Origin of the sequence: Roseibium aggregatum (assembly GCF_014692675.1) — a bacterium.
Lineage (GTDB): Bacteria > Pseudomonadota > Alphaproteobacteria > Rhizobiales > Stappiaceae > Roseibium > Roseibium aggregatum_C.
The window spans coordinates 55,312-112,982 of sequence record NZ_JABFCZ010000014.1 but is presented as its reverse complement, the minus strand read 5'-3'; the positions used below and the strand labels follow the sequence as shown (position 1 = coordinate 112,982).

Here is a 57,671-nt window from a genome sequence, read left to right as displayed (position 1 = left end):
AAGCTGCGCCCGGACACGTTCGCGCTGCTCGCCCATACCCGCTGCAGGCACCTGCGCATTCCCGATTCCCAGGCCGATGACTGGATCACGGTCTATTCCGAAGCCTTGCTCGGCCTCAGGGGCTACCCGGACGAACCGCGCGCCGGATTTGCCGCCAAGCGGCGCGGCAAGGCCCCGGCCGGGCGCGACAAATCCGCTGCAAAGAAATCCAGGCGGCTTGCGATTATCTAGAGCGTATCAGCGATTGCAGAGGAAGGCCGCCAGGGCGGTCGAGAGTGTTGCGGCGGCATAAAACCAGAGCCCCGGCAGCACCGCGGCATCCGCCAGACTGCTCGTCTTCGCGGCAAACATCACCAGCGCAACCAGCATCACATCGAGCATCGACCACTTGCTGACCGCCGACAGCAGCGCCAGCGACCGTCCCTTGCCGCCCCTCAGCGCCGCGGTATGAGTCAGCAGGATCTTAATGGCCGGAAAACCGATCGAAAACGCGCCGATCAGGGAAGCGAGGAACGGATCCCCGTCCCGCCACAAGGTCTGCACGATCTCGATCAGGGACGGCTTGTCTTCCAGGAAATAGAGCCGCTCGAACCGCATCAGGGGAAGCGTGAGCCCCAACGCAAAGGAGAAGGTGGAAACCGGCAGCAGGAAGGCGATGATCAGGCGCATGGGACCCTTATTCTGATGAGCGCTTGAGAGGATACATATGCTCCTGAACGGCATTCATACAAGAACAACCCGCAAAAGACAGACGGGGCGACCGCTCCGGCGGCCGCCCCGTCCCAAAAGAAGTATATTTCAAATCAGGAGCCGGTCAGGCATCCGCCGACCCGGCCCTTTACGGACGGACGTAGGTGAACCCCTGTTCCTGCAGTTCCATCAGGCGCACCACCCCGGACGGCACGACACCTGCCTCGCTGAGGATCTTGATCTCATGCCCTTCCTTCTTGGTCATGCCCTTGATGGTGTTGTTGCAGGCCGAGAAGGTGATGTTCGGCATTTCAAGCGCCATGGACGAGATCCGGTCCTTGACCGGGCTTTTGTCTTCACGAAGCATCATCAGGCCGGGACCATAGGCAACGAGCTCGATTTCCACGGTTTCGCCCTTCTCGGCGTAGTAGGATGCAACATTCTTGGCGTTGTTCAGCGCCATGTTCATGACCTGCGGATCGTTTTGGTCCACATGGATCGCGACCTTGTGGGCGGCAGCTTCCGCAAATGCCGCATTCGGCAAGAGCATTGCCGACAGAATCAGAAAGAGACCTGTCAAAAACTTCATATTCGTTTCCTCCCGAAGCACGTTGGCGTGCGCAAGTATTGACCCGATCATCGTAGAATAGGTCATACGTATAAGGCCATAGGCGGCCCGGGAAAAAACATCAGAATTTTGTGATATATGGAAAATATAGTGCGTTTTTACGTACCAGAGGACGTCAACAGGCTGCACCTGCCTGTTCTGCGCCCGCCAGGTACCGTTTGAGACGGCACCCGATCAAGCGTCAGTATCCCGTTTCGGAGACCGGATCAACGTGCGCGGACCCGGCCTGCGATTTCGTCGAGTTCTTCCTGTTCCGCCATTTCCTGGGCGGACCGTTCGCGTTGCTGGTCGCGTTCTTCAAGCTGTTCGAATTTCTTCAGCTCTTCGATCGCTTCCGCCAGCTCTTCGCGCGCACGTTCCAGCTGTTCGTCCAGTTCATGGGCCGAATTTCGCAAGTTGTCGCGCCGGGTGGCGGCAGCCTTCGCAAACGTCGGGTAGGCGAAATGGGTCACATCGGTGATACCCACGCGTTCCTGTTCCGCGCGGATCTGTTCGTCCAGCTCGTCTGCCATTCTGTTGAATTCGGCGATCATCGACTCGATCTGGGTCAGTTGCCGCCGTTTGTCATCAACCTGAAACCGCTTCAGGCGAATGAGACTGTCTCGGGTTTTCATTACTCAATACTCCCCTAACAGGAGCATCCTAATCCGGAGTCATTTCCAAAAGGTTGGCAAGTTGAAAATAACCTTCATCTAAAGACGTTGATTCGTCCTTGCCCTGATTCAGAAAGGTCTCCATCGGTTCAAATCGCAGGATCGCCTCGTCGACACCCGGGTCCGATCCCTTGCGATACGCGCCCAGGCGAATGAGTTCTTCCATGTCCGTATAGGTGGACAGAAGCTGTTTCGCCTTGCGCAGAACCGGCAGATGCTCGTCCGGCACGCAGCGCGGCATGGTTCGCGAGACCGACTTTAACACATTGATCGCCGGATAGCGCCCGCGTTCGGCAATCGCACGCTCCATGACGACGTGTCCGTCCAGAATTCCGCGCACCGCATCCGCCACCGGCTCATTGTGGTTGTCGCCCTCCACCAGAACCGTAAAAAGGCCGGTGATCGAACCGGAACCGGTCCGTCCCGGCCCTGCCCGCTCCAGAAGGCGCGGCAATTCGGTGAAGACCGTCGGCGTATAGCCCTTGGAGGTCGGCGGCTCGCCGATCGACAGGCCGATCTCCCGCTGGGCCATGGCGAAACGGGTGACGGAATCCATCATGCACAGCACGTTTTCGCCTTCGTCGCGGAAATGTTCGGCAACCGTCATGGTCAGATAGGCCGCCTGGCGGCGCATCAGCACGCTTTCATCCGATGTCGCGACGATGACCACCGAGCGGGCGAGGCCTTCCTCGCCCAGGTCATCCTCGATGAATTCCTGCACTTCGCGTCCGCGCTCGCCGATCAGGCCGATGACGGCAACATCGCATTTCGTATTGCGGGCCAGCATGGACATGAGCACCGATTTGCCGACCCCGGAGCCGGCGAAAATACCCATGCGCTGGCCTTCGCAGCAGGTCACGAACGTATTGAGCGCCCGGACCCCGAGGTCGAGAGGCGGCCCGACCCTCGCCCGCTCGGACGCTGGCGGCGGCGAACTTCGCAATTTGCGAGGCGTTTCGCCTCCGGCCAGTTCGCCCTTGCCGTCGATCGGTTCGCCCATGGCGTTCACCACCCGGCCGAGCCAGGCATTCGACGGATGAGCCACGCTGTCCCTGGAACTGATGACCGCCTTGCAGCCCATGCGCACGCCTTCCAGACCGGAGAACGGCATGCACAGGGCATGCCCCTCCCGGAAACCGACGACTTCGGCCGGAACCTTGGGGTTATCCTCGCCGCTGTCGATCAGAAGCCTGGAGCCCACGCTCATCTCGTGAATCGGCCCCGCGATTTCCACAAGCAGCCCCTGGACGGCGACCACACGCCCGTAAATTTCGGTCGGCATCAGCGAATCGATGTCGGCAAAAAGCGACTTCAATTCAAATTCCTTTCAGGAGTTAACGAGTTTGGTAACGGATCGTTTACGTCTCTGCTTAATGTTAACGTTTGGAACGCCGAGAGGCGAGCGCCATTTCGAAGTTCAAGGGCTTTGTGGAAATGAGTCTGAATGGAGTCGAGTACACCGATTTCCTAAAGTGAAACTTTAAGTATCGGGAATCCTGATTTTTTATGGGGATTCAAGATCTTGGGTGTTTTTCACAGATTCGTTTTTATAGAGCTTGCCGCTATGAATCAGAATTTGTTAACCATTGATCTCTAGCTTTGAGTCGGGGTTAACACAGTCCTTCGTAGCAGGCACCGACAGAGCCGTTGCGACTTGCCCAGGAAAGGCAACAAAAGGGGATTGGCATGCGTGTATTGTTGATTGAGGATGACAGCGCGACTGCGCAGAGCATCGAGCTGATGCTCAAGTCCGAGAACTTCAACGTCTACACGACAGATCTTGGCGAGGAAGGAATAGACCTCGGCAAACTGTACGATTACGACATTATTATGCTGGACCTGAATCTTCCGGACATGTCCGGATACGAGGTCCTGCGCACACTGCGTGTTTCGAAGGTCAAGACGCCGATCCTGATCCTTTCTGGCAACGCAGGCATCGAGGACAAGGTTCGCGGTCTCGGCTTCGGGGCCGACGACTACATGACCAAGCCGTTCCACAAGGACGAACTGGTCGCCCGGATCCACGCCATCGTGCGCCGCTCCAAGGGTCACGCCCAGTCGGTCATCGTGACGGGCGATCTCAAGGTCAACCTGGACACCAAGACCGTCGAGGTCGGTGGCCAGCGCGTGCATCTGACCGGCAAGGAATACCAGATGCTGGAGCTGCTTTCCCTGCGCAAGGGAACGACGCTGACCAAGGAAATGTTCCTCAACCATCTCTATGGCGGGATGGACGAGCCGGAACTGAAGATCATCGACGTGTTCATCTGCAAGCTGCGCAAGAAGCTGGCAGCCGCCACCTCCGGCAAGAACTACATCGAAACCGTCTGGGGCCGCGGCTACGTTCTGCGCGAACCGGAAGTCGAACAGGCCGCCTGATCGGCACCTGCACGTCCAGGAAATTCAAGACCCCGCCCTTTGGCGGGGTTTTTCGTGTTCGGACCGCACCGCTCCCGGATACGGCAACAAAAATGGCGGCCCTGGGGCCGCCATTGGTATTTGTCTATCTCGATTTGATGGCAATCAGCGCTGAAGGCCGGCCGTGGCAAAGGTCCTGGGCGCAGGACCGGCCGTCGTCTTGGCGGCAACATTTCGCTGAAACAATCCGCGTTTTCCGGGAACCGGCTTGAAGGCATCCGTCAGCCCGACGACCGTTTCCGCGGCACCGAGAACGAGATAGCCGTCTTCGGGAAGGCTTTTGGCCACTCGGGCGAGGATTTCCGTCTTCGTCTGCTGGTCGAAATAGATCAGAACGTTCCGGCAGAAGACGATGTCGAACTCGCCCAGATGCGAGAAGCTGTCCAGAAGGTTGAGCTTCTTCCATTCGACCATGGCGCGCAGGCCGGCATTGATCTGCCACAAGTCGCCCTTCTGGTCGAAATATTTCAACAGCATCTGGATCGGCAGGCCGCGCTGCACTTCGAACTGGCTGTAAAGACCGGCCTTGGCCTTGTCCAGCACCTCGTTGGACAGGTCGGTTCCAAGGATCCGCGTCCGCCAGCCGGCGATCCTGGCCTGTGCTTCCTTCAGACAGATCGCCAGGGAATAAGGCTCCTGACCAGTCGAGGCGGCCGCGCACCAGATCTTGATCAGACGCGTCTTGGCACGCCGTTCCAGAAGGCCCGGCAGCATCGTGTCGTTGAAGTGCTCGAACGGCGTCTTGTCCCGGAAGAAGAAGGACTCATTGGTCGTCATCGCTTCCACGACGTCCGTCTCAAGCGCCTTGTTCGTGCCCTTCTGCAACACACCGATCACGGCGCTCAGCGTTTCCAGTTTGGAACTGCGGGCAATCGGCAGAAGACGGCTTTCGACCAGGTATTGCTTGTCATTCGACAAAACCAGACCGGAGCGTTCTTTCAGGAATTTTTTCAGGAACTCGAACTCACCCGGTGTCATCTGGTATTCCCTTTGAGAACTCGACTGACTTTCGGTCCGATCTCCGAAAGCGGCAGGACGTCGCTGCACATTCCGGTGTGAGCCGCGGCGCCGGGCATGCCCCAGACAACGCTGGACGCTTCATCCTGGGTGATGATGCTGCCGCCGCCGGCGGCAATCGTCCGCACCCCGTCCGCACCGTCATGGCCCATGCCGGTCAGGATAAGCGCCAGGGTCGCGGAGCCGTAAATCTTTGCGACGCTGTCGAACAGGGGATCGACGGCCGGCTTGCAGAAATTGACGGGCGGGTTGTCGTTCAGACGGATCTTGACCGCTCCGGCGTCCTTTTCCAGCACCATGTGCTTTCCACCCGGAGCGACGTAAATTTGTCCGGGCTTGAGGACATCGCCATCCTTGCCCTCGGCTGCCGGACGCAGGGCCGCCTTGCCGACATGTTCGGCGAGGATCGCGGTAAAGGTCGGCGGCATGTGCTGGGTAATCACGACCGGCACATCCTGGATCGCCGTTCCGATCGATTTCATGACCACTTGCAGGGCCTGGGGTCCGCCGGTGGAGGAGCCGATCGCCAGAATGCGGGGCTTCACCGCGGAATAGGGGCGCAGCTTGAACGAAGCCGCAGCCGGCGCAGCCGGTTTGGCCGCGCCGCGAAAAGCTTCACGGGTATCGGGAAGCCGGCTGGCCGGGACCGGTGCTGCAGTGCGCCCGGCCGTCGTTTCGGCCCGCATCCTGTGCGCAGGACCGCGCAGGCGCCTTGCCCGAAGTCCGAGCGCCTTGACCTTGTCGATGAGTTCACGACGGAAATCGACCGACGTCGTCACTTCCGACGTCGACTCCGGTTTGGGCACGTAGTCGGCAGCGCCCAGGGACAAGGCCTTCAAGCTGATTTCTGCGTTCCGGCGGGTCAGCGTCGACGCCATGATGACGACGAGATCGCGCTTCTTCGCCAGCATCAGCGGCAGGGCGGTCATGCCGTCCATTTCCGGCATTTCGATATCGAGAACAACCACATCCGGATTGCTTTTCAGGATGTCGTCCACTGCCAGCTTGCCATTCCGCTGGGAACTGACCACGGTCAGGCCGGGAGCATCATCCAGCCAGCGGGTCAAGAGCCCCCGGATGACCACCGCATCATCGACCACCATCACCCGGATGGGATCGCTATCCTGACTTGCCCCCGTAACGGAGGTCTTCTGCGCAAATGCCATCTACTAAACCCGAACGCACGATACTGTTAGATGAGGCCAACTTCCTGAAACTTCGCTTCCACGATCTCGCGGTCAAAAGGTTTCATGATGTACTCGTTGGCGCCTGCCCGAATTGCCCGGGCGATATGCGCAACATCGTTTTCTGTGGTGCAGAAGACGACGATCGGTTTCTCGCCGCCCTCCTCGCCACGCAGGCTCGTCAGGAACTCCAGGCCGTCCATGACCGGCATGTTCCAGTCCAGCAGGATCGCGTCCGGCATGCTTTTGCGGCATTCATCCAGCGCCTGCTGGCCATCTTCCGCTTCCGTGATCTGAAAATTCAGATCTTCCAGAATTCTGCGGGCGACCTTCCGGATGACGCTCGAATCGTCAACGACAAGGCACTGTTTCATCGGGTGTAACTCCAGTTTCGACCAGCCAGCTGATCACAGCGTTATGCAGCAACCATCGGCTGTTCGGTAAACATCGCTCCGAGCAGCCGATCGACATCCAGAATGACCATGAGCTTGCCTTCAAGCCGATGCACGCCACCGGAGATTTCAGCCCAGCGCTTGTCCAGATTGGATGGATTTGCCTCGGCCGAGGCAACCGGCAGGGTCAGGACTTCGCCGACCGAGTCGATCATCAGGCCGTAGCTTTCGTGCTTGTATTCGATACCGACGGCCATCATCTGGCCCTCTTCCAGGGGCGGCAGATGCAGCCGGCGGCGCATGTCGATGGCCGTCACGATCCGGCCGCGCAGATTGAGAACGCCGGCCACTTCGGGCGCCGAAAGCGGCACGCGCGTGACGCTCTCGGGCACGAACACGTCATGCACCTGGGAAATCGGCAGGCCGAACAGCTGTCCGCCGATAACCACGGTGACATACTGGATCATGTCACTGCCAGTGGTGACTTTTTTTTCCAGCACAGTCATGCTGCTACTCCCATTTCACCGGAAAACACATCTTTAAGGGCCGCGATCAGGCCCGGACGGTCGAATTTCGCGACATAGTCGTCGAAGCCCGCCTGACGGCCGCGCTCGATGGAGGCCGGCGTGACCATGGCGGACAGGGCCAGGACCGGAATGTTCCGGAACCGCGGATCGCGCCGGAGCGCTTCGCAGAACTCGAAGCCGTTGATTTCCGGCATCTCGATATCGCTGACGACCGCATTGAACTTCGCGCCGTTTTCAAGCAGCTCGAAGGCATGGCTTGCGCTGTCGCAGGTCGTGACATCGTAGCCGGCGGCCTTCAGCACAGGCGTCAGCATGTTGCGGAAGAAGGCGGAGTCGTCGACGAACAGGACCTTCTTGGTCAGGGCCTCGATGTCCATTTCCTTGCGCATGAACCAGTCTTCAAAGGCCTGCGGCAGGTAGTAGCCGAGGTCGATGATTTCCGTCGCGCGCTCCTTGATCACCGCGGATCCGAGGATACCCGGGCGCTCGGAGCCGACCTCGATGTTCATGCGGTCCTCGACGATGTCGACGATCTCGTCAACGACGAGGCCCATGGAACGGCCGCTGTCGGAGAACACCAGCATCGGCTGTGTGCCTTCGGTCTTGTGGTGATCGCCGTCGTTGACATAGACGAGCGGCATGAGCGCACCGCGGTACTGAACCAGATCCCGGCCGTTGGAGCGCTCGATCTTGGAGACCTCGAACTCTTCCAGGCGGGTAACCAGCGAGAGCGGAACCGCCTTGGGCTCCGGTGCGCCGGCACGGAACAGAAGCAGCGAAATCGACGACTGATTGGTGTGCGCCTTTTTCGTGAGATCTTCCGCTTCCTCTTCGGACTGCTCCGCCACGGCGCTGGATGCATGGCTTGCCATGGCGCTCGCCACTCCGTTCGGATCGATGATCATGATCACCGAACCGTCACCGAGAATGGTGTTGCCGGAGAACATGGTCAGGTTGCGCAGCATCGTGGACATGGGCTTGACCACGATTTCCTCGGTATGGAAGACACCGTCCACCACGACACCGAAGGTCTGGCTGCCCACCTGCATGACCACGATGAAGCCGTTGTCCGCATCGATGGCGTTTTCGACGTTTTCGCCTTCGTAGATGCCCAGCAGCTGGGACAGATGAACCAGCGGCAGCAGCTTGTTCCGCAGGCGCAGAACCGGGGTATCCTTGATCCGTTCGATCCGGTGTTCGGAATTCGTCTGGACCCGGACCAACTCCACCACGGAAAGCTGCGGGATCGCGAACCGGTCGCCGCTGGCTTCGACGATCAGGGTCGAAACGATGGCCAGCGTCAGCGGGATCTTGATGGTGAAGGTCGTGCCCTTGCCCGGCGTCGAGCGCAGGTCGACGGTACCGCCAATCAGTTCGATGTTGTTGCGCACAACGTCCATGCCGACACCGCGGCCGGAAACGCTGGTCACTGCGGCGGCGGTGGAGAACCCGGCCGCAAAGATGAACTTGTGGACCTGGGCGTCCGTCATCTTGTCGAATTCGGCTTCGGTCGCCAGGCCGCGTTCAAGGACCTTCGACTTGATCTTGCCGACGTCGAGACCCTTACCGTCGTCGCGGACCTCGATGATGATGTGACCGCCTTCATGGTAAGCGGCAAGGGTAATGGTTCCCTTGTCCGGCTTGCCCGCGGCCCTGCGGTCGGCCGGCATTTCCAGACCGTGGTCGGCGGAATTGCGGACCATGTGGGTCAGCGGATCCTTGATCATTTCAAGGACCTGGCGGTCGAGTTCGGTATCGGCGCCGATCATTTCGAGTTCGATCGGCTTATCCAGTTCCTGGGAAAGGTCGCGAACGATACGCGGCAGTTTCTGCCATGCATTGCCGATCGGCTGCATGCGCGTCGCCATGACGCCCTCCTGCAGTTCGGCCGTCACATTCGACAGCCGCTGCAGCGGAACCTTGAATTCGCTGTCTTCGTGACGGCGGACGATTTCCAGAAGCTGGTTCCGGGTCAGCACCAGTTCCGACACCATGGTCATCAGATGCTCAAGGGTATCGACCGCCACGCGAATGGACTGGTTGGAAACGGATGACCCGCCGCCGGACTTCTTGTCGCCGTCGGCCTTCGACTTGTCCGCAGTCTTTGCGGCAGCCTTTTCCTTGACCGGGGCAGCCTCTTCCACGGCATCCTCAACGATCGGCTCCGCGACGTCTCCCTCGACTTCCGTTTCCTGGAAGGCGCGCTCAAGTTCGTCGAGAGAAACCTCGCCGGGACGCAGGGGGCGTTCCAGGGTCTGCTCGGGCAACGTATCGCCTGCGGCTTCCTCTTCCGGGGCGGCAGCTTCGGCTTCCGCCTCGTCTTCCTCCGCTCCGCCGGCTTTCGCCGTGTCGGCGCTGGTGGACATGCGTTCCATTTCGGAAATCAGGTCGCTGTCGTCGCCTTCCGGTTCCTCGCCTTCCGCCGCTTCAAGGTCGGCCAGGATCTCCTTGATCCGGTCGATCGACGTCAGGATGATCGACACGGCCTCCGGCGTGACGGGCGCTCCGTCACGGAACTTGCCCATCAGCGTCTCGGCAGCGTGTGCGATGCCTTCAAGTCGAGGGAGCCCCAGGAAGCCGCACGTGCCCTTGATCGTGTGCACGAGGCGGAAAATGTTATCGAGGATTGTCGCGTTGTTCGGTTCCTGCTCGAACTTTACAAGTTCAACGTCGACAACATCGAGACTTTCATTGGTCTCAGTAATAAATTCCCTGAGGAGGTCGTCCATGGCCTGCTCTCACCCGACTGTTTACTGGTTCCGCGCCTCGAAGAGGCGGCTGGACCGACATGTCCATGTCGAAAGGGTGAAGCGAAACAGTTAAGATACGCTGAAGCGCAAAAAGAGTTTTTCTTTCTATATTCTATGTATCCATGGAGGCGGTAATTTTTACAAGGTCTTCATCTTTATCAATATCAAGCTTCATTCCGCTTTCCCGGGCGAGAAGAAGCGCATAAATCGGCTGCACCGAATGGGCATCGACACGTTCGGGCTCTTCCCCCGACAGTGTTTCCTTCATGCCCAGCGGAATGCGCGGATTGAGACCCTTGGCGGTCAGGATGAATGACGGAGCGGACGGCTCGCCTTCCATCTCCACCTTGATTTCACCACCGCGCGGAACGCACTGGTTAGCGATCAGAATAAGATTCAAGAGAAGTTTGACGAAATTTTTCGGCATCAGGTGCCGCTGCACTTCCCAGACGAGGTCGGATTTCTCGTTTTCCATGAACCCGGTCGCGACCACCTGCGCATCGCCCAGATCGATCTCCGCGCCGGCGGAGCCTGCCGCACCGAAGGCAAGCCGGGCGAACTGCAGTTTCGCCGAAGCCTGGCGGGCGCTTTTGCGGATCAGGTCCATGGCGAATTCGCGCATGTCCTCCGACCCTTCCTCGTCCAGAACCTCCAGCCCGTTGGTGATGGCACCGACCGGGCTGATAATGTCGTGACACACCCGGCTGGCAACGAGGGCAGACAGGTCAAGCGCGGAAAGTTCTTTAAGTTCGGGCATGGCTATCCAAGGCTCTTTCGGCGAACTGATGCCAACTGATTCGTTAACTGTGTTTTCAAGGGATACACACGACAGGCATCAATGCCAAGCCGCAGACAAATTCACAGGTTGGGAACACAGCCAGTTTTCTGTGCATTTGCTTCCGCTTCCTCCAGCAACTGCCGTTCATTGACGAGAAAAAGGAAACGGTTGACCTCCGAATGGAAGAAAAGCAGCTTTCCGCCGACGATGGCGAAGATGAAGGGATTTCCCGCCGTTGCGAAACCGTCGGTCAGGGCATAGGCGCCGCACGCGGCAAACAGCGGAGCGTAAATCTCAGGGTTTTTCTTGAAGGCCGCCAGATTTCCCTGGTTGACGAACACCCACTCCGCACCTCCCCACTTGTAGGAGAATTTCCGGTTTCCCTGGCGCGGACGATGATCGACGAAATAGGAAACCGGATCGTGACCGCCGATGGCATATCCCCCGATGGGATCGGGAACGAAAAGCGGCGGCCGAGCCATGCCCCGCTCCATTCCGGAAAAAAGTCCGGCTCCAAAGAAGATAACCGCCATACAAAGGAGCGCGAGCCTTAACCTCGTCCTATTTCCACTCCAGTTTTGCATTTACCCGGACTATGCGTTTGGCTGTCTGTACTGGCGAATCAGTCGCACAGCGCAGACACTATAGCACCGGCAAAGAACGATCCCGGTTTATCGCAGGGCATCCTGGAAAGCCTGCCCTGTTCCATTGAGGAGAACGCCTTCCATGTCAGCAATGCCCAAAGCCAAGATCCTGCAAAGTCTGGCAGCCTTCATGGTTTTAGGTGCGGTCATCGCACTGCCGCGACTTCCCGGAGCCATGGATACCGGTGAAGCGCACGCGCAACCGCCGGAGCAGGGACAGACCTACGGCCAGGACCAGATCGTTGCCACCGGGCACAAGTTTTTCGGCTCCGTTTCAGGCGGCCTTGCCTCGGTCGTGGAAAATGCCTTTTCCAAATACGGCGAACCGAACGGCTATATTCTTGGAGAGGAAGGTGCCGGCGCGATCGTTGCCGGGGCCCGCTACGGCGAAGGGCACCTCTATACCCGCAACGCGGGCACCCACAAGCTTTTCTGGCAGGGGCCGTCCGTCGGATGGGATTTTGGCGGAAACGGCGACCGGGTGATGATGCTGATCTACAATCTGCCGACCGTCGATGCCATGTATAAGAGATACGTGGGCATCAACGGGTCCGCCTATCTTGTGGGCGGGGTCGGCATGACCGTGCTGTCCAACAACGAGGTCTTCGTGGTTCCCATCAAATCCGGGATCGGTGCCCGCCTGGGTGTGAACATCGGGTATCTGAAGTTCACCGACAAGCCGACATGGAACCCGTTCTGAACGGAGGCATGACGCCGGTTTCAACCGGAAATGACGCAGGGGACCCGGCAGGCAACGGCGCAAATCGTTGCTCTCCGACAGTGCCTCGTTTATTGATGACCGATGATTTGATGTCCTGCATGTGATTTGGAGCCGGTCGTGATCGAAGCGGCAATGTTCGTTGCACTCGGATTTTTTATGGCCACGCTCCTTGGCCTGGCAATCCTGCCTGCCGTCTACAGGCGTGCCGTCCGGCTCACCCAGGAAGCCATGAAAGCCGTCAATCCGTCCACGTACGCGGAAGTCCGCGGAGCGCAGGACCATGAACGTGCCCAGCATGCCCTGGCCGTGAGGAAGGTGGAACGGGCCCTGGACAAGGAGCGGGAAAATGCCGTGACGTTCCGCCTGGAAGCCGGCAAGCTGGCCGCCGAGCTGGTCAAGGAAAAGTCGAAACACGAAGCCGAACTCAAAAGCCTTCGGCAGGAATTCGAAAACGAGGACAGGAAAAAGTCCAAGGACAGGCAGAGGCAGGCGGAGCTGCAGGCCGAATTGGAAACGGCCCGCCAGAAACTGCACGAAACCGAACAGGCCCTGGCCGCCGCCCATGCGGAAGCGGATGTGCTCAAGGCGAAATCAAACGACGACAGCGGCTGGTTGCCGGCCGAAGACACGATGGCGCTCGCCACGATCACCGGTCTTGAGTCCCAGATTTCCACGCTGAAGGCGCGCCTGGCGAAATACGAAGGCGGCGAGATCCCTATCCCCGACGTGCATCTGGAGACCGGCGCGGCAAAGCTCCAGACCATCGTGAAAGACCTGGAAGCGAAGTTGGTCGACGCGGAGACCCAGTATATTTCCGCGCAAGCGGAAGTCGCCCGGCTCACGGTGCAGATCGAAACAGTAGACCTGCCGCACGATGACATCGTGGAACGGCTGGAGCGCGATCTGAAATGGGCCGAAACCGAAAAGGCACGCCTGACCGCGCTGACCCGGGACCGCGAACGGGCGTTGCGCAGAGCGCAAAACCACATCATGCGCCTGCGTCAGGACCTGAACGCAACCCCGGCCCTTGCCGGCCTGCGCGAAGAGCTGAAGGACCTCGGCAAGCGGATCGCCGACCGCGGCACCGGCACAACGCCGGGAAAATCCGAAACAGCGAAAAAGCAGGCTGCCGGCGAGGGCAAGACGCCGGCCAAAACAGACCGCCGGAAACCGGCCGCAGCGGAAACGGATCAGACGCCCAGGCCAGGAAAAGCCCGGAAAACAGGGGCCGAAGGCGAACAGAAAGCGCAAACGCCGGTCAGTGCCCTTATCGGACGCATCGTCAAGTCGAGCCAGGCGAATGCCGAAAGTGAGCCGGAGCGGGGCAGCGCGGCCGGGTCCGGGAAAGAATCCGACGCCGGTGCCAAAGACAAGAACCGGGACGTCGCATAGACCTGGGAACCTCTAACGGCTTCCGCGGGACGAAGCTGCCCGTATTTCGGGCGGACCGCCTGCGCCTGCGGCACCTGTTCGCTGCCGGGCATTTTTATTGTGGCTGTAGCGCCACAATGTTGCCCCGACGGAAATATTATGTTCCAAAGAACCGTGTTTATTGCTTTTATCGTTTTGTCGGTTTCACGCTCGTTGTTATTTTCAGCATCGGAAAACGCGTAAGTCGGCAATGAGGGGCCACAAAAGACGCGGATACAATGATCACTTTTTTCGGATACCGGTTCCGCTGCATTCACTTGTCTGTTGGCGGACTGCTTGCCCTCAGCGCGGTATTGCCAAATCCGTCGGCAGCCGAACCCGCCTCGTTGCCCATCCATCACGGCCTTCGCTCCGATGCCGTGGCGCAGCTGGAAAATTACGTTTCCGGCCTCGACCGCCGCAAGAACGCCCCGATCGTGCTGGCCCAGAGCAATCAGGATCCGCTTCTGGAGGATCCGGCTGCCAAGGACGACAGTCTTCTGGACAAGTCATCGGACGACACGCTCCTGAACACGCCGGACGACACGGCAAAACCGGATTCGGACAATCTGCTTCCAGGCGGCGACAGCGACAATCTCCTGGCGGCGCCCGCCGACAGCGGCGACGACCTCCTCAATTCCAGTGACGGCGGCGGCGATGACCTGCTTTCGGGCGGCGGTGGAAGCGGCGACGATCTTCTGAACGCCGGCGGAGGCGGCGACGACCTGCTCCAGCCGAGCGACGAGGACAACCTCCTTCTGCCCGGCGGCGGCGGGCTGGAAACGGCGGAAGAGAACAAAAAGAAAGAGCCGGCGGTCACGCAGCAGGCCGCAAATGACGCGCACGAGAAGCTGTTTCTGGAAAGCAAGTATCCTTCGGCCAACACCTGCGCCACCTGCCATCCGCGCCAGTACGAACAATGGTCGGGTTCCCAGCATGCCTACGCTCAGCTGAGCCCGGTCTATATGGCCATGCAGACCGCCATCAACATCAAGACCAGCGCGACCAACGGCGATTTCTGCATCCGCTGCCACAATCCGGTCGGCATGAACCTGGGCGAATCCCTCTACGTGACCAACCTGGACCGGACGCCCACGTCGCGCGAGGGGATCACCTGCGTGGCCTGTCACCGGGTCAACAAGAACTACGGCAAGATCAGCGGCCGATTTGCCCTGCAGCAGGGCGATATTTTCTCCCCGGTCTACGGTCCGACGGGCAACAAGGAACTCTCCCGGGTCCTGAACCATCCGGAAGAATACCGGGTCTCCACGTCGAGAGACGATCCCGGCCGCAGCATCCATACCCAGGCCAAGAAGTTCTTCACTCTGACAAAACCGAGCTTCTGCGGAACCTGTCATGACGTGACCCTCTTGAACGGTTTCCGCCTCGAGGAAGCGTTTGCCGAATTCAAGCAGACGCCGGCGGCCAAGCGCGGCGAAACCTGTCAGGACTGCCACATGGGCAGGATCCAGGGCGTCGCATCCGGCTACGATTATGGTCCCGCGGCCGTCGTCGGCGATGTGCCCACAAAGAACCGCAAGCTCACCAACCATTCCTTCGCCGGGCCGGATTACTCCATCATTCACCCGGGCATTTTCCCGCACAATGTCGAGGCGGCCGAGTTCAAGACACTGCGCGAATGGCTGCAGTTCAGGTACTGGGAAGGCTGGGGAACGGACAAGTTCGAGGACAAGGTTTCCGACAGCTACAAGTTCCCGAAAGCCTGGCAGTCCATCGACGACCGCTACGATGCCCGCGCAATTCTCAAGGTCCAGTTCGAACGTCTGGCGAAAATGCGGACGCTGCGCGAACAGGTCCTGCGCAACGGCTTCAAGCTGAGCGACATCAGCATCCTCCAGAGCGACCGGAACGGCCTGAAATTCTCGGTGGATGTGCGCAACGGCACCGACGGCCATTCGGTGCCGACCGGTTTCGATGCCGAACGGCTGATCTTCCTGAAGGTGACGGTCAAGGACCGGCACGGAAAGATCATCTACGTCTCCGGCGACCGGGATCCGAACGGCGATGTCCGCGATTCCCACTCTCTTTACGTCCACAACGGCGAGCTGCCGCTCGACAAGGATCTGTTCAGCCTGCAGTCCAAATTCCTGGTCCGCATGCTGCGCGGGGGCGAACGCGAACAGGTGCTTGCGATCAACACCTCGACCGATGTGCTGCCCTTCGTCCGTCCCGAGCCGCGCGCGACGACGATCTACGGGCGCCCGCGCGGCGCACGCAAGCACAAGCAGACGATCGATCCGAACTCCAGCCGCACCGCCACCTACAAGATACCGGCCGACAGGCTGAAGCCCGGGGAGACCTATTCGATTTCGGTCAGCCTGATCTCCCAGATGGTGCCGGTCAATCTCATCGCCGCCATTCAGGGGGCAGGCTTTGACTACGGCATGAGCCCTGCCCAGATTGCGCGGCAAATCGTGCGTGGAAGTTCCGTCCTCTGGACGCGCCGGTCAAAAGTCCGGATCGACTAGGGGGCTATGAGGGGGTGATGAACAACGTGCGCATCGGCAAGGTCCTGTTCTGTTTCGCGCTGTCTTTTACAGCTCTGGGGGGCAAGAGCTTCGCCGCCAGCAGCAGCGCGTTGAGTGAAGAACCCCGTCCCATGTTGACCGAAGAACAGGTCCACAAGGCGCAGGGACGGTCCGGGGCTCATCACAGCAGCAAGCTGCCGACGAAATCGAAGCCGCTTTTCACGGAAGCAAACGAACCCAAGCCGACACCGCCGATCGTCGAAAGGGGCGACAAGTTCCTGGCAAAGGGAAACATCGAACCGGGCTATACCCTGCCCACCGGCGCCGTCTGGCAACCCGGTCTCTGGGTCTTCGGCAACTGGCGCAACGCGGCAGGCCACTATGACAACGGCCGCTCGGAAAGCCGGGAGTACATTGCCACCCGGCTGGATCTTTTCTTCAATCTCAAGCTGTCGCCGACCGAACGCATCCTGCTCGGAATCACGCCGTTCACGAAAGGCAACCAGCAAACCGGTATCCTCCACACCAATTCAACCGGGACCAATTTCGTCAACGGCCTCAATCCCTATATCAACACGCTGTTTTTCGAAGGGGAATTCGGCGAAATCTTCCCCGACCTCGATCCCAACGACAACAAGGGTCTCGATTTCGGCTTCGCCATCGGCCGCCAGCCGATCTTCTTCCAGGAAGGCATCATGATCAACGACACGATCGATGCCATCGGGATTACCCGCGATACGATCGTGATCCCCGGCCTGAGCCCTGACATGCGCGCAACGGCGCTGTTCGGCTGGGGCAACATCAACCGCGCCGACAACCTCCGCGACACCGATGCCTATCTCCTGGGTCTGTTCACGGAAACCGATTTTCGCTGGAGCACGGTCGACCTGGATGGGTCCTATGTCATCAGCACCAACCCCCAGGGTGGTGACGGACTGTTCCTCGGCGCCTCCGCTACCCAGCGCATCGGCCAGTTCAACACCTCGTTCCGCATCAACAGCTCCCTGGCAATCAACAACAAAGGCCCGGCGGTCAATAGCGGCGTTGTGCTGTTTTCCGAAGTTTCGAGGACCGTGACAGGGTCCGAAAACCTCGTTTATGCGAACGCCTTCTGGGGCATCGAGAACTATACTTCTGCAGCCCGCGGGCCCAATACCGGCGGTCCGCTCGGCCAGGCCGGGATTCTTTTTGCGTCTCCGCTCGTCGGCATGGCCGGCTCGGCGCTGTCGAACCAGGCAAATGATGTGGTCGGCGGCGCGCTTGGCTACCAGATGTTCTTCAACGAGGACAAGACTCAGTTAACTTTGGAACTGGGCGGACGGAAGGATACCGACGGCTCGAATACAGGCGCTATTGCGTTCGGCGGGCAGTTGCTGCACGCTTTGAACAATCGCAGCAGCATTCAGCTGGATGGCTTTGTTTCCGAAGGCCAGAACCAGACCACGGGAACCGGGCTGCGATTGGAATTGAGGACGCGGTTCTAATGTTCGCAAAGCCAAAAGCCATGCGTAAGACGAGGAGCGTACGATGATACTGGCGCTCCAGATCGGTGGCGGATTCATCGTGATCGCGGCGCTGCTTCAGGCCGGCGCCGGCATGATCACGCAATTCGCCGGCGCTCTGCGCAAGCGCCACATGGATCAGCAACGGCTGGCATTTTTCAAGAAGCAGACCGACATCCTGATCAAGCGGGCTGAAACCGACCGGCAGCGCAACGTCTTGACCTGGTCCGGCAAACGGAAATTCCGTGTCGTCAGGCGCCAGCTTGAAAACAAGCTTGGCGATATCTGCTCGTTTTACCTGGAGCCCCACGACGGCGGGTCTCTTCCACCGTTCCTCCCGGGCCAGTTTCTGACCTTCGAACTGAATATCCCCGATCAGCCTCGCCCTGTCGTGCGGTGCTATTCGCTTTCCGGGAGCCCGGAGGATCGCGATTTTTACCGGATTTCAGTCCGTCGCCTGGGCCCTCCCCCTTCGGCCGAACCAGGCGTTCCGCCGGGCCTGTCGTCGAATTTCTTCCATAACAATGTGAAGGAAGGCGACGTTATCGACGTCATGGCGCCGAACGGCAAATTCCACCTGGACGTTCATTCGGACCGGCCGGTTGCCCTGATCGGCGGCGGCGTCGGCCTGACGCCGGTCCTGTCCATGCTCAAGTGGCTTGCCGACACGAACAGCCATCGGGAAGCCTGGTTTTTCTACGCCGTCAGGAATGGCGAGGACATCGCCTGCATCGACGAAATCCGCGAAATCATCAGCAACAACAGCAATTTCCATCTGGTCGTTCTCTACAGCGACCCGGCCGATGACGACGTTGCAGCAAAGAACTGCGATTGCGCCGGATATCTCTCCATCGACGTGATGAAGGATTACCTCAAGACGTCGAACTTCGAGTTCTACATCTGCGGCCCCCCGCCCATGATGAACGCCGTGACCACCAGCTTGAAGGAATGGGGCGTTCCGGAGGAAGATATCCGTTTCGAAGCCTTCGGGCCCGCGTCCGTCAAGAAGGCGGCCCCGGCCGCTGCGGCGGAAAGCAGCGCGAGCGGCGGCGAAGCGCCGACCGTCAGCTTCGCCCGTTCCAACAAGTCGGTTCCCTGGAGCGAAGCTGCGGAAACGTTATTGGACCTCGCAGAAGAATGCGGCGTTCAGATTGCATCGGGCTGCCGTGCCGGCAACTGCGGCACCTGCGCGACAGCCGTCAAGGAAGGCAAGGTCACCTACGTTACACCTCCGACGAGCCAGCCCGCCAAGGGAACGGCTCTCGTGTGTATCGCCTGCCCGGACGGGGACATTGTCCTCGATGCCTGAGCCTGGCGACGATTTTCAGATTTCGTAATTCATTTGAGAAACAGGACGGTAAAATGAGTATGAAACGTTTGATTCCAGCACGGTGGCGTTGGCTGGCTGTAATAGCCGTCCCGCTGTTCTTCTCCGCATTCATGGCGCCGGCCATGGCTATCGACCCGGATCTCGTCGTCGGTCCGAACGAATGCGCCGAGTGTCACAAGGCTGAGGCTGCGGTCTGGCAGAAGACCCACCATTTCGCCACCTACCGGAGCTTGCCTCAGAGCAAGGAAGCCAAGGAAATCGCGGAAAAAATGGGCGTCAAACGGCTCAAGGCGGACAGCCTTTGCCTGAATTGCCATTTCACCACCCAGACGGTCAATTCAAAGCCCGATGTCATCGCCGGCATTTCCTGTGAGTCCTGCCACTCGGCCGGCAAGAACTGGTACAAGGTGCATTCCGGCTTCAGCGGCAAGAAGGAAGGCCAGGAGACGCCCGAGGAAGTCGCCGCCCGCTGGGCCAAGGCTGAAGCGGCCGGGATGATCCGGCCGAAAATGACCTATACGCTGGCCAAGAACTGCTTCAGCTGCCACCTCGTGCCGAACGAGAAGCTGGTCAATGTCGGCGGTCATGCCGCCGGAAGTCCGTTCGAACTGGTGAGCTGGTCGCAGGGCGAAGTGCGCCACAACAACTGGTACAACAAGGGTGCGAGCAACCGGGAAGATTCCATCGAACGCAAGCGTATGCTGTTCGTCGTTGGCCGCATCGTTGAACTGGAAACCGCCCTGATCGGCGTCAGCAAGGCGACCGAGAAGGCGGATTATGCGCTGAAGATGGCGAAACGCGCCGACAACGCCCGCAAGGTGATTGCCAGCCTCGCCAAGCTGCTGCCGGACGCGCCCGAACTGGTCGAAATCTACAAGGCCGCCAATGAGGCAAAGCTGAAACTCAACAATGAAGCCGAGCTGACCGAGGCGGCCGGCAAGGTTTCGGTTCTGGGGCTGAAATTTTCCGACACCTATGACGGCACGACCTTCGGCGCCATCGACAAATACATACCCGGTCCGGACAAGTACAAGGGACCGGTATCGAACTGAGGGCAGTCGGTTTGGATCCGGAACTCCGCGACGAGCGCAACCAGCGCTGGGATGAACCCTTCGGCGAGGAGCCGCTGGACGAGGAAGCCATTGCGCGCATCCTCGCCCTGCCGGCATTCGCCGGCGTCAACGCGGGCGACTTCCCGGACTGGCTGCCGCTCGACCAGATCATCGCAAACGACGGCCGCATCCGGCGTTTCAATCGTGGCGAAGTGATCATCCGGAAAGGCGACTACGGCAATTCCCTGTTCGCGATCCTGGAAGGCAAGGTGATCGGCCTGTCGTCTCCGGCTGCCGGGGCCGGCTATACGAAGCCCGGATCCCGGAGCCGGAAATCCTGGTCCCGCTCGCTCCGACAATTGCTGGCGCGGCGCAAGCCTGCGGAATACCGCAAGACCCGCCGGAAAGCCGGAAGCAGGTGGAAAGCCCGCGCACCGCAAGCAAGCGACCTCGGCGAACTGGGCAAGGTCGATATCGAAACGCTGGAAGGCCAGGATTCGGCATTCACCCTTCAAGCGCCGGAAATGTTCGGCGAACTGGCCGCCCTGACGCGCAGCCTGCGCAGCGCAAGCGTCTTCGCTTTCCAGGACGATACGGTGCTGTTCGAACTGCGCTGGCAGGGTTTGCGCGACATCCGCAACTGGTCGGAACATTTCCGGCAGCGGATCGACACGCTCTATCACGAACGCGGACTGCTGACCCGGCTGCAGGAATGCCCGGTCTTCGACCATGTCAGCCGCGACAAGCTCCATGAAATCGCCCGCCAGTCCCTGTTCGAGACCTACGGCAACTTCGACTGGACGCACCGGTTCAAACGCGAAATCGCCCGGCAGGCCGGAACCGGGCACGTCATCGAGCACGAGCCCCTGATCTGCGAAGAGGGGAACCATCTCGACGGGCTGCTGTTGATCAACAGCGGTTTCGCCCGGGTCAGCGAACGAATCGATCACGGCGAGAGAACGGTCAGCCACCTGTCGCGCAACGACACGTTCGGGCTCGACGAAATCGCGGCCTCGGAAAAAAACGGCGCCGGCGGCATGACGCTCAATGTGAGCCTGCGCGCCATCGGCTATGTCGATGTGATCCGGATACCGACGCACCTGATCCGAAGCCATGTGCTCCCCGGTCTTCCCGCAAAATTCCTGAACAAGGGCCTTTCCTCCGAAGCGGAAGGCCGTCAGGAGGAAATGCGCCAGGGAATGATGGATTTCGTCGTCGATCACCGCTTCATCAACGGCGAAAACGCCATGGTGATCAATCTGGACCGCTGTGTCGGCTGCGACGACTGCGTGCGCGCCTGCGCAACCGCCCATGACTACAATCCCCGGTTCGTGCGGCACGGCTATTCCTTCGAAAACGCCATGATCGCCAACGCCTGCATGCATTGCACCGACCCGGTCTGCCTGATCGGCTGTCCGACAGGGGCCATTCACCGGACCGAAAACACCGGCGTGGTGGTCATCGACGATTCGATCTGCATCGGCTGCGCGACCTGCGCCAATTCCTGCCCCTACAACAACATCCGCATGGTCGACATTCGCGACGAGACCGGCGCGCTCGTCCGCGACAACGACGGACAAGTGATCAGCCGGGCGACCAAATGCGATTTCTGCTCCGATCAGCTCACCGGCCCGGCCTGTGTCCAGGCCTGTCCGCATGATGCGCTGACCCGAACCAACATCCGCGATACCGAGAAGTTGCTCAAATGGCTTGGCTGAACTGGTTCTTCGACAAGCGTGTGCTCCTCAACCTCCTGTTCGCGGCCGTGGCCTACGCGCTGTTTCTGGTGGGCAATCTCGGCTACGACGTATCGCTTCGCGATGTCCAGTACTTCAACGGCTGGCTTCTTCTGGGCTGCATGGCGGTAATGATGCTGCTCACCTTGCGCAAGCGCGTCGTGATCCTGCCGTTCGGACGTGTCCGGTTCTGGCTTCTGGTGCACATCTATCTCGGGTTCGTGGTCCTGGGCATTTTCCTCGCCCACACCCGCTACCAGCTTCCCGACACACCGCTGGAATGGCTGTTGTGGGGCCTGTTCATCCTCGTCGCAGTCAGCGGGCTGGTGGGAACCTGGATGAGCAAGACCTTACCGACGCGGCTGGAATCCTATGGCGAACGATTGATATTCGAACGCATTCCCGTCTTCCGGGCACAGCTCGCCGCCGAAGCCGAGGCCGTGGCGCTTGAGTCCGTGGAGGACGGCAACACCCAAAGCATCGCCAAGCTCTATAACGACCTGCTCGGTCCGTTTTTCGCCCGCCCGCGCAATATCCTTGCCCATCTGCGCGCCTCCAGGCTGCCGCTGACCCGGCTTCAGGGAGAACTCGATTCAATCGAGCGCTACCTCGACAAGGACGGCAAGGCCCGGCTGGAGCGGTTGCGGGAACTGGTCGAAGCGAAAAACGGTCTCGACTTTCATTATGCCAACGCCGGCTTGCTGAAGCTCTGGCTGTTTCTGCATATCCCCCCAACCTACGCGCTGGTGGTGGTGATCGTCATTCACGTCATCGTCGCCTACGCCTTTTCGACCGGGATAGCCTGACGTGACCGTCCTGCAGAAATTCGGCTTTCGAGACAGCCCCTACCAGCGCCCGCAGGACAAGTGGGTTTGCGGACACCTGGCGGAGGGAAAGCCCTGCCCGCTCGGCCCGGACATGCACGGCAAATGCGGCGCGGCGGCGGCCTGCAAACCGCATCTGGTCGACGGACGCTGGCGCTGCACCCGTTCGCAGCTGAAAGGCGGGCCTTGCGAAAGCGGTCCGCTTCCGGACGGACGCTGCTGCCAGCAGCAGGAACCTTGCGTTCCCCAGCCGAGCCTGCGGACCAGACGGGGCCGCATGGCCCGCTGGGCAGCCGCGCTTGCCGTGGGCCTGGTGGTGCTGATCGTCGCGAGCAGTCAGGCGGGCCGGCTCCTGATGCCGGGGCCACTCTCCTCATCCCATGCCAGCCTGACGAATTGCGACGCCTGCCACGCCGGCGTCAAGGCCGACAAGCTCGGATGGCTGCACAGCTTCGCCGCAAGCACCAGCGCGAAGGAAAACGCCAACCTGTGTGTCGCCTGCCATAACGTCGGCAATGCGCCTTTTTCGCCGCATACCAACCCGGTCGAACGGCTTGAGAAACTGACCGCCGCGTATAATGACGGCCCGGACGGCAAGACGATCCAGAACGACAGCTGGGTCCACCGGATATCCTTCGCTCCGCCGAAACAGGCTTCCGGGAAAACCGAGATCTATTGCGCCACCTGCCACCAGGAACACGAGCGCGGCGTCCACAGTCTCACCACGGTCTCCAATCTCCGCTGCCAGACCTGCCATGTCTCGAAATTCGGGGAATTCGTGAACACGCATCCGCAATTCACGAATTACCCGTTCAACCGGCGAACCCGGATCATTTTCGACCACAAGTCCCACTTCGGCACCCATTTCCCGAAGGCAGCGGAAACGGCGCCCGCCTCGGTACCGGGCACCTGCATGGACTGTCACCAGCCGGGCGCGGACCAGAAATACATGGAAGTCCGGTCCTTCGACACCATGTGCTCCAGCTGTCACGAGGGCGATATCCTCGGCACGACGCGCGTCAGCGGTCCCAAAGGCATCAATTTCCTCGCCGTTCCGGGTCTCGATGTTGCGACCCTGGAGGAACGCCATATCGATATCGGCAGTTGGCCCGAGTATTCGGAAGCCCGGCTGACCGCCTTCATGAAGGCCCTGCTGGCGAAGGACAAATCCGGAAAAAGCGTGGCCGACCCGATCGCCAAACTCGACCTGCTCGACCTGACCGACGCGAGCGACGAGGATCTGGCCAATGTCGCGAAATTTGCGTGGTCGGTCAAAGGCCTGTTCGCCCGGTTCGAGAACCAGGGCATCATGAAGGCGATGCACATGCCGTCCGATGACAAAGGCACGGATATGGACCGGCTGGACATGTCCTACCTGACCGGCCTGATTTCCCATGACGTGATCGCCTCTGCCAACCGCGACTGGTTCCCCAATCTGCAGGACGATCTGGAAAAACACGACAAAGGCCTGCCGACCGTCGAATTCGAAGCCCAGCAGAAAGAAGCCGAAACGAAAGCCCAGGAAGAAGCCGAAAAGGCGAAGGCAGCAGCGGAGGCAGCAGAACACGCATCCGCATCTTCCACCGGACAGGGTGACGATGGCGGGTCGATCCTGGGAGGCGATGAGTCCTCTTCGGACGGAGACATCCTGGGCTCTTCCGACGATCTTTCCGGGTCCGGCGACAGCGGCGCGGATCTGCTTGGCCAGCCTGCCGGGGCGGACGAGGCCGGTGGCAGTCTGCTCACCCAGCCGGCAGGGGCCGATGAGGCCGGTGCCGGTCTCCTCAGCCAGCCGGCAGGCGCAGACGAGGCCGGGGCCGGTCTCCTCAGCCAGCCGGCAGGGGCCGACGAGGACGGTGGCGGCCTGCTCAGCCAGCCGGCGGGCGCAGACGAGGACGGAGCCGGCCTTCTCAGCCAGCCGGCAGGGGCCGACGAGATCGGAGCCGGTCTTCTCAGCGAGCCTGCCGGGGCCGGCGAGGACGCAGGAGCCCCGGACAGTTCGAACGGCGATATTCTGTCCGGCGACACCGGCGGCGGCGGACTGGAAGTACCGGCTTCGGATACCGACCAGCCTTCAGCCGAACATGAACAGGCACATTTCAATCCGGAAACCTGGGCGGAGCTCGGCGGCTGGTACCGGCAGGATTTCACGATCCGCTACCGCCCGATGGGCCACGCCGACCGCTTCCTGCGCAGCTGGCTCGACTATACCGGGACCGCCTTTGGCACAGAGCGGCAGGGCATGCTGGCGCCGGTCTTCAACCAGCTTTCCTCGCCCGATGCCGTTGGGCGCTGCACCAAGTGCCACAGCGTCGACGACGAAAGCGGGACACAGCACGTCAAATGGAAGCCGTTCAACTCCGGACGGGTGAAGGACCGCTTCACCAAGTTCTCCCACGAACCCCATATCGACGCCGTGGGCGAAAAGGGATGCCGGACCTGCCACGAACTGGACCCCGCTCCCGATACCTATCTGAAGACCTACGAAGGCGACAATCCGGCCGTCTTCTCGCCGACGTTCAGCCCGATCGAAAAGAACATGTGCACCGATTGCCATACGGATGAAGCCGCCGGCGAGACCTGCACGCTCTGCCACAATTACCACGCGACCGAATTCGGCAAGCCGCTGGTCCAGACCAAATTGCCGTGAGCGCGGTGGGACATATCCGATAAAGGTCAGTCGAACAGCTTGCGGAACCGCTCTTCGGCAAAGCCGGCGTTGAGGGCGACAGCCTCCCGGTAATCCGCCCGGGCCCGCTCGGCCTTGCCGAGCCGCTTCAAAAGCGTCGCGCGCTGGAAATAGGCCCGCGCAAAGCCGTCATTGGCGGCAATGACCTTGTCCAGATCGTTCAGGGCTTTCCCATGCTGCCCGGTTTCCTGATAGGCAAGGGCGCGATTGTAAAGGGCAAGCGCGTTTCCGGGCTGCGCCTTGATCGCACGGGAATAGTCGGCGATCGCCTGGCTGAAATTCCCGAGTTTCGCGTGAGCAAAGCCACGGTTGAAAAACGCGGCCGTATAGTTCGGCTTGAGCTTGATCGCCTGGTCGTAATCGGCAATCGCCTCCTCAAACCGGCCGAGCTTGCGTTTCGCATAGCCCCGGTTGTTGTAGGCGGCCGCATAGGTCGGCTTGAGCCGGATCGCGGCATCGTAGTTCAGGATCGCCGCCTCGTAGTCTCCGGTCTTGCGGTAGATGATGCCGCGATTGTTGTAGGCGTCCGGAAAGTTGGGTTTCAGGCGGATGGCGACCGTGTAGCGGAGGATGGCCGCCTCGTAGTCCTTCTTGGCCGTCAGGGCGAGGCCGAGATTGAAATACCGATTGGCGAAGCGGCGCTGCGCCGGCGCCTTGATCTGGGGATAGTCGTTGCAGGCTTCCTGGAAGTCCCGGGCCTCGTCCAGGACGAAACGGACGTCCGGCGGGTTCTTCTTTTTCCAGTCATTGGCGCTGTGGCCGGTGATGGCGTAGACGTAGCCCCGGGTTTCGCCCGGCAGCCCCGAACGGCCCCTCAACCAGGCATCGACGCGCTTCTCCCCGGCGTTATAGGCGGCTGCGGCCAGACCGGCATTGCCGTATCCCTTCCACAGGTGCCCAAGCAGATTGGCGGACGCCGCGATCGCGGTCATCGGCTCAAAGGAATTTTCCAGGCCCCAGACCTTCGCCGTTGCCGGCATGAACTGGGCGATGCCTTCCGCCCCCATCGGGCTGATCGCATCCGGATCGAACCGGCTCTCGGTCCAGATCAGCCGCGCCAGAAAGGCCGGCGGCAATGCATAGGCCTCGGCCGCGGCCTCGATCTTCGTGCAGACCTTGGCGATGAAGGCCGCCTGCTCTGGGGTTTGCGGCGGAATGATCTGCTCCGAGCCCAGCTCGATGATCTCTCTTGAGCGACCCGGATCCGCCGCATGCGGCCCCATGATCGGCTCCGGTCGCCCAAGCCCCATCGCGCCCGCCTCGCCCGGCAGCGCAGCGGCCGATAAAAACCCGATGGCAACCGGCAGATATCGCAAAAACCGGGTCAATTGCGGGCAACCTCTTTGAATGAAATGACGTCAATCCAATGGCGTGAATTCTAGAAAGAGGCGTGGCGATGGTCAATCGGTAGGGAAAGCGCTGAGGGAGGTCGATTCCGAATTTACGGCTGGCAGTCCTGCGCTTCCTCCAATGAACTCGCATATTCCAAACAATCGATTAGGTTCGAAAGCTTTGCGCTTATATTTTCTCGTTCGCTTTCCGACTCTAAATATTTGGCCTTCAGGCTGTTGAAGTCATTAACAAGCGCGTTGTAGCGCCTTACCTTGTCATCGATTTCGTCCACCGCCTCATCATAATCAGACTTGCAGACGAAGCCTTTGTAATCACAAGTAAACGAATCAAAACAAATGGCGTTTTGATCAACGCACTTGGCGGAGCTACTACAGACTTTCGCTCCATAGTCCAGACAAGCCGGTTCGCCGAAAGTGCACGAGAAAGATTGCGAATATGCGTTTGTTATGGAGGCGATATACATCGCTGCCATGAGCACAACAAACATTTCGGATCGGGTCATTGCTCCTCCCCCATGCCGAACAGATCGAATATTTTCGGCATATCTTTAGCAACCTAAGGGAGCTAGCACCATCACGGAGCAAGATGCCTTGACTGTTCATTGCAAGTGGAAGAAGAGCGCTCCAAGAAAAATGGATGAATTCAGCTATTTGAGGGAAAACCGCGCTCATGCAGGGCAAAAGCCGGCAGCGCGAGACCACGCGCTCAAGCAGGCTAAAGGCCGATAGAAAGAAATGGCACGCCCAACGGGACTCGAACCCGTGTTTCCGCCGTGAAAGGGCGGCGTCCTAGACCGCTAGACGATGGGCGCCCGGGTTCGGGCGAACAGGCGCCTCGAACCGAGAAGCGAGCATATAAGGGGCCTTTGAAATGAGGGCAAGCCCCTTTTTTACCTGCCTGTTTTTATTCTCAGAAATCCAGGCCACGAACCTGGCTTATTGCGCCACGAAATCCGTGCGGCCGAGCACCCGTCCCGTGGACGGATCGACCTGCAACAGGGCTGTGGTGCCGTTTTCGCGAATAAGAACCATCATCCGTCCGTCGACCCAATCGACCGTCTCGACCGTGGCATTTGCGCCGATCGCGATGGTCCTGGCGATCGATGCCGCGTCGACTTGCCGGCCGGAGGTGTTGATCTTGTAGAAAATTGCTGCGAAGACAGCGATAAATCCCGCAAGCATGATCAGGGACGATCCCGCAAGAAGGCGCCTCAGTTTTTTCTGCACGCGCTCCACGGCCGGATCGAGCGGCTTTTCCTCGTTGCCTTGGTCGTTGAACTCAGGTTGAGTCATGAATGATGGTACTCCGGACAATCCGACCGAATTCGGTTCGGATTTCACATATCAGGTTGAAGCCGATGACGCGGGTAAACGCCTCGATGCCGTCTTGGCAAGCCGACTGGACACCTTGAGCCGGAACCGGATCCAGGCATTGATCAGGTCCGGCGACGTCACCGCAGGCGGGCGCAAGATAGTGGAGCCGAAATACCGGGTCAACGAGGGCGAGGTGCTGACCCTCGTCCTGCCGGAGCCGGAGGAGCCGGAGCCGCAAGGCGAGGACATTCCGCTCACCATCGTTTATGAGGACGAACACCTGATCGTCATCGACAAGCCGGCAGGCCTCGTAGTCCATCCCGGCCCCGGCAACTGGACGGGAACGCTAGTCAACGCGCTGATCCATCATTGCGGCGACAGCCTGTCCGGCGTCGGCGGCGTGAAGCGTCCCGGCATCGTGCACCGGATCGACAAGGACACCAGCGGCCTGCTTGTCGTGGCCAAGACCGACCAGGCCCATCAGGGCCTGTCCGCGCAATTTGCCGACCACGGCAGGACCGGCCCGCTGGAACGGGCCTATTCGGCCTTGGTCTGGGGCGCGCCCTCGAGCCTGAAGGGGACGGTCGATGCGAACCTCGCCCGCTCCCAGGCCAACCGGCAGAAGATCGCGGTCGTGAAGACGGCCGGCCGCCATGCCATCACTCACTGGCAGGTGAAGGAACGGTTCGGCCCGGAGGGGGAACCGGCGGTCGCTTCCCTGATCGAATGCCGGCTGGAAACCGGCCGCACCCACCAGATCCGCGTCCACATGGCCCATATCGGCCATCCGCTGATCGGCGACGATGACTATGGGGCGGGCTTCAAAACGAAAATCAACCGGCTGCCGGAACCGTTGAAAAGCGTGGTCGCCGGTTTCCACCGGCAGGCCCTGCATGCCGGACTGCTGGCTTTCGCCCATCCGGTCACCGGTGAAACCATGCGATTTGAGAGCATCTATCCTGCTGATTTCAATGAACTTTTATCCGCATTACGAAAATTTTAGAATCCTGTTGCTCCCTCAGGCCATGTAAATGGCGTAATCCTACTTATATTAAGGATACGGGCGCGCCGGAATACGGGCGTCCAATACTAGGCGTTCGCCTTTAAAAATCAGGAACCTGGCAAGACAGGGGGGCTGTTTGCCTCCTGATGCGCAAGGGAACGCAGCGACGGGAGAAAGGGGGCGCATTTAATGGCCCAGAATGTACCGATGCTTACTGCCGGGGAAGGCGGGCTGAGCCGCTACCTCGACGAAATCCGCAAGTTTCCGATGCTCCAGCCTCAGGAAGAGTACATGCTCGCCAAGCGGTACAAGGAGCACGATGACCCTGAAGCCGCCGAGCGGCTGGTCAATTCCCACCTTCGTCTTGTAGCGAAAATCGCCATGGGCTATCGCGGCTACGGCCTGCCCATCGGTGAAGTCGTCTCCGAAGGCAACGTCGGCCTGATGCAGGCCGTCAAGCGGTTCGAGCCCGACAAGGGCTTCCGTCTTGCCACCTACGCCATGTGGTGGATCAAGGCCGCGATCCAGGAATACATCCTGCGCTCATGGTCGCTCGTCAAGATGGGCACGACCGCCAACCAGAAGCGGCTGTTCTTCAACCTGCGCCGCCTGAAAGGCAAGATCCAGGCCCTGGACGAGGGCGATCTGAAGCCGGATCAGGTGGAACAGATCGCAACCACGCTCGGCGTGAGCGAGGAAGAAGTGGTCTCCATGAACCGGCGCCTCAGCGGCGACGCCAGCCTGAACGCGCCCGTGCGCGCCGAGGCCGACGCCGGTGAATGGCAGGACTGGCTCGTCGATGAAAGCGAAAGCCAGGAAACCATGCTCGCCAATCAGGAAGAGCTGGACATGCGCCGCAAGCTCCTGAGCGATGCCATGGGCGTCCTGAACGACCGCGAACGCCGGATCTTCGAAGCCCGCCGGCTTTCCGACGATCCGATGACCCTTGAAGACCTGTCGGGCGAATTCGGCGTCAGCCGCGAGCGCGTCCGCCAGATCGAGGTCCGTGCCTTCGAGAAGGTGCAAAAGGCCGTCCAGACCAGCGCCAAGGCGATGGAACGGCCCGCAGCCTGACAAGTAAAAGCAGCCTGACTAAGTTAACCTCCCAGTCGACTCAGGCAAGGCGCCGGGACACTCCGTCCCGGCGCCTTTTTCTTATGCGTATGCCCCTCCCCCGGACGCCCGTACTTGCAGCCCCCTGCTGCCGCCACTAGGCTTGCGTCGCAGCGACACTTGGAGGCCGATTCATGCGCGGGATCGTCAGACGACTGACCGGGAAACGGGCACTGGTCACCGTTGCAGCAATTCTCGGACTGACCGCTGCGACCGGATTGCGCGCCATCAATCCCGATTTCGTGACGGCCGTCCGTGAGCTGACTTTCGACTATTACCAGCGCTTCAGCCCCCGCCCCTATGCCGCCGCGCCGGTCCGCGTGGCGGATATCGACGAAGCCTCCATCGCCAAGTACGGACAATGGCCCTGGCCGCGCACGCGGCTGGCGGAACTGGTCACCACGCTGACCGACATGGGCGCCGCCGTCATCGCCTTCGATATCGTTTTCAGCGAGCCGGACCGCACCTCCCCGACCCGGATCACGGAATCGCTCTCCCTGGACGACGCCGGGGATCCGCAAGCCCTGAAAGCCCTGCTGGACCGGCTGCCCGACAACGATGAAAGCTTCGCTGCAGCCCTGGCGCAGTCCCCGTCGGTCCTGGGCTTTGCCGCCCGGCGGGATACGCAAGGCCGCGCGCCTGCCAGCAAGAGCGGTTTCGCTTATGGCGGCACCGACCCGGTAAAGATCCTGCCGGCGTTTCCCTCCGCCCTTCCCAGTCTGGCAATTCTTGAAAACGAGGCCAGCGGCATCGGCGGCATCTCGCTGTCGGCAAAGGACCAGAGCGGCGTCGTCCGGCGCGCGCCTTTGCTCTTTTCCGACGGCAAGCAGCTTTATCCGGGCCTCGCCGTCGAGGCCCTGCGGGTCGCGCAGGGCGCGAAGGGGCTTCTGGTCAAGACCACGGGCGCCAGCGGCCAGACCGATACCGGCAACCCGGCCATTACCGATGTGAAGATCGGCGCATTTACCGTGCCCACCACGGCGGACGGGGAAATGTGGGTCTATTTCGACCATGAACGCCCCGAACGGTATGTTTCGGTGAAGGATATCCTGGACCCTGAAAAGCGGGCGGAAGTCACGCCGCTGGTGGAGGGGCAGATCGTCTTCGTCGGCACCTCCGCAGCCGGCCTGCGCGATATCAGGGCCACGCCTCTCGGAGAACTGGTTCCCGGCGTGACGATCCACGCCCAGGCAACCGAACAGATCATCAACGGCAACTACCTGACCCGCCCCGACTGGGCCAACGGCGCCGAAACGCTTGCGACCTTTCTGGTCGGCATTGTCGTGATCCTGGCGCTGCCGATGATCGGCGCCATCGGCACCGGCCTTCTCGGAGCCGGCGCCGCCGCGGCCATGATCGGAGGATCCTATTATTTCTTCCTGAAGGACGGCCTGCTGATCGATCCGATCTATCCGAGCTTTGCCACCTTCATGGTGTTTGCGGTCACTACGGCCCTGCTCTATTTCCTCACCGAGCGGGAAAAGCGGTTCGTCCGTCACGCCTTCAGCCAGTATCTTTCGCCCGACCTCGTTACCCAGCTGGAGAATTCGCCGGAACAGCTGGTGCTCGGCGGGGAAATGCGGCCGATGACGATCCTGTTCATGGACATCCGCGGCTTCACGCCGATTTCCGAGCAATTGACGCCGACCGAACTGGTCAGCTTCCTGAACACGCTGCTGTCGCCGCTTTCGGACGCCATCCAGGCCGAACAGGGCACCATCGACAAATACATCGGCGACAGCATCATGGCCTTCTGGAACGCGCCGCTGATGATCGAGGCCCATGCCAGTCACGCCTGCCGGGCCGCGCTGGACATGCTTGCCACCGTCGACCGGCTGAACGAGGAAGACGCCTTCGGCTTCAAGGCCCGCAAGCTGAAAACCCAGACGGTAAAGATCGGCATCGGCCTGAACAGCGGCGAGGCCTGCGTCGGCAACATGGGCTCCGACAAACGCTTCAACTATTCGGTGATCGGCGATGCGGTGAACGTGGCGTCGCGGATCGAATCCAGCTGCAAGGCAGTCGGCGCAGAACTGCTGGTCTCCGACGAGACCCGGAACGAGGCGCCGGAATTCGCCTATCTGGAAGCCGGCGAAATCCCGCTGAAGGGCAAGTCGGAAGCCGTCAGGCTGTTTGCCCTCGTGGGCAGCGAAAAGCTGCGCACATCGGAAGGGTTCCGCAAACTCAGCCGGCTGCATGCCGATCTCATGGAGGCCCTGCGCGACGGAGAGCCGAAGAAAGCCGAACGGCTGCTCATCGACTGCCGGAGCGCGGCCCCCGACCACCTGCAGCACTTCTACGACCGCTTTGGGGAGCGCATCGCGGCACTGGAAGCCGCAAAGGTAGCGGCCGGCGATGCCGCGCAGTAGCGGCACCGCCGGCCAGGTATCTGTCGGTCAGCGGATTTCCACCGCGTAGGTGTCGACCGGCACGACCTTCCTGATCAGCTTGTTGTCGTACATGAACTCCGCGAACCGCCGGTACCGGCCGGCATCGAGCGCCGCCGGACGCTTGGCGAACCGCGGCAGGGTATCGGCCCAGGCCCGCCTGTTCAGCTCGTCATCCAGGTTCGGATAGGCCTTGATGAAGGCTTTCCAGGCCTCGTCCGGATGGTTGGTCAGATAGATGGTCGCCTCTTCCACGGCCGCCAGAAAGCGGGCGTAGCGCGGATCGTCCGTTTTGTCCTTGTGCACCACGTAGATCAGCTCGTCGAACACCGGCACGCCATGCTCTTCCGGATAGAAGGCCTTGGCTTGCTTGCCCTCGAGTTCGATCTGGGTCAGTTCGAAGTTCCGGTAGCCGCCGATAACGGCGTCGACCTGGCCGGACAGGAGCGCCGGCGACAGCGAAAAGTTGACGTTGATCAGCTCCACATCGGACACGGTCAGGCCCACCGATTTCAGCATCTGGCCGAGCATGGCGTCCTCGAAACCGGACACGGAAAAGCCGATCTTTTTGCCCTTCAGGTCCTCCAGCGTCTTGATCGGGCCGTCCTTCAGGACGATCAGCGAGTTGAGCGGCGTTTCGACCAGGGTGCCGATCCGTTTCAGCGGCAGGCCTTCATCGATCTGGGCATGCAGGGTCTGCTGATAGGAGACGGCGATATCCCCCTGGCCGGCGGCAACGAGCTTCGGCGGCATGGCCGGGTCCGCCGGTTCGACCAGCTCCACATCGAGCCCTTCCCTTTCAAAGAAGCCCATGGTCTTCGCCGTGATCACCGGCGCATGGTCCGGATTGACGAACCAGTCGAGCAGCACGGTCAGCTTGTCATTGGCGTGAGCCGGCATCGCGGTCATCAGCATGGCCGCAATCGACCAGAGCGCTATTTTCTTCATTCAGTCCTCCTTGGAGAGTGTGAGAGCGAATTGGTCGGGATCAGTCCTCGACCTGCCAGGGAACCAGGCGGCGGGTGAGGCGATCGACGGAAAAACGTAAAATCAGCACCATCAGCGCCAGCAGAAGCAGGGCCGCGAACATCACGTCGGTCTGCATGCGGGCGTTGCTCTGGAGCATGATGAAGGCGAGGCCGCCCTTTGCCCCGACCCATTCGCCGACGATGGCGCCGATCGGGGCGAAAACCGCGGCAATGCGAATACCGGAGGCGAGCGCCGGCAATCCGGCGGGAATGCGGAAGTAGACAAGTTCCTTCAGCCGGGAAACACGGTAGAGCCGGGCCAGATCGATGAGGCCTTCATCGGCCCGCCGCAGTCCGTCGAAGAAGGTCGACGTCACGGCAAAGAAGATGACAAGCACCGCCATCACGATCTTCGAGGACAAGCCGAAGCCGAGCCAGAGAACGAGGATCGGCGCAATGGCGAACACCGGCAAGGCCTGGGTCACCAGAATAGTCGGCAGCATGGCCCGCCGGGCGAGCGGGGAAAGCCACATAAGGACGGCGAGAGTGGCGCCGGCAACGACACCCGCGGCAAAGCCGAGAAGCGTTTCATAGGCGGTTATCGCCGCATGATGCAGCAGGAAGCCCCCCCGTTCGTGAAAGGCGAGCGCGACCCGCTCCGGACCCGGCAGCATGAAGGGCTGGATATCGAATACCCGGACCAGGGCGGCCCAGCCGATCACAGCCACGACCAGGCCGATCAGCACACGCGTCGCCGTTCCCATCAGCTTCCGCATCGCGGAACCTCACGGCGCGGACCGGATAAAAGCGGCAGCCTCGCCGCCGAACAGGAAAGAGTGCGCCGAACGGCGCGTGCAAATCTCGACACAACAGGATCTCCCGTCTTCGGATAAACCGAAACCGACACTGGAGATCCGGGATATGGCTAAAGGCTTCCGTCCCTTCGCCGGCATGACCCGGATCAGGTTCTAAGGGTTCGGCAATGCCATCTCAGTTCCGCTATGGAACACCCCTCGGACCGACCGCGACCATGCACCGGCGCGCGGCAAAACGCAACCCTGATCCGGCTAAGTTTAAATCGGCGCTGAATGGGCAGGCCGGCCTTCAGCCCGCCTGCTGCCATGCCTGCACGGCGTCCTCGACCGCCTTGGTGCCGGTCGGTCCCTTTTCCAGGGTCAGGATGCCGCGCTTGCCGTTGTCGTAGAGCATGGGAATGTCGATCCATCCCCGCTCGCGCAACAATCCGATGTTGCGCTCCCGCTCGCTGGAGATATTGGAGAGCGCAATCCAGAAATAGCCTTCCGAAACCTTGACTGAGGCGCCGATCAACGCATCGCCGCGCGCCTGCTCGGTCGGCTTCATGACAAGTCCCGGCACATTCTGCACGTCACCGGGCGGAAAATCCTTCGGGAAATTGTACTTGATCTCCACCAGGTGGCTCGCCGGGAGGGAGGTGTCCTCATTGGGCTTCAGCCGGATGTCGACCGAGACGTTCCGTTCCGGGATCTTGACCTCGGCCGTCAGGACCTCCTGCGTCTTGCCGTCCAGATCGGTTTCTTCCTTCACGCCCCAGACCACTTCGCCCTGAGAGGCGGTTCCCGCACCGTTCTCGCCGGCACCCTCCTCATAGAGGATCGAGCGCTGCGCCACGGCCGCGGTTCCCTCCGGTGCGGGGGACGTACCCTGCTTTTCGCCTTCCTCGGCCGAGGCCACGATCTGGGGAACTTCCGGGGTGGTGACCGGTGCGGCGGCTTGCGGCGCGGCGGGTTCAGGCGCCGGTGCAGGCGTCTCTGCGGGCGCCGGTGTCTCGGTCTGTGGGGCAGACGCCACCGGCGGAACCGTTTCGGCGGGCGGTGCCGCCGGTGCGGCCGCCTGCGTGGACGACTGATCGGGCGTGATGGTGGTTGTCGTCACCGTGCGCGCATCGGGGGCGGCGGCCGGCTGGCCGTTGTCATCAAGGAGACGGTCGGTGTTCTTTCCCGAAACCTTGTCGGCCTCAGCCGTGTCCTCGGCAGCGGGAGCTTCGGGCGCAGCCGGTGCGGACGTCTTGTCATCCGCCATCTTCTGTTCCGACTTCTGCGGACTGCCGGCCACCAACTCCGCAATCAGGTCTCTTTGGGAATAGATGACACCGGCGATGCCCAGGACAATCAGGATCAGCACCCCGATCAGCGCCAGCGGGACAAGCGAAAGGCCGCTGCCCTGCCGTCTGACGGCATCCGACAGACGTTGACGGCCCCGGCCGGTTCCGGCCGCAGCATCCGCCTCGCCCTCTGTTTCCCCGGAGTAGGCGTGATGGCGGACCTCGTAGCCATTCGGCCCATGGTCGGGCTCAGGCTCTTGCGGGTAGGCATCGGCCGCGGCTCCCATGCCGTGGGGCGCCATGACCGGTTCCTGGGAAGATCCCACGCCGGTTTCGCCATGAGGCGAAATCGCTTCCTTCGTGGATTGAACCGCCATGTGCGAGGCCGCACCGAGCTTCTCTGCCTCCTCGACCGCCTGCTTGAGCGGTGAGGCGGTCGCTTCCGGAGCGGGCTCCGAAGGCGGAACCTCGGGAGCTTCCTGCGGCGCGGGAGGCGGTGCCGGCTCCTGCCGGGCGGTCAGGGTCGCCGTTCCCGACGTGCCGGCCGCGGCCGGCGGCTTGCTCAGGGGGTTGAGACCGAGGCTCTCGCGGGCGGCTTCGGCCTCGACCTTGCGGATCGCTTCTTCCAGGCTGAGCTGTTCGGCGGTGATTTCGGATGGCGTCAGGGGCGGCTCGTAAGCCTTCAACTGATTGACGATCGCGTTCCGTGCCCGGCTGTAAACACTGCGGCGTGCCGCACCGTTGTTTTCCGGAAGAGAGCCGATCGTTTTTTTCAGAATCGAATAGTAGTCAGCCATCTTGTTGCCTGTCGGCAATTTGCCGATCCAAAATCAGTCCCTTTAAACAGGCTTATACCAAGTTCCGCCGAGCGCGAACCCCCTGTTCACGGGGTCGGCAACTCACCTGCAGGCGGCAAATGACGCTGCGGCCTTGTCAATACCCGGTGCTCCGAAAGGGAGCGACCATTTCCAAAGCCGGACCCGGCCATCCGTCATCCGTTTTTCAACGGAAATCATTATTTCCAGATAGCCGGTGTTTTTGGCGTTTTTTAAGGCGATTCCGTCCCGCGTCATCCCTGGAACGGGTTTTGGACCAGGATGGTATCGTCCCGTTCCGGGCTCGTGGACAACAAGGCGACGGGCGCGCCGATCAGTTCCTCGACATGGCGAACATACTTGACCGCCTGCGCGGGAAGATCGGCCCACGAACGTGCACCTTCTGTGGATTCTTTCCAGCCCGGCAATGTTTCGTAGATGGGAACCACCCGTTCCTGCGCCCCTTGCGAAGCCGGAAGATAATCGATTCGCTCACCGTCGAGTTCATAGCCGATGCAGATCTTGATCTCCTCGAGGCCGTCGAGAACATCGAGCTTGGTCAATGCGATGCCGTTGATGCCCGACGTGCAGACCGTCTGGCGCACCAGCACCGCATCGAACCAGCCGCACCGGCGGCGGCGGCCGGTGACCGTGCCGAATTCATGGCCCCGTGTGCCGAGAAACTCGCCGACCTCGTTCTTCTGTTCCGTCGGGAACGGACCCTCGCCGACACGGGTCGTATAGGCCTTGGTGATGCCGAGGACATAGCCGACGCTGCCCGGCCCGAGGCCGCAGCCGGTGGCGGCCTGACCGGCGACCGTGTTGGAAGAGGTCACGAACGGATAGGTGCCGTGGTCGATGTCGAGCAGGGCGCCCTGCGCGCCTTCGAACAGGATGCGCTTGCCTTCCTTGCGCAACCGGTCGAGCAGGTTCCACACCGAATCCATGTAAGGCAGGACCTTGTCCGCAACGCTTGCCAGTTCGTCGTAGATGGCCTGCGCCGAAATCTCGTCCTGGCCGAGACCGCGGCGCAGGGCGTTGTGATGCACGAGCATGCGGTCGATCTTCGCCGGCAGGGTCGACAGATTGTTCAGATCCATCAGGCGGATCGCCCGCCGTCCGACCTTGTCTTCATAGGCCGGGCCGATCCCGCGCTTGGTGGTGCCGATCCGGGTTCCCGTATTGGAGTTTTCCCGAAGCGCGTCCAGCTCCCGGTGCAGGGACAGGATCAGGGTGACATTTTCCGCAACCCGAAGGCTCTCCGGCGTGACCACGACCCCTTGTGCGGACAGGCGTGCGACTTCGTCCACCAGGGCATGCGGGTCCAGAACAACGCCGTTGCCGATGACGGAAAGCTTGCCTTCGCGGGCGACACCGGAGGGAAGCAGCGAAAGCTTGTAGCTCACGCCGTCGATGACCAGCGTATGGCCGGCGTTGTGACCGCCCTGGAAACGGACGATGACATCGGCCTGTTCCGACAGCCAGTCGACAATCTTGCCCTTGCCTTCGTCACCCCATTGCGATCCGACGACAACCACATTGGCCATTAAGACACGCCCTCCTGAAGCGGCAATTCCGGCGCCGGATGACCGGCGCAAACACGACAAGCCCCGGACGCGCCGCCCGGGGCAAACGCGGCGGACTATAGAGCGGTTCCGGCTGAAATGGAAACACTTCTGTCGGCCGGAATAAGACCGGTCCTCAGGAATGGTATCATGCGGTCAAAAGGCCGGTTCTTGCGGGCCTTCCGCCTTGCGCCGGCGCTTGTTTCCTGCCGGCATCAGGGCCAGTGGGAAGCCATAGGAGGTTCAACTCAACATGCTGAAAGAAAACGGATAATCTCAGACCTCAATTCAGAGAACAAATATTTGCCACGCTCGCAAATCGGGTTTTGAGCAAGGATCCGGCATGCTATCGGGGCGGATCCCCCTGCTGAAAGCACCCTCTCAAGCCCTGCATGGATTTGTCGCATGTCGCTCAGAAACTGGATCCTTCTGCTTCTCCTCGGAGCCATATGGGGCGGATCCTTTCTTTTCGCCAAGGTCGCCGTGGCCGAGATCCCGCCGCTGGTTCTGGTGTTCTGCCGTGTGGCCATCGCCTGCGCGGCGCTGCACCTGGTCCTGCGTTTCACACCGCATCGCTTTCCCCTGCAGCCGCGGCTGCTCGGCGCGTTCCTGGTCATGGGCTTCCTCAACAATGCGGTCCCGTTTTCGCTGCTGTTCTGGGGACAGACCGAAATCTCGGCCGGGCTCGCCTCGATCCTGAATGCGACGACCCCGATTTTCACCTTCATCGTGGCCGCCCTTCTGGTGCGCCAGGAACCGGTGCGCGCGCACCGGATCGCCGGGGTTCTGATCGGCTTTGCCGGCGTGCTCGTCATGGTTTCTCCGAGCGTCACCGGGCTGGGCGACGATCCGCTGTGGGCGCAACTCGCCTGCCTGGGCGCGGCCCTGTCCTATGCGATTGCCGCCACGTTCGCCCGCACGTTCAGAAACATCCCGCCGCTGGTATCGGCGACCGGCCAGCTTTCCGGCTCCAGCCTGATCATGTTGCCGGTCGCCCTGCTCGCGGCCGGGAACTGGTCGCCGTTTGCGACCTCCGCCATTGTCTGGCTGAACGTTCTGGCGCTTGGCATCGGCGCAACCGCGCTTGCCTATCTGATCTACTTCCGGCTTCTGGCCGAAGCGGGCGCCACGAATGCTTCGCTGGTCACCTTCATCGTGCCGGCAAGCGCGATCCTGTTAGGCTTTCTGCTGCTTGGCGAACGGCTAGACGCCTACCAATTCGCCGGCCTTGGACTTCTGCTGACCGGCCTTCTGGTCCTGGACGGACGCATCCTGCCGAAACGCCGCCGGCCCGCATGAAAACGGGCGGCCCGAAGGCCGCCCGTTCAATTGTTCAAAACTGTCTGCAACCGCCTCGTCAGAACCGGAGCGACTTCACCTGCTTGACGTGGGAGACCGCGGCCAGGCGGTCCATGACGCCCTGCGGCACCTCCCCGTCCACTTCGACCAGGCAGATCGCATCCTGCCCGGGCGCGGTCCGGCCCAGGTTGAAGGTCGCGATGTTGACGCTGCTGTTGCCAAGCTCCATGCCGAGATGACCGATGAAACCGGGCTTGTCCTCGTTGGTGATGTAGAGCATGTGTGGCCCGAGTTCGGCCTCCATGTTGATGCCCTTCACCTGGATGATCCGCGGCTTGCCGTCGGCAAAGACGGTGCCCGCAACGGACCGCTCCTGGCGTTCTGTCACCACCGTCAGCCGGATATAGGTTTCATAGGCGCCTTTCTGCTCCCGGCGCACTTCCTCCACCTGGATGCCGCGATCCCTGGCGACGATCGGGGCAGAGACCATGTTCACGGTCTGCAGAAGCGGCGTCAGCAACCCGCTGAGGGCCGCGGACGTGAGCGCCTTGGTGTTCAGTTCGGCAACCGCACCGGCATATTCCAGCCGGATCGCTTCGATGCCCGATTCCGTCAACTGGCCGGCGAAGGAGCCGAGCTGTTCGGCAAGACGGACGAACGGCGCAAGCTTCGGCGCTTCTTCCGCCGAGATCGACGGCATGTTGAGAGCATTGGTCACCGCCCCGTCGAGCAGGTAGTCGCACATCTGCTCGGCCACCTGCAGCGCGACGTTTTCCTGGGCCTCGCTGGTGGAGGCTCCGAGATGCGGCGTGGACACGAAGTTCGGCGCGCCGAACAGGACATTCTCCTTCGCCGGTTCTTCCACGAACACGTCAAAGGCCGCCCCGCTGAGCTTGCCGGCATCGAGCGCCTCGCGCACCGCTTTCTCGTCGACGAGACCGCCGCGGGCACAGTTGATGACATAAGCGCCGTTTTTCATCTTCGCGATCGCCGCCGCATCGATGATGTTGCGCGTCTTGTCGGTGAGCGGCGTATGCAGCGTGATGAAGTCGGCACGCTTCAGGAGCTCGTCCAGATCCACCTTGTCGACGCCGAGCGAAGCCGCCCGTTCCGGCGTCAGGAACGGATCGTAGGCAACCACCTTCATCTTAAGGCCGATCGCCCGGTCGGCCACGATTGAACCGATATTGCCGCAGCCGATCAATCCTAAGGTCTTGGCGGTGATTTCCTTCCCCATGAAGCGGGACTTCTCCCACTTGCCGGCCTGGGTCGAGGCGTCGGCTGCCGGGATCTGCCGGGCGGCGGCAAACATCATGGCGATCGCATGCTCGGCGGTGGTGATCGCATTGCCGAAGGGCGTATTCATCACGATGATACCGCGCGCGGTGGCCTTGGGAATATCGACATTGTCGACGCCGATCCCCGCCCGGCCGATCACCTTGAGATTGTCTGCGGCCGCAATAATCTTTTCCGTCACCTTGGTGGCGGAGCGGATGGCCAGACCATCGTACTGACCGATGATCTCCAGCAGCTTTTCCTTGTCCTTGCCGACATCGGGCAGGAAATCGACATCGATGCCGCGGTCCTTGAAAATCTGGACTGCAGCGTCGGACAGCTTGTCCGAAATGAGAACCTTGGGAGCCATTGTTTTACCTGAATTCAGCGCAACCAGCGCAACATATGGGGATAGGGAGCAACACCTTCCTCGGCAGCAGGCCTGGGCTCATAGCTCAGTCCGTAGAGCTGAAGCAGAGGGACGCCGATATAGTGGCCGGTCGAAAAGTTTTCGATCAGCGCCGCCGCATCACCCTTGTAACCCTCTGGGTGAAAGACGACTTCCGGCGATAGGCCGAGATGGCAAAGCGCGGCCCAGGACCACGCAATTGTCGCCATCTCGTCACCGGGGCTTGGATCGAGTTTCTCTTTCCGCCGTTCGTCGGTATCGCTCACCGCGATATGACCCGCTTCGTGCAAGATATCGCCCGGATAAAGCAGACGCTCCTCGTCGATCAGGAGTTCCCCGTACCGGATATCAAGACCCGGCAAAAAGGTCGGCTCCGGCAGCGAAACGGTTCGCACCGGAATACCCACACTTTCGACGAACCGTGCGAGCCTGTCACTCAGCGGGTCGGTGAGCATCGCTCACGCCGCCTTGGCGAGCTCTGCCTTCCGGGCGGCGAAGGCCCAGTCCAGCCAGGCGGTCAACGCAACGAGATCGGAGGACTCGATGGTCGCGCCGGCCCAGATCCGCAAGCCCGACGGTGCATCGCGGTAGGCGCCGATGTCATAGGCGACCCCTTCCGCGTCAAGAGCGGACACCATCGCCTTGGCGAAGGCGGCCTGCTCGTCGGCGGCAAGCGCGCTGACTTGCGGATCGACGACCTTCAGACAGACCGAGGTGTTGGACCGCGTGGCCGGATCGACGGCGAGGAAATCGACCCAGTCGGTCTTTTCCACCCAATCGGTGAGCACTTTCAAATTGGCGTCCGCGCGGCCGATCAGGCCGGAAAGTCCGCCGACGGACCGGGCCCACTTGAGCGCATCGATATAATCCTCGACGCAGAGCATGGACGGGGTGTTGATGGTCTCGCCCTTGAACACGCCCTCGATCAGCTTGCCGCCCTTGGTCAGGCGGAAGATCTTCGGCAGCGGCCATGAAGGCGTGTAGCTCTCCAGCCGTTCGACCGCCCGCGGGCTCAGGATGAGCATGCCGTGGGCCGCCTCGCCGCCGAGCACCTTCTGCCAGGAGAAGGTCACCACATCGAGTTTGTCGAAGGCGAGATCCTGGGCGAAGGCGGCCGAAGTCGCATCGCAGATGGTCAGGCCTTCCCGGTCTGCCGGGATCCAGTCGCCGTTGGGAACCCGCACGCCGGAAGTGGTGCCGTTCCAGGTGAAGACCACGTCATGGCTGAAGTCGACGGTCGAAAGATCGGGAAGTTCGCCGTAGGGCGCCTCGATCTTGCGCGCGTTTTCAAGCTTCAGCTGTTTCATCACGTCCGTGACCCAGCCGGAGCCGAAGCTTTCCCAGGCCAGCATGTCGACCGGCCGCGCGCCGAGCAGCGACCACAGCGCCATCTCGACGGCGCCCGTGTCGGACGCCGGCACGATGCCGATGCGGTAATCCGCCGGCACCTTGAGAACCTCACGGGTGAGATCGATGGCCTCGGCCAGCCTGGCCTTGCCGATTTTCGCGCGGTGGGAACGGCCGAGCACGGCGTCGGACAGGCTCTCAAGAGACCAGCCGGGACGTTTGGAACAGGGTCCGGACGAAAAATTGGGATTGGCCGGACGGACGTCCGGCTTGGAATTCAGTGCAGTCATGTAATCTACCCTTTCAGATAGGAGCCCCTCGTTGGGGAGGGGTGGCCCACTGATTGGGATAGGCCCGATCAACCGAAGCGTCAAATGAATTTGGAGAAAATATTTTTCCAAAAACGAAAAAGGCCGGCGATGGCGCCGGCCTTTTCAACTGGTTTGCGTCCAGCTCAGTAGTTGCTGGTGATCGGCTGCGGCGGGAAATAGGTGGGCACCGCGGCCACCTGGTTCGCGAACTGGTAGCGGACACCGAGCCGGAATTCATGCGCACTCAGATCGGCGAATTCCGACCGGGTCTGACCGGAACCGGTGTTGTAGTATTTCACCGTCTTGGCCGTGCCCAGGTTCTTGTACCGGTAGCCCGCGTCGATGCTCCAGTTCGGCGTGACGGCATAGGATGCACCCGCCATCAGGGCCCAGGCGAAGTTCCACTCGGCGTGGGCGCCGTCATAGGCGGTCGTCGTTCCACCCGGGTTCTGCGACAACGTGCTGTCCGTGCGCACATAAGCCGCACCGACGCCGGCGCCGACATAAGGCGTAATGTTGTTCCAGGTGCCGATGTCATAGTAACCGTTCAGCATCAGGGTCCAGACATCGATGTCGGTGGATTCCGTGGAGAAGCCGCCGACACAGCCGCCGCAGACCGCGTAGCCCTTGGCCTTCGCCGGCGTTTCGTAATCGAGCGTCAGGTCACTGCGGAGGTGGTCTGTGAACTTGTAACCGACACCGACGCCGATCATCCACGCGTTGTCCATGCTTTCGCGCTCGTAGCGCAGATCGCCGACAACGGAATCGTTGAAGCTGCCGTTCGGATCGCCGTAGAGCTTGTAGCCGATATCGCCGCGCAGGTACCAGCCGCCGACAGCCGGCACTTGCGGAATGTGTTCGATGACCGGTGCCGGAAGGTCGGCAGCGAAGGCCGCAGTCGACATAACAACCGCGATGCCGGCCAAAGACAATCGCTTAAAATACATGACCATGTCCTAGTCCTCTTCTTCAGCCGTCCGCACGTTCGGTTGCGGTTCGCGCTTGAACATGTCAACAATGGCCGGAATTCATTAAAGGTGACTTAACCGTACTCATTAACCGAGTTTTTTTACCTTAAGAAATACTTAACGGAATCGCTTTTGTTTACTTTTCATAAAGAAAAAGGCGCCGCCTTCCGCAAGGCAACGCCTGTCCGATCGAAACTAAGTCTTGATGTTGGTCAGGCAGCCGACCTGGCCACGGAATCCGCGATATCGTTGACCACCTGGCTGACGAGATCGGCATCGTCGCCTTCCGCCATGACGCGGATGACCGGTTCCGTGCCCGAAGCCCGGATGACCAGGCGGCCGTTCTTGCCGAGACGGCCCTCGCCGTCCCGGATCGCGGTCTTGACGTCTTCCTGTTCCAGGGGCTTGCCGCCCTGATAGCGGACGTTCTTCAGGATCTGCGGCACCGGCTCGAAACGCCGGCAGACTTCGGAGACCGGCCGGTTCTGATCCTTGACGCAGGCCATGATCTGCAGGGCCGCGATCAGGCCGTCGCCGGTGGTGGCGAAATCGGACAGGACGATATGCCCGGACTGCTCGCCGCCGACGTTGTATCCGTCCGCGCGCATGCGTTCGACCACATAGCGGTCGCCCACCTTGGTCCTGACAAGGCCGAGATCGAGGCTCTCCAGATAACGTTCCAGCCCGAGGTTGGACATGACCGTGGCCACGATCCCCGGCGCGGAGAGCCGGTTATGCGCCTGCCAGGATTGCGCGACGACCGCCATGAGCTGATCGCCGTCGATCACCTGGCCGTTCTCGTCGACGATGATGACGCGATCCGCGTCACCGTCGAGGGCGATACCGATATCGGCACGGACCTCATGCACCTTCCTGATCAGGGCATCGGTGGAGGTCGAGCCGCAATCCTTGTTGATGTTGAACCCGTCCGGCGCGACACCGAGGGCGATCACCTCCGCGCCCAGCTCCCAAAGGGCCTCCGGCGCGACCTTGTAGGCTGCTCCGTTTGCGCAATCGATCGCGACCCTGAGACCCTCAAGGCTCATGTCACGCGGCAGCGTGCGCTTTGCGAATTCGATGTAGCGCTGCTGCGCGCCCTCGATCCGCTTCGCGCGCCCCAGGTCGCCCGGACCGGGAAGAAGCGCGCTCATGTCGCTTTCCGCGATCCGCTCGATTTCCAGTTCGATGGCATCGCTCAGCTTGAACCCGTCGGGACCGAAGAACTTGATGCCGTTGTCCTGGAAGGGATTATGCGAAGCGGAAATCATGACGCCGAGATCGGCCCGAAGCGAGTGGGTCAGCATGGCGACGGAAGGGGTCGGCATGGGGCCTAAGAGAAACGCATCCATGCCGACGGAGGTAAATCCGGCGACCAGCGCATTCTCGATCATGTAGCCGGAAAGCCGCGTGTCCTTGCCGATCACGACCCGGTGCCGGTGGCCGCCGTTCTTGAAAGCAATCCCGGCTGCCATTCCGACCTTGAGCGCCATTTCAGCGGTAATGGGAAATGTGTTTGCCTGCCCGCGAATGCCGTCCGTGCCGAAGAACTTGCGCATATGTGTTTGTCGCCTGCTTGAGAATTTTGGTTTTGCTTCTTTTAGCGCGAATTATGGCAAAAAACGGTTCAAAAATTATGAGCAAGTATTACGCTCCACACACAAAAATGCCCGGCAAAGGCCGGGCATTTTCACATTCTACTGTCCGATCAAGCCTGAGGCTGCGGCTCCATTCCGCCGCTCGGCTCATCCCCGCCACGCTTGACGCCTGTGGTGGGAACCGCTGAGGAGCGTCCGATCGGCTGATCGTCGTCGGTGTCGCGGACCGGCGGCTTGCCGTCGAGGAGACCCTTGATCTCGTCGCCGGACAGCGTTTCGTACTCCAGGAGACCCTTTGCGATGGTGTGCAGCTGATCCTCATGATCGCCGAGGATCTTCTTCGCGGTCTCATAACCCTGATTGACGAAGGACTTGATCTCCGCATCCACCACCTTCTGGGTCTCGTCGGAAACGTGCTGGTTCTTGGCCACCGAGTGCCCGAGGAAGACTTCCTCCTGGTTCTCGCCGTAAAGCAGGGGGCCGAGCTTGTCGGACATGCCGAACTGGGTCGCCATGGCGCGGGCCAGCTTGGTCGCCATCTGAATATCGCCGGACGCGCCGGAGGTGACCTTCTCGTAGCCGAAGATCATTTCCTCAGCCACGCGGCCGCCCATGGCAACCGCAAGGTCGGCCTTGCACTTGGCGCGTGTGAGCGACACCTGGTCCTTTTCCGGCAGGCGCATCACCATGCCCAGCGCACGGCCGCGCGGAATGATGGTCGCCTTGTGGATCGGGTCGGAGGCTTCCTGATGCAGGGCCACCAGGGCATGACCGGCCTCGTGATAGGCGGTCAGCTTCTTTTCTTCCTCGGTCATCACCAGGGTGCGGCGTTCCGCGCCCATCATGACCTTGTCCTTGGCGTCCTCGAACTCGGCCATGGTCACCAGCCGCTTGGAGCGGCGGGCGGCCAGAAGGGCGGCCTCGTTGACCAGGTTCATCAGGTCGGCGCCGGAGAAGCCCGGGGTGCCGCGCGCCAGCGTCTTGACGTCGACGTCCGGAGCAAGCGGAACCTTGCGCATGTGAACCTTGAGGATCTTCTCGCGGCCGGTGATATCCGGGTTCGGCACAACGATCTGACGGTCGAAGCGGCCCGGGCGCAGCAGCGCCGGGTCGAGAACGTCCGGACGGTTGGTCGCCGCGATGATGATGATGCCTTCGTTCGGCTCGAAGCCGTCCATCTCGACAAGCAGCTGGTTCAGCGTCTGCTCGCGCTCATCGTTGCCGCCGCCGAGACCGGCGCCGCGATGGCGGCCGACGGCGTCGATTTCGTCGATGAAGATGATGCACGGCGCATTCTTCTTGGCCTGTTCGAACATGTCGCGCACGCGCGACGCGCCGACACCGACGAACATTTCCACGAAATCGGAACCGGAAATGGTGAAGAACGGAACATTGGCCTCACCGGCAACCGCACGTGCGGTCAGCGTCTTACCGGTACCCGGAGGACCGACGAGAAGAACACCGCGCGGGATACGACCGCCGAGGCGCTGGAATTTCTGCGGGTCACGCAGAAACTCAACGATTTCCTGGAGGTCTTCCTTGGCTTCGTCGATGCCTGCCACATCCTCGAAGGTCACGCGGCCATGGGCTTCGGTCAAAAGCTTCGCCTTGGACTTGCCAAAGCCCATTGCCTTGCCGCCCGAACCCTGCATCTGGCGCATGATGAAGATCCAGATCCCCAGGATGATCAGCATCGGGAACCAGTTGATCAGCGCTCCGAGGAAATTGTTGCCTTCAGCCGGCGGCTGCGCATTGATCAGAACGCCCTTGGATCGCAGCAGTTCCACATACTGTCCTGCGCCTTCCGGCGCATAGGACTGGAACGCGCCGCCGCTGGCGTAGTGACCGGTGATCTTCTGTTTCTGGATGGTGACTTCCTGAATATTTCCCTCTTCCGCCTGATTCAGGAACTGGGAGAAGGCGATTTCATTCGGCGCCGTCCGCTGACCTGGGCTCTGAAACAGCTGGAACAGGGCGATCAGCAGGAGTGCGATGATCACCCAGAGTGCGAAATTGCGAAAATGTGCGTTCATTTCGATCCCTTTACCGCCGCACGCAAAAACCTGCGCGGCGTTAGTACTCACCTGCCAAGATAGGTCGCGCAAACCCATCTGCCAAGGAGGTGCGCCATTCTTGCGCATTGCCTCTGACTTTTTCCTTAAGGAACTTACTTCGTCATCGGCCTGCCGGATGCAAGATTGTTAATAAATGCAATCGTCTGGTCCCTGCCATTCTCGTCCGGACCCGGCATGGGCGCGGCCCGGTCCGGTAGCCGGCAAAGCTTGATTTCCGACAGGAACCTGTCGCCCGCCTTGACAAAAAGTCCCGGCACGAACACCAGGTCGTCATCGTACCGCAGGGCGGGAGCACAGGCAAAAGACGCCTTCGGCCAGCCTGCGGGCCAGTCGACAAGAGCCGATGCCTCCACCGGCCCGCCCAGGGCGCCGAGCACGAGTGTCTTGGGTGCTCCTTCAGCCGCGCCGTCTGTCCGGTCATAGCTGTAGCGGTCGTCCCAGACGCCGCTGGCGCCCTCTGCAAGGCAGATGCTCGCCGGCAGGTCCCGGCCTGCCTCCTTCCAGACGAAGAGATCTCCGCCCTTTCGCAGCACGATCGCGCCTGACAGCGTCTGTTGTCCGTCCCCGGCCAGAAGACGGTCTTCAAGGTGTTCCAGCTTCGACAGGCGCAGCGGCGTGTCGCGGCCCGTCACCCGCCGGATCATCCGCGCCAGTAGCCGCAGCCGCACTTCCTGCGGCAGGCCGGCCATCTCGGCGAAATCCAGGCGCAAGGGTCCGGCCGGATGCTCGCTAACCGCCTCCTGCCAGACCCTTGCCACCCAGGTGTCGATGGCTTCAGCGGTCCGGCGCAGGCGACGTGCGGTTTCGGCGAGACGGTCCGGTTCCAGCCCTTCTTCCGCCAGAAGGCCCGCCATGATCCGCAGCCGGACGCGCTTGTAGTCGGGATTGCGGTTGGACGGGTCCTCGGCCCAGGAAATCTGTCGCGCGGCGAGTTCTTCAACGAGCCGTGCCTTTGGAAGCGCCAGCAAGGGGCGCAGCAAGCGAAGTCCATGCGGACCGTTCGGCTGATCGGGAGCCATGGCGCCCAGGCCATAGACGCCGCTGCCGCGGGTCAGGCGGTCCAGGAACGTCTCGACCTGATCGTCCCGGTGATGGGCAAGAAGGAGACAGGCGATACCGCCGGCGCGCATTTCCTGCGCCATGAGCCGGTAGCGGGCATCGCGGGCGGCCGCCTGGACATTGGAGGCAGGCTTTTCGCCGTCCCAGACCAGTGTCCGATGCGCAAGGCCCAGCTGGTCGCAGTGGCGCGAAACCGCATCGGCCTCCAGGGCGCTCTCGGCCCGAAGCCGGTGATCGACGGTCAGCACCAGGACACGGCCGGTCCAGTTCGTCCGCAGTCGCCAGTCATTGAAAAGATAAAGAAGCGCAAGAGAATCCGGGCCACCTGAAACGCCCAGGGCAACGGCGTCCAACCCGGTCAGCGGTTCGAAGAGCTGAGTGACCTCGTCTTGCGTCAAAACAGAAACGTTGTCGGGCCGGTCAGGAGCACTTGCCACGACGTTGCTCGTCACGCGCCTGATCGAGGACCGCCGGCGCCGCGTTCGGATATTTGTTCAGGAGTTCCGAAAAGGTTGCGCAGGCCGCGTCGTTCTCGCCGAGACCGTTCAGCGACAGACCGAGCTTCAACAGGCTGTCGGGGCTCTTTTCGCTGCCCGGATGATCTGTGTAGGTCTTCAGGAAGGCATCCGCCGCCTCCCGGTAGTTCCGCTGGGCCAGCAGGCTCTCGCCGAGCCAGTACTGGGCATTGGCGGCAAGCCGATCATCCGGGTAGGTATCGATAAAGGCGCGGAAGCCCTCTTCCGCCGCCTTGTATTGGCCGTTGACCGCATAGCTGTAGGCGCGGTCGTAGTCGGCGCGGGGATCGCCACTCGGCGCAAGGCCTGCCATGGTGTTGCCGGCCGCTTCGGTGCCGTTATCCCCCTGACCGATGGGCGGCAGTCCGTTGCTGGTCTGGCCGCCGTTGTTTTGTCCGCCATTATCCAGCCCGGCGGAAAGGCCGCCGGCCAGAGCCGACAGATCGATCGGCCCGTTTCCGGGAAGGCCGCCGGAAGAACCGTCGGCAGAACCGTCGTTGGAACCATTGTTCTGGTAGCCGCCGGATGCTCCCCATTCGCCGTCACCCGATCCGCCGGCCGGCAGTGTGCCGAGCGTCTGGACGCTGTCGGCAAGCTTGCCTGCGGGCGGTTCCGGCTGTCCGGCATCGGAGCGTTTGCCCGGTTTTCCGCCGCCTTCCAGCTGCTGGAAGCGGTATTCATTGTCTTCCTGCATGCGCCGGATCTGATCCTGCAGTTCCCGCACCTGGTAGGACAGCTGCTCGATATGGCCGGTCAGGACGCGCATCCGCTCTTCCAATTCGTCGACCCGGACATTCGAATTGTCCTTACGGCCGAACAGCTGCGCCTGTGACGGGCTGGCAAGCGTGAACAAAGCCAGCGCGGCCAGGATTGCCGACAGTGCTTTCAATTTCCCCATTCCAATCCTCCGTCTTGTGCAGGACCACCGTCCTACTCAACGGCTGGATACCACAGGGCACGCGGAGTTCGGCCAAAATTTGGCATAAACGCCGAAATTTTTCGCGCGCGGCACCCGGGCCTGCGGACAAAAAGAAAGAGGCCGGGCAAACAGCCCGGCCTCCATAACTGACACAGACGCGTCTGCTAGCTCGAAGCGTTGTTCAGGACCGTCACGGCGCGCCGGTTCTGCGACCAGCAGCTGTTGTCGTTACACACCGCCACGGGCCGTTCCTTGCCGTAGGAAATCGTCTTGATCCGCGAGGCCGAAACGCCGCGCGAGACCAGATAGTCCCGGGTCGCATTGGCGCGGCGCGCGCCGAGTGCAAGGTTATACTGCCGGGTACCGCGTTCGTCCGCGTGTCCCTCGACGGTGATGGTGTATTTCGAATAGCTGCTCAGCCACTGTGCCTGCTTGTCCAGCGTCGCCTTCGCCTGCGCGCTCAGCGTCGACTGGTCCTCTTCAAAGAACACGCGATCGCCGACATTGACGACGAAATCCTGGCCTGTGCCGGGCTTCACATTGCCCTGAAGACCATCCGGCTGTGTCTGGGCGCAGGCGGCGACGAACAGCATGGCACCGATGACGGCCATGAATTTAGCGCCCCGCGCCAACTTCCCCAATTCAAACATTCTCGTTCTCCTATCCCCACCGGCCCCGACAGGGTGAACAGTTTCTAGCCAAAGGTGGTTAAGACCGTCTTGGCAAAACTGGTAAACAGTTACCTAATCGATCCGTGTGTTCAATCCTGCCGGTCGTCCCGTATCCCTCCTAGTCGATCAGCGGCGACCAGGACGGATCCGATGCGAAGGACGGCGTGGTAACACGCTGCTCGTTATAGCCGGTCAGATCGACCGTCCATATCTGAGGCCCGCCATTCGCGCCCGGCGTATCGCGGAAGAACACGAGAACACGGCCATTTGGTGACCAAGCCGGGCCTTCATTGTGATAGCCCTCGGTCAAAATGCGTTCTCCCTTGCCGTCAGGGCTCATCACACCGATCATGAACCGGCCCTGATGCTGCTTGGTGAAGGCGATCAGGTCGCCGCGCGGCGACCACACCGGCGTCGAATACCGGCCCGGGCCGAAGGAGATCCGCTGGGCGTTCGTTCCGTCCGCATTCATCACGTAAAGTTGTTGCGATCCGCCGCGGTCGGATTCGAACACGACCCTGCGCCCGTCGGGCGAATAGGACGGGCTGGTGTCGATCGCGGCCGTGTTGGTCAGCCGCGTCGTCCTCCGGGACCGCAGGTCCATGGAGAAGATATTGGCATTGCCGCCTTCCTCCAGGCTCATGATGACCTTCTGCCCGTCCGGCGAAAACCGCGGCGCGAAGGTCATGCCCGGGAAGTTGCCGACAATCTCCCGCTGGCCGGTCTCGATGTTGAGCAGATAGACGCTCGGGTCGGTGCCGCCGTAGGACATGTAGGTGATTTCCTGGCTGGTCGGCGAAAACCGCGGGGTCAGAACCAGTTCGTCGCCGCGGGTGAGGTAGCGGACATTGGCCCCGTCCTGATCCATGATCGCGAGCCGCTTCACGCGCTTGTCCTTCGGACCGGTTTCGTCGACGAAGACGATGCGGGTGTCGAAGTAGCCTTTTTCGCCGGTCAGCCGTTCATAGACCGCATCGGCGATGATATGCGCCAGCCGCCGCCAGTTTTCCGGCGTCGTGTAGAATTGCTGGCCGAGCGCCTGCTGCGACGCGAAGACGTCCCAGAGCCGGAATTCGGCCCTGACACGGCCGTCGGCCTGTTTGGCGACTGACCCGGCGAGCAGGGCCTGCGCACCGATGGTGCGCCAGTCGCCGAAGCGCGGCTGGGTGTTCGCGCTCATGTTCTTCTGGATGAAGCTTGCCGGGTCGAGCGGCTTGAACAGGCCCGACCGCTTCAGGTCGGCCGCGATCACGGCCGTCATCTCTTCGGCTAGCTTCGCATCGCCGCCTTCGGGCGAAAACACCGGCAAGGCGATCGGAAGAGGTTCGACATGGCCCTGCGTAATGTCGATCTCGATCAGGGCGTTCGCCGGCTGCAATCCAGCCAGGAGGCCGAATGACATCGCGCCTAAGGCTGCCACCGCCTCACGGCGGGACAGGAAACGGGTTCCTACAGACTTGTCGCACATGAGTGAAACGGCTCCTTGCTTTTTCAAATTCATCCTACCCGCCAACCATTTCGCGCGGGTCGAAATTCATGATCACTTCCTGCCAGGCTTCGTATTTCGATGCCGGCAACGTATAGGGCGCACAACGCATGACCGCGCGGACCGCGCTGCTTGCGGCGGCCCGGAACGCCGGGTTCGAGTTGGAATTCAGCACCTCGGGGCTGCCGGAAACCTCTCCGGACCGGTCCAACTCTATCCTGACGCGCACATTCAGGCTCTCCGCTCCGACGGCGCCGACCGGCGGATTCCAGCATCGCGATATCTGGCCCCTGAGCGCATCGAGCTCCGATTGGCTCATCTTCACATTGCTGTCCTGGCTGAGGCGACTGCCCAGGGAAGCCGGATCCGTGGATGACGAACTCGCCCCCTTGGGCTCGACCTTGTTCAGGAGGGCCGCAATTTCATTCGGCTTGAAGTCCTTCTCTTTCGGCTTCTCCGCCGTCTGGGTCGGACGCGGCGGCTTCGGCTTCACCCGGGGAACGACCTTGGTCTGGATCGGTTCCGGAGCGGCTGCTTCCGGAGCCGGTTCCGGCGCCTTTTCGGCCGGCGCGGGTTCGGGTTCGGCGGCGGCTTCGGGCGCGGGGGCCGGCTCGGGCTCGGCGACCGGCGTCGGCGCAGGCGCAGGTTCCGGTGCGGGCGCAGGTTCCGGTGTGGGGGGCGTTGGCTGTTCAACCGCCGCCTTGTCCGGTTTATCCGCCGGCTTGACCGGCTCTTCCTTTGGCTTTTCGGTCGGGTTTAGCGCGGCAACATCGCGGATTTCCGCGTCCTTTTCGCCTTTCTGCAGGCGGGTGAGCTCCTCCACCGGCACCAGTTCGACAGGAAGGGAATCGACAGGCGGCGTCGTAAAGCTCCTCACGTCCGGAAAGGCAATCAAGCCCCAGAGTAGAACGACCGCGTGACCGGTCAAAGACGCGATGAGACCAACGCGCATAACAGAGTTACGATCCCTGTTCCTGAAGAGTAACCAGACCGAGCCGCTTGAATCCGGCGGCATTGATCCGGCCCATGATCTTCATCATGGTGCCGTAATCGGAATTCTGGTCGCCGCGCACGTAAATGCGCTCGTCGTAGCCGTTCTTGGCGATTGCCTCCAGTTTCGGCACGACTTCGTCGATGGCGATTTCCGTATCCTGAATGAAAATCTTGCCCGCCGAATTGACGGAAATGGTTATCGGCTCGGTATCGCCTTCCAGCGCCTTCGCCTTGGTTTCGGGCAGGTCGATCGGCACACCGACCGTCAGAAGCGGAGCCGCGACCATGAAAATGATCAGGAGCACCAGCATCACGTCCACCATGGGCGTGACGTTGATTTCGCTCATGGGCGCGTGACGCCGCCGGCGACGCCGGCGGCCACCTCCCGCCCCCTGACCTGATCCAACCTGCATAGCCATGGCTTACGACCTTTCGTCGATCTGGCGGGACAGGATGGCGGAAAACTCGTCTGCGAACCCTTCCATGCGGCCAACGGCCTTGCCGACGTCTGACGCGAACTTGTTATAGGCGATCACCGCCGGGATTGCGGCCAGCAGACCGAGCGCGGTTGCAAACAGGGCTTCGGCGATACCCGGCGCGACGACGGCGAGGTTGGTGCTGTCGGAGGCCGCGATCGCCTGGAAGGCGGTCATGATCCCCCAGACCGTGCCGAACAGGCCGATGAAGGGCGCCGCAGAGCCCACGGTCGCCAGGACCAGCAGCCGGTTTTCAAGTCGCTCGGCCTCGCGCTGGATGGTGACATCCATCACCCGGTCGATCCGCTGCTGAAGGCTGCCGATCGCCGGCTTTGCCCCTTCGTGGCTGCGTTTCCATTCGCGCATCGCGGCAACGAAGAGCGCCGCCATGGAATAGTTGGTCCGGTGATGCAGGGTGCCGTAAAGCTCTTCCAGGGACTGCCCGGACCAGAACACGGTCTCGAAACGGTTCATCTGACGCTTGGTCCGGCCCATCAGCAGGGACTTGTCCAGGATGATCGCCCAGCACCAGACCGACGCCGCGATCAGGCCGACCATCACGATTTTCACGACAATATGTGCCTGCCAGAAAAGTGCGAAAAACGAAATGCCACCGTCTTGAGCCGCCAGCGTCGACTGAACAAGTTCATTCATGAAACGTAAGACCTCTTGGTCGTGTAAATTGCCAGGCACAGATGTCACGGGCATCCGGAGCATGGGTTGCGTGACGTTGCCGGACCGCCGCTCAGAGCCTCTCTGACCGCTGAATTTGGCGAAACTTCGACTGCGTCAAAGACTTTATCCGAAGTACAAAGGAATCAATTAAGGTTACCGCCCAATTAATGCTTTGGGCGAAATTCAAAATATTTCCTCATCGCCGGAAAAAGTGACCGTCCGCGACGTCGCAAATATCAGAGTCCTGTGAGGCGGCTTGCAAGCTCGGCCGGCAGGCGTGTGGGTTTGCCGTCGGAGGTGATGACCGCAACCATTACGTCGGCCGCGACCAGCAGGTCCTCGCCACGGCAGATCTCCTGAGTAAGCACGATGCGCGCACCCTTCAGGTCAGAAAGCCGTGTCCGGACTTCCAGAACATCGTCGATCGTCGCCGGCCGGCGGAAGTCCAGGTTCATGGACCGCACCGCAAAAGCCAGCGGCCGACCGGACAGCCCTGCCTGTAGCTGCGCGTGATGGATTCCGGCAAGACGCAGAAAATCGGAGCGGCCGCGCTCGAAAAACCGCACGTAGGCGCCGTGATAGACGATGCCGGTGAAATCCGTATCTTCATAATAGACGCGGACCGGCAGGACATGAACGCCGTCGTCGAGACGGCCGGCAAGATCGGGCCAGGTGGTCACCGCAGTCTCCAGACATAAAAACAAGGCACTTGAACCAGGTTACCTGTGACAGATTACCCGTGAAGGGGCCCAAATAGCAGAAGGCTCCGCAGCGGACCAGAGCCGGCGGAGCCTTCCGTTTTGTAGTCCGATTTCGATCAGGCCGCGGCAACCTCGGCAAGGAAGGTTTCGACGGACTTCCTCAGTTGCTCTGCCTGCTGCTTCATTTCCAGCGTCGCTTCGCGCATCTGGCCGACCGATTTGGAGTTCTCCACCACATCGTCATTCAGCGAGGCGACGGCCTCGGACACGTTGCGCGTGCCTCCGGCCGCCTCGGTCACGTTCTGCGAGATCTCGGATGTTGCCGATCCCTGCTGCTGGACCGCCGAGGAAATGGTGGTCGTATAATTGTTCACTTCCTCGATCGAACTCGACACGTTCTGGATTTCCTGCACCGCATCGGTGGTCGATGCCTGGATCGCGGAAATCTGCGCCGAAATTTCTTCCGTCGCCTTCGCGGTCTGTTCGGCCAGCGATTTGACCTCCGACGCGACAACCGCAAATCCGCGGCCGGCTTCCCCGGCGCGCGCCGCCTCGATGGTCGCGTTCAGGGCGAGCAGGTTGGTCTGCTCGGCGATTTCCGAAATCAGCGACACCACGTCGCCGATCTTGTTCGCCGCCTCGGCCAGGCCCTCGATCTTCTGATTGGAGGTCTGGGCGCTCGTGGTGGTCTGGCCGACGATTTCGGCAGTCGTTGCCACCTGGCGGGAAATCTCTGCAATCGAGGCATTGAGCTCTTCCGTCGCCGAAGCGACCGCCTGCACGTTGGCCGACGCGCTTTCGGAATCGGCCACGGCCCCGGCCCCACGCTCGGCCGCAGCGGCGGACCGGTCGTTGAGCACATTGGACAGATCCTCGACGCGGCGGATGTTTTCCTCCACGACCTGAAGCACCTGCTGAGCCTCGGCACGGAACCCGCTGATCAGGGAATCGATCAGCTGTTCGCGCTTTTCGCGCGCGACATGGCCGACCTTGCGTTCTTCGGAGAGCCGCTCGCGCTCGATGGAATTGTCCTTGAAGATCTCGATGCAGCGGGCCATGTCGCCGATTTCGTCACCACGCTCGGTCGCATCGATATCGACCTGAAGTTCACCATCCGCGATCCTGCGGGCCGCGGAATTGAGCGTGTTGAGCGGCGCAAACATGCGCACGGTCAGCCACCAGATCAGGCCGACGACCGGCAGCATGCACAAGATGCCCGCCAGGATCACGCCATAGGTGATTTTGTTGGCCGCTGCTGAAAGCTCCGTCTGCGGCACGGCCTCGACCACCCCATAGGTATGGTCGTGAACCTGCGCTTCGGAGCGGAAGAAGCGATAGAGCGTATCGTCAAGCGACAGGAGGTCGGGACCGTTCTGCACATCCGCAAGCGCGAAGCTGCGAACCGCGGTGCCGTCGTCGCCGACTTCAATGACCGTTCCCTTGCTGTCGACAAGGAAGTTCGACTCATGCTCGCCGATCCCGGTCGGTTCGTTCAGCAGGGCGGCGAAGCGGTTCATGTTGACCGACAGGCCGACCGCGCCGAAATAACGATCCATGTAATAGATCGGCGCCGCTATCACCATGGCGACCTTGCCCATTTCCGACACGACAAACCCGGAGCTGTACATGGCTCCCTGCTTCAGGGTTTCATCGCCGGCCGCCGTAATGATCTGGTCGAGGGCCAGCTTGAAGGTGTTCTGCGCCAGTTCCGGTGCGGCGATGTTGCGCGCGAATTCGGATCCCTTGTTATAGGAATAGACGAAATCGCCATCCGGGCTCATGAGCGCGATATCGCTGAACAGGCCCTGGTTCACCACCTTCTTGAGCGCCTGATGCACGATCTCGTGGTTGGTGATGTAGTAATTGTCCGCGCCTTCCGGCTTCACCAGAAGGTATCTCTGGTCGGCCGGGTTCGGATTGTCATCGACGAAAACCTTGCGCAGGTCCTGCTTCTCGCCGTCCTCCAGGCTCTTCCAGCCGGCGTTGGCCTTCAGCAGCACGTCCTTGGCATCCTCCAGGGACACGAAAAAGCCCGCACTGTCGCGGATCTGCTCCAGCGCCAGTTCCAGAGTTTTCTGCTTTCCGAGTGTCGCGCTCTTGAGCGCGGCATTGGCCTGGGTGTTCGCGACACCGCTGGCGAGGTTGGATGTAACCAGCACAATCGCCAGACACATGACCGTCGTTCCGGCCAGGAACATCAAGGCGAGTTTTGTGGATAGGCGCTTACGAATCATCGGTTCCCCCGTATCGATGGGGGCGATAATTTGCGGAAGTTCGCAAACAAACCCTTAAGAACTAAGGATTTTTCACGAATTCAATCCTCAATTGCCGTCCGGATCGGCAAACAGGCCCAGTTGCGGCGCATCCTGCCGTTGCGGCACTTCCAGTCCCAGATGCCGGAACGCCTGCGGCGTCAGGACGCGCCCGCGCGGCGTGCGCTGCAGGAAGCCGTTCTGGATGAGATAGGGCTCGACGATTTCCTCGATCGCATCGCGCGGCTCCGACAGGGCTGCCGCAATGGTCTCGATCCCGACCGGCCCGCCCCCGAAATTCAGGGCGATCTGACTGAGGTAGCGCCGATCGAGGCTGTCCAGGCCGGCATTGTCCACTTCCAGCTGGGAAAGGGCCCGGTCGGCCATATCGCGATCGACCGTTTCCTTGCCGGCGACGACCGCGAAGTCGCGCACCCGGCGCAGCAGGCGTCCCGCGATCCGGGGCGTGCCCCGGGACCGCTTGGCGATTTCGTGTGCCCCGTCCGGGGCCATGCCGATCCCCAGAATCCGCGCGCCCCGATTGACGATGTGTTCCAGTTCCTCGACCGTATAGAACTGCAGCCGTACCGGAATACCGAAACGGTCCCGGA

49 protein-coding genes, 1 tRNA gene and 1 riboswitch (2 of these 51 only partly in view) are annotated in these 57,671 nt (G+C 61.3%); of the genes, 15 read left to right on the top strand and 35 right to left on the bottom strand.

Annotation, left to right across the window (positions count from 1 at the left end):
* Positions 1-231, top strand: the final stretch of a protein-coding gene (locus HK439_RS13940) for a DUF2336 domain-containing protein (RefSeq protein ID WP_190292120.1). Its footprint begins 897 nt before the window's first position; only the last 231 of its 1,128 coding nucleotides appear in the window; its start codon lies off the left edge, out of view; it ends in the stop codon at positions 229-231.
* A gap of 6 nt (positions 232-237) precedes the next feature.
* On the opposite strand, the gene HK439_RS13935 is transcribed toward HK439_RS13940, so the two are convergent.
* The 4 genes from HK439_RS13935 to fliI form a co-directional block, all read right to left on the bottom strand.
* On the bottom strand, positions 238-669 hold the full coding sequence (locus HK439_RS13935) for a paraquat-inducible protein A (RefSeq protein ID WP_190292119.1): 432 nt from the start codon (positions 667-669) through the stop codon (positions 238-240).
* 169 nt (positions 670-838) lie between these two features.
* Positions 839-1,279 (bottom strand): DsrE family protein, encoded by a 441-nt coding sequence (locus HK439_RS13930; protein WP_190292118.1) that lies wholly within the window; start codon positions 1,277-1,279, stop codon positions 839-841.
* A gap of 245 nt (positions 1,280-1,524) precedes the next feature.
* On the bottom strand, positions 1,525-1,932 hold the full coding sequence (fliJ, locus tag HK439_RS13925) for a flagellar export protein FliJ (RefSeq protein ID WP_190292117.1): 408 nt from the start codon (positions 1,930-1,932) through the stop codon (positions 1,525-1,527).
* A 28-nt stretch (positions 1,933-1,960) separates the two neighbouring features.
* Positions 1,961-3,286, bottom strand: coding sequence for a flagellar protein export ATPase FliI (fliI, locus tag HK439_RS13920; RefSeq protein WP_190292116.1), 1,326 nt, complete (start codon positions 3,284-3,286; stop codon positions 1,961-1,963).
* 371 nt (positions 3,287-3,657) lie between these two features.
* On the opposite strand from fliI, the gene ctrA reads away from it, so the two are divergent.
* The gene (gene ctrA / locus HK439_RS13915; RefSeq protein WP_153771958.1) at positions 3,658-4,350 is read left to right on the top strand and encodes a response regulator transcription factor CtrA; all 693 of its coding nucleotides are present in this window, start codon (positions 3,658-3,660) and stop codon (positions 4,348-4,350) included.
* 144 nt (positions 4,351-4,494) lie between these two features.
* Here ctrA and HK439_RS13910 read toward each other — a convergent pair whose 3' ends face one another.
* From HK439_RS13910 to HK439_RS13880, 7 genes are all read right to left on the bottom strand, one after another.
* Complete coding sequence (locus tag HK439_RS13910; protein ID WP_190292115.1) at positions 4,495-5,367, bottom strand: CheR family methyltransferase; 873 nt, start codon at positions 5,365-5,367, stop codon at positions 4,495-4,497.
* A complete protein-coding gene (locus tag HK439_RS13905; RefSeq protein WP_190292114.1) occupies positions 5,364-6,572 on the bottom strand; it encodes a protein-glutamate methylesterase/protein-glutamine glutaminase in 1,209 nt (402 codons plus the stop codon). The genes HK439_RS13910 and HK439_RS13905 overlap by 4 nt, the downstream gene beginning before the upstream one ends.
* A gap of 26 nt (positions 6,573-6,598) precedes the next feature.
* Positions 6,599-6,964, bottom strand: a complete 366-nt coding sequence (locus HK439_RS13900) for a response regulator (RefSeq protein ID WP_190292113.1) — start codon at positions 6,962-6,964, stop codon at positions 6,599-6,601.
* Between the two features lie 41 nt (positions 6,965-7,005).
* Positions 7,006-7,488 (bottom strand): chemotaxis protein CheW, encoded by a 483-nt coding sequence (locus tag HK439_RS13895; protein ID WP_190292112.1) that lies wholly within the window; start codon positions 7,486-7,488, stop codon positions 7,006-7,008.
* Entirely contained in the window at positions 7,485-10,238 is a 2,754-nt protein-coding gene (locus HK439_RS13890; protein WP_190292111.1) for a chemotaxis protein CheW, read from the bottom strand. The genes HK439_RS13895 and HK439_RS13890 overlap by 4 nt, the downstream gene beginning before the upstream one ends.
* 133 nt (positions 10,239-10,371) lie before the next feature.
* Positions 10,372-11,016, bottom strand: coding sequence for a histidine phosphotransferase ChpT (gene chpT, locus HK439_RS13885; RefSeq protein ID WP_190292110.1), 645 nt, complete (start codon positions 11,014-11,016; stop codon positions 10,372-10,374).
* Between the two features lie 101 nt (positions 11,017-11,117).
* The gene (locus HK439_RS13880) at positions 11,118-11,519 is read right to left on the bottom strand and encodes a YHS domain-containing (seleno)protein (RefSeq protein WP_190292109.1); all 402 of its coding nucleotides are present in this window, start codon (positions 11,517-11,519) and stop codon (positions 11,118-11,120) included.
* Positions 11,520-11,856: 337 nt separating this feature from the next.
* On the opposite strand from HK439_RS13880, the gene HK439_RS13875 reads away from it, so the two are divergent.
* The 9 genes from HK439_RS13875 to HK439_RS13835 all read left to right on the top strand — a co-directional run bounded on the left by HK439_RS13875 (position 11,857) and on the right by HK439_RS13835 (position 25,395).
* Positions 11,857-12,381 carry a DUF1134 domain-containing protein gene (locus tag HK439_RS13875; RefSeq protein WP_235987886.1) on the top strand — a complete coding sequence of 175 codons (525 nt, stop codon included), beginning with the start codon at positions 11,857-11,859 and terminating at the stop codon, positions 12,379-12,381.
* 177 nt (positions 12,382-12,558) lie between these two features.
* A complete protein-coding gene (locus tag HK439_RS13870; RefSeq protein ID WP_190292108.1) occupies positions 12,559-13,794 on the top strand; it encodes a hypothetical protein in 1,236 nt (411 codons plus the stop codon).
* A gap of 257 nt (positions 13,795-14,051) precedes the next feature.
* Entirely contained in the window at positions 14,052-16,301 is a 2,250-nt protein-coding gene (locus tag HK439_RS13865; protein WP_190292107.1) for a multiheme c-type cytochrome, read from the top strand.
* 17 nt (positions 16,302-16,318) lie between these two features.
* Positions 16,319-17,785, top strand: coding sequence for a hypothetical protein (locus tag HK439_RS13860; protein WP_190292106.1), 1,467 nt, complete (start codon positions 16,319-16,321; stop codon positions 17,783-17,785).
* 43 nt (positions 17,786-17,828) lie between these two features.
* Complete coding sequence (locus HK439_RS13855) at positions 17,829-19,112, top strand: 2Fe-2S iron-sulfur cluster-binding protein (RefSeq protein ID WP_190292105.1); 1,284 nt, start codon at positions 17,829-17,831, stop codon at positions 19,110-19,112.
* Between the two features lie 59 nt (positions 19,113-19,171).
* The gene (locus HK439_RS13850) at positions 19,172-20,185 is read left to right on the top strand and encodes a cytochrome c family protein (RefSeq protein ID WP_190292104.1); all 1,014 of its coding nucleotides are present in this window, start codon (positions 19,172-19,174) and stop codon (positions 20,183-20,185) included.
* Between the two features lie 11 nt (positions 20,186-20,196).
* The gene (locus HK439_RS13845) at positions 20,197-21,903 is read left to right on the top strand and encodes a 4Fe-4S dicluster domain-containing protein (protein WP_190292103.1); all 1,707 of its coding nucleotides are present in this window, start codon (positions 20,197-20,199) and stop codon (positions 21,901-21,903) included.
* On the top strand, positions 21,891-22,727 hold the full coding sequence (locus HK439_RS13840; RefSeq protein ID WP_190292102.1) for a hypothetical protein: 837 nt from the start codon (positions 21,891-21,893) through the stop codon (positions 22,725-22,727). Before HK439_RS13845 ends, HK439_RS13840 begins: the two co-directional genes overlap by 13 nt.
* Before the next feature lies 1 nt (position 22,728).
* The gene (locus tag HK439_RS13835; RefSeq protein WP_190292101.1) at positions 22,729-25,395 is read left to right on the top strand and encodes a hypothetical protein; all 2,667 of its coding nucleotides are present in this window, start codon (positions 22,729-22,731) and stop codon (positions 25,393-25,395) included.
* A 26-nt stretch (positions 25,396-25,421) separates the two neighbouring features.
* On the opposite strand, the gene HK439_RS13830 is transcribed toward HK439_RS13835, so the two are convergent.
* From HK439_RS13830 to HK439_RS13815, 4 genes are all read right to left on the bottom strand, one after another.
* The gene (locus HK439_RS13830; protein WP_190292100.1) at positions 25,422-26,762 is read right to left on the bottom strand and encodes a tetratricopeptide repeat protein; all 1,341 of its coding nucleotides are present in this window, start codon (positions 26,760-26,762) and stop codon (positions 25,422-25,424) included.
* Positions 26,763-26,875: 113 nt separating this feature from the next.
* Positions 26,876-27,289, bottom strand: coding sequence for a hypothetical protein (locus HK439_RS13825; RefSeq protein ID WP_190292099.1), 414 nt, complete (start codon positions 27,287-27,289; stop codon positions 26,876-26,878).
* Between the two features lie 233 nt (positions 27,290-27,522).
* Positions 27,523-27,598, bottom strand: a tRNA-Glu gene (locus HK439_RS13820).
* A 124-nt stretch (positions 27,599-27,722) separates the two neighbouring features.
* The gene (locus tag HK439_RS13815; protein ID WP_190292098.1) at positions 27,723-28,079 is read right to left on the bottom strand and encodes a hypothetical protein; all 357 of its coding nucleotides are present in this window, start codon (positions 28,077-28,079) and stop codon (positions 27,723-27,725) included.
* Here HK439_RS13815 and HK439_RS13810 point away from each other — a divergent pair.
* The 3 genes from HK439_RS13810 (at position 28,078) to HK439_RS13800 (ending at position 32,585) form a co-directional block, all read left to right on the top strand.
* A complete protein-coding gene (locus HK439_RS13810; protein ID WP_190292097.1) occupies positions 28,078-29,103 on the top strand; it encodes an RluA family pseudouridine synthase in 1,026 nt (341 codons plus the stop codon). The two genes, HK439_RS13815 and HK439_RS13810, sit on opposite strands and share 2 nt — an antisense overlap.
* Positions 29,104-29,292: 189 nt before the next feature.
* Positions 29,293-30,177: an RNA polymerase sigma factor RpoH gene (gene rpoH / locus HK439_RS13805; RefSeq protein WP_190292096.1), complete on the top strand. Its 885-nt coding sequence runs from the start codon at positions 29,293-29,295 to the stop codon at positions 30,175-30,177.
* A 173-nt stretch (positions 30,178-30,350) separates the two neighbouring features.
* Entirely contained in the window at positions 30,351-32,585 is a 2,235-nt protein-coding gene (locus HK439_RS13800) for a CHASE2 domain-containing protein (protein ID WP_190292095.1), read from the top strand.
* A gap of 27 nt (positions 32,586-32,612) precedes the next feature.
* Here HK439_RS13800 and HK439_RS13795 read toward each other — a convergent pair whose 3' ends face one another.
* The 4 genes from HK439_RS13795 to HK439_RS13780 all read right to left on the bottom strand — a co-directional run bounded on the left by HK439_RS13795 (position 32,613) and on the right by HK439_RS13780 (position 38,016).
* Complete coding sequence (locus HK439_RS13795) at positions 32,613-33,551, bottom strand: ABC transporter substrate-binding protein (RefSeq protein WP_190292094.1); 939 nt, start codon at positions 33,549-33,551, stop codon at positions 32,613-32,615.
* Positions 33,552-33,591: 40 nt separating this feature from the next.
* A complete protein-coding gene (locus HK439_RS13790) occupies positions 33,592-34,347 on the bottom strand; it encodes an ABC transporter permease (protein ID WP_235987875.1) in 756 nt (251 codons plus the stop codon).
* 145 nt (positions 34,348-34,492) lie between these two features.
* Positions 34,493-34,595, bottom strand: a riboswitch (TPP riboswitch).
* Between the two features lie 80 nt (positions 34,596-34,675).
* The gene (locus HK439_RS13785; RefSeq protein ID WP_190292093.1) at positions 34,676-36,451 is read right to left on the bottom strand and encodes a hypothetical protein; all 1,776 of its coding nucleotides are present in this window, start codon (positions 36,449-36,451) and stop codon (positions 34,676-34,678) included.
* A 272-nt stretch (positions 36,452-36,723) separates the two neighbouring features.
* Entirely contained in the window at positions 36,724-38,016 is a 1,293-nt protein-coding gene (locus HK439_RS13780; protein WP_190292092.1) for an adenylosuccinate synthase, read from the bottom strand.
* Positions 38,017-38,439: 423 nt separating this feature from the next.
* Between HK439_RS13780 and HK439_RS13775 the strand changes: the two genes are divergently transcribed.
* Complete coding sequence (locus tag HK439_RS13775; RefSeq protein ID WP_190292091.1) at positions 38,440-39,333, top strand: DMT family transporter; 894 nt, start codon at positions 38,440-38,442, stop codon at positions 39,331-39,333.
* A gap of 58 nt (positions 39,334-39,391) precedes the next feature.
* Here the strand turns inward: HK439_RS13775 and serA are convergent, their stop codons facing one another.
* The 16 genes from serA to ruvB form a co-directional block, all read right to left on the bottom strand.
* Positions 39,392-40,978, bottom strand: a complete 1,587-nt coding sequence (gene serA / locus HK439_RS13770) for a phosphoglycerate dehydrogenase (protein ID WP_190292090.1) — start codon at positions 40,976-40,978, stop codon at positions 39,392-39,394.
* A gap of 14 nt (positions 40,979-40,992) precedes the next feature.
* Positions 40,993-41,472 carry a hypothetical protein gene (locus tag HK439_RS13765; protein ID WP_190292089.1) on the bottom strand — a complete coding sequence of 160 codons (480 nt, stop codon included), beginning with the start codon at positions 41,470-41,472 and terminating at the stop codon, positions 40,993-40,995.
* A 3-nt stretch (positions 41,473-41,475) separates the two neighbouring features.
* Positions 41,476-42,654 (bottom strand): phosphoserine transaminase, encoded by a 1,179-nt coding sequence (locus tag HK439_RS13760; protein WP_190292088.1) that lies wholly within the window; start codon positions 42,652-42,654, stop codon positions 41,476-41,478.
* Positions 42,655-42,818: 164 nt separating this feature from the next.
* Positions 42,819-43,580 carry an outer membrane protein gene (locus tag HK439_RS13755; protein ID WP_209011804.1) on the bottom strand — a complete coding sequence of 254 codons (762 nt, stop codon included), beginning with the start codon at positions 43,578-43,580 and terminating at the stop codon, positions 42,819-42,821.
* Positions 43,581-43,855: 275 nt separating this feature from the next.
* Positions 43,856-45,199: a phosphoglucosamine mutase gene (gene glmM / locus HK439_RS13750; protein WP_190292086.1), complete on the bottom strand. Its 1,344-nt coding sequence runs from the start codon at positions 45,197-45,199 to the stop codon at positions 43,856-43,858.
* 149 nt (positions 45,200-45,348) lie between these two features.
* A complete protein-coding gene (ftsH, locus tag HK439_RS13745) occupies positions 45,349-47,271 on the bottom strand; it encodes an ATP-dependent zinc metalloprotease FtsH (RefSeq protein WP_190292085.1) in 1,923 nt (640 codons plus the stop codon).
* A gap of 134 nt (positions 47,272-47,405) precedes the next feature.
* On the bottom strand, positions 47,406-48,824 hold the full coding sequence (tilS, locus tag HK439_RS13740; protein ID WP_190292084.1) for a tRNA lysidine(34) synthetase TilS: 1,419 nt from the start codon (positions 48,822-48,824) through the stop codon (positions 47,406-47,408).
* Positions 48,793-49,785, bottom strand: coding sequence for a tol-pal system protein YbgF (gene ybgF / locus HK439_RS13735; protein WP_190292083.1), 993 nt, complete (start codon positions 49,783-49,785; stop codon positions 48,793-48,795). Before ybgF ends, tilS begins: the two co-directional genes overlap by 32 nt.
* A gap of 185 nt (positions 49,786-49,970) precedes the next feature.
* Entirely contained in the window at positions 49,971-50,456 is a 486-nt protein-coding gene (gene pal, locus HK439_RS13730) for a peptidoglycan-associated lipoprotein Pal (protein WP_190292082.1), read from the bottom strand.
* A gap of 139 nt (positions 50,457-50,595) precedes the next feature.
* The gene (gene tolB / locus HK439_RS13725; protein ID WP_209011811.1) at positions 50,596-51,879 is read right to left on the bottom strand and encodes a Tol-Pal system beta propeller repeat protein TolB; all 1,284 of its coding nucleotides are present in this window, start codon (positions 51,877-51,879) and stop codon (positions 50,596-50,598) included.
* A 100-nt stretch (positions 51,880-51,979) separates the two neighbouring features.
* Positions 51,980-52,915, bottom strand: coding sequence for a cell envelope biogenesis protein TolA (locus HK439_RS13720; RefSeq protein WP_190292080.1), 936 nt, complete (start codon positions 52,913-52,915; stop codon positions 51,980-51,982).
* A 7-nt stretch (positions 52,916-52,922) separates the two neighbouring features.
* Complete coding sequence (tolR, locus tag HK439_RS13715; protein ID WP_190292079.1) at positions 52,923-53,375, bottom strand: protein TolR; 453 nt, start codon at positions 53,373-53,375, stop codon at positions 52,923-52,925.
* A gap of 3 nt (positions 53,376-53,378) precedes the next feature.
* Complete coding sequence (gene tolQ, locus HK439_RS13710) at positions 53,379-54,086, bottom strand: protein TolQ (protein WP_190292078.1); 708 nt, start codon at positions 54,084-54,086, stop codon at positions 53,379-53,381.
* Between the two features lie 257 nt (positions 54,087-54,343).
* Positions 54,344-54,787, bottom strand: a complete 444-nt coding sequence (gene ybgC, locus HK439_RS13705) for a tol-pal system-associated acyl-CoA thioesterase (protein ID WP_190292077.1) — start codon at positions 54,785-54,787, stop codon at positions 54,344-54,346.
* A gap of 137 nt (positions 54,788-54,924) precedes the next feature.
* The gene (locus HK439_RS13700) at positions 54,925-57,042 is read right to left on the bottom strand and encodes a methyl-accepting chemotaxis protein (protein WP_209011803.1); all 2,118 of its coding nucleotides are present in this window, start codon (positions 57,040-57,042) and stop codon (positions 54,925-54,927) included.
* Positions 57,043-57,129: 87 nt separating this feature from the next.
* A protein-coding gene (ruvB, locus tag HK439_RS13695; protein WP_190292076.1) for a Holliday junction branch migration DNA helicase RuvB crosses the window boundary here: on the bottom strand, positions 57,130-57,671 show its 3' portion. The gene runs 505 nt beyond the window's last position; 542 of the gene's 1,047 nt are visible here — the last part of the coding sequence; its start codon lies beyond the right edge, outside the window; the stop codon is at positions 57,130-57,132.

What these genes read in the sequence shown, in the direction of transcription:
- HK439_RS13840 (WP_190292102.1), top strand. Translation starts at nt 21,891, where the DNA reads ATGGCTTGGCTGAACTGGTTCTTCGACAAGCGTGTGCTCCTCAACCTC.
- ybgF (WP_190292083.1), bottom strand. Translation starts at nt 49,785, where the DNA reads ATGGGGAAATTGAAAGCACTGTCGGCAATCCTGGCCGCGCTGGCTTTG.
- tolR (WP_190292079.1), bottom strand. Translation starts at nt 53,375, where the DNA reads ATGGCTATGCAGGTTGGATCAGGTCAGGGGGCGGGAGGTGGCCGCCGG.
- HK439_RS13905 (WP_190292114.1), bottom strand. Translation starts at nt 6,572, where the DNA reads ATGGCATTTGCGCAGAAGACCTCCGTTACGGGGGCAAGTCAGGATAGC.
- serA (WP_190292090.1), bottom strand. Translation starts at nt 40,978, where the DNA reads ATGGCTCCCAAGGTTCTCATTTCGGACAAGCTGTCCGACGCTGCAGTC.
- HK439_RS13850 (WP_190292104.1), top strand. Translation starts at nt 19,172, where the DNA reads ATGAAACGTTTGATTCCAGCACGGTGGCGTTGGCTGGCTGTAATAGCC.
- HK439_RS13760 (WP_190292088.1), bottom strand. Translation starts at nt 42,654, where the DNA reads ATGACTGCACTGAATTCCAAGCCGGACGTCCGTCCGGCCAATCCCAAT.
- HK439_RS13700 (WP_209011803.1), bottom strand. Translation starts at nt 57,042, where the DNA reads ATGATTCGTAAGCGCCTATCCACAAAACTCGCCTTGATGTTCCTGGCC.
- HK439_RS13870 (WP_190292108.1), top strand. Translation starts at nt 12,559, where the DNA reads ATGGCCACGCTCCTTGGCCTGGCAATCCTGCCTGCCGTCTACAGGCGT.
- HK439_RS13790 (WP_235987875.1), bottom strand. Translation starts at nt 34,347, where the DNA reads ATGCGGAAGCTGATGGGAACGGCGACGCGTGTGCTGATCGGCCTGGTC.
- pal (WP_190292082.1), bottom strand. Translation starts at nt 50,456, where the DNA reads ATGTTTGAATTGGGGAAGTTGGCGCGGGGCGCTAAATTCATGGCCGTC.
- HK439_RS13910 (WP_190292115.1), bottom strand. Translation starts at nt 5,367, where the DNA reads ATGACACCGGGTGAGTTCGAGTTCCTGAAAAAATTCCTGAAAGAACGC.
- HK439_RS13795 (WP_190292094.1), bottom strand. Translation starts at nt 33,551, where the DNA reads ATGAAGAAAATAGCGCTCTGGTCGATTGCGGCCATGCTGATGACCGCG.
- HK439_RS13720 (WP_190292080.1), bottom strand. Translation starts at nt 52,915, where the DNA reads ATGCGCGTTGGTCTCATCGCGTCTTTGACCGGTCACGCGGTCGTTCTA.
- HK439_RS13935 (WP_190292119.1), bottom strand. Translation starts at nt 669, where the DNA reads ATGCGCCTGATCATCGCCTTCCTGCTGCCGGTTTCCACCTTCTCCTTT.
- HK439_RS13900 (WP_190292113.1), bottom strand. Translation starts at nt 6,964, where the DNA reads ATGAAACAGTGCCTTGTCGTTGACGATTCGAGCGTCATCCGGAAGGTC.
- HK439_RS13775 (WP_190292091.1), top strand. Translation starts at nt 38,440, where the DNA reads ATGTCGCTCAGAAACTGGATCCTTCTGCTTCTCCTCGGAGCCATATGG.
- tolB (WP_209011811.1), bottom strand. Translation starts at nt 51,879, where the DNA reads ATGTCATTCGGCCTCCTGGCTGGATTGCAGCCGGCGAACGCCCTGATC.
- HK439_RS13810 (WP_190292097.1), top strand. Translation starts at nt 28,078, where the DNA reads ATGAATGATGGTACTCCGGACAATCCGACCGAATTCGGTTCGGATTTC.
- rpoH (WP_190292096.1), top strand. Translation starts at nt 29,293, where the DNA reads ATGGCCCAGAATGTACCGATGCTTACTGCCGGGGAAGGCGGGCTGAGC.
- fliJ (WP_190292117.1), bottom strand. Translation starts at nt 1,932, where the DNA reads ATGAAAACCCGAGACAGTCTCATTCGCCTGAAGCGGTTTCAGGTTGAT.
- HK439_RS13865 (WP_190292107.1), top strand. Translation starts at nt 14,052, where the DNA reads ATGATCACTTTTTTCGGATACCGGTTCCGCTGCATTCACTTGTCTGTT.
- HK439_RS13780 (WP_190292092.1), bottom strand. Translation starts at nt 38,016, where the DNA reads ATGGCCAATGTGGTTGTCGTCGGATCGCAATGGGGTGACGAAGGCAAG.
- HK439_RS13785 (WP_190292093.1), bottom strand. Translation starts at nt 36,451, where the DNA reads ATGGCTGACTACTATTCGATTCTGAAAAAAACGATCGGCTCTCTTCCG.
- HK439_RS13855 (WP_190292105.1), top strand. Translation starts at nt 17,829, where the DNA reads ATGATACTGGCGCTCCAGATCGGTGGCGGATTCATCGTGATCGCGGCG.
- HK439_RS13890 (WP_190292111.1), bottom strand. Translation starts at nt 10,238, where the DNA reads ATGGACGACCTCCTCAGGGAATTTATTACTGAGACCAATGAAAGTCTC.
- HK439_RS13755 (WP_209011804.1), bottom strand. Translation starts at nt 43,580, where the DNA reads ATGTCGACTGCGGCCTTCGCTGCCGACCTTCCGGCACCGGTCATCGAA.
- HK439_RS13860 (WP_190292106.1), top strand. Translation starts at nt 16,319, where the DNA reads ATGAACAACGTGCGCATCGGCAAGGTCCTGTTCTGTTTCGCGCTGTCT.
- tolQ (WP_190292078.1), bottom strand. Translation starts at nt 54,086, where the DNA reads ATGAATGAACTTGTTCAGTCGACGCTGGCGGCTCAAGACGGTGGCATT.
- HK439_RS13875 (WP_235987886.1), top strand. Translation starts at nt 11,857, where the DNA reads ATGGATACCGGTGAAGCGCACGCGCAACCGCCGGAGCAGGGACAGACC.
- glmM (WP_190292086.1), bottom strand. Translation starts at nt 45,199, where the DNA reads ATGCGCAAGTTCTTCGGCACGGACGGCATTCGCGGGCAGGCAAACACA.
- HK439_RS13815 (WP_190292098.1), bottom strand. Translation starts at nt 28,079, where the DNA reads ATGACTCAACCTGAGTTCAACGACCAAGGCAACGAGGAAAAGCCGCTC.
- HK439_RS13825 (WP_190292099.1), bottom strand. Translation starts at nt 27,289, where the DNA reads ATGACCCGATCCGAAATGTTTGTTGTGCTCATGGCAGCGATGTATATC.
- chpT (WP_190292110.1), bottom strand. Translation starts at nt 11,016, where the DNA reads ATGCCCGAACTTAAAGAACTTTCCGCGCTTGACCTGTCTGCCCTCGTT.
- ctrA (WP_153771958.1), top strand. Translation starts at nt 3,658, where the DNA reads ATGCGTGTATTGTTGATTGAGGATGACAGCGCGACTGCGCAGAGCATC.
- HK439_RS13895 (WP_190292112.1), bottom strand. Translation starts at nt 7,488, where the DNA reads ATGACTGTGCTGGAAAAAAAAGTCACCACTGGCAGTGACATGATCCAG.
- HK439_RS13765 (WP_190292089.1), bottom strand. Translation starts at nt 41,472, where the DNA reads ATGCTCACCGACCCGCTGAGTGACAGGCTCGCACGGTTCGTCGAAAGT.
- HK439_RS13800 (WP_190292095.1), top strand. Translation starts at nt 30,351, where the DNA reads ATGCGCGGGATCGTCAGACGACTGACCGGGAAACGGGCACTGGTCACC.
- ftsH (WP_190292085.1), bottom strand. Translation starts at nt 47,271, where the DNA reads ATGAACGCACATTTTCGCAATTTCGCACTCTGGGTGATCATCGCACTC.
- HK439_RS13930 (WP_190292118.1), bottom strand. Translation starts at nt 1,279, where the DNA reads ATGAAGTTTTTGACAGGTCTCTTTCTGATTCTGTCGGCAATGCTCTTG.
- HK439_RS13880 (WP_190292109.1), bottom strand. Translation starts at nt 11,519, where the DNA reads ATGGCTCGGCCGCCGCTTTTCGTTCCCGATCCCATCGGGGGATATGCC.